Source organism: Microbacterium sp. NPDC076911 (assembly GCF_040687125.1).
Classification (GTDB): domain Bacteria; phylum Actinomycetota; class Actinomycetes; order Actinomycetales; family Microbacteriaceae; genus Microbacterium.
In genome coordinates this window covers 441,805-495,720 of the sequence record NZ_JBFBMP010000002.1, presented here as the reverse complement: position 1 = coordinate 495,720, position 53,916 = coordinate 441,805, and the positions used below count along the sequence as shown (strand labels likewise).

Below are 53,916 nucleotides of genomic sequence, written 5' to 3'. Positions count from 1 at the left end.
CGGGTTCGAGCTTCTCAGGTTGGGGCTTCATCGCCCTGATGCTGTCGATCGCTCTGATGTTCATCGGTGGATGGATGCTGCTGCTCCGCCGCCGCCAGACCGCCTAGCGGTTAGGCCGAGAGGCCACAACGCGAAACCGGGCCCGTGCAATTAACGCGCGGGCCCGGTTTTCTGCGGGCGGGCGGGGTTACGCGCCTACGGCGTTCCACGAGAGCGACTCGATGTAGCGCAGCAGCACTCCCTCGCGCAGCGCCCACGGGCACACTTCAAGCTCGTCGATGTCCATCGCTTTCATGGCCTGGTGCACCACGACGGCGGCTGCGACGATCTGGAACGTGCGGTCGGCCGTGATGCCCGGCAGTTCTTGTCGTGCCTCGGCGGGAATGCGCGCGAGGCGGGGAATCCATGCCTTGAGCGCCTGGCGTGGCAACACCATGCGGTCGATGCCCGACCAACCGGGCATCGGATAACCGGCGAGCTTCGCCAACGAGCGGATTGCCTTGCTCGTGCCGACCACGTGATCGGGCCGGGGGAGTGATGCGAAGCGCTCGGCCACCGGAGCAAGAGTAGATGCCGCATGCTGCCGTAGCGCGTCGATCTGATCGTCGTGTGGGGGATCGTTCGGCAGAAACTGCACCGTGGTGCGCCCGGCGCCCAGTGGCACCGATTCGGCCAGGTCAGGAAGCTCATCGCCGCCGCCGGCAAGCTCAAGCGATCCGCCGCCGATGTCGAACAGCAGTATCTGTCCGGCAGACCACCCGAACCAGCGGCGCACCGCCAAGAAGGTGTAGCGTGCCTCGGTCTCGCCGCCGAGCACTTGTAGCTGCTGGCCGAGCGCCTCTTCAATACGCTCGATCACCGCGGCGCCGTTCGTTGCGTCACGCACCGCCGAAGTGGCCGTGGCGAGAAGCTCGTCGACCTTCTCGACACCCGCCGTTTCACGCGCCTGGCTGACCGCGGCAACGAGTGCCTGAACGCCTTCTTCGCTGATCGAGCCGTCAGGTTCGAGGTAGCGCATCAGTCGCAACACGGTGCGCTGGCTGGTGGTCGCCAACGGGCGCCCTCCGGGCCGCACATCGGCGACGAGCAGGTGGACGGTATTCGAACCAATATCGAGAACTCCCAAGCGCACGGCTTCAGGCTAGCGCGTAGCGAGTTATACGATGAGCGGGATGTCCATTGACGCAGCATCCACCACTTCTGCCGCGCACTCTCTCTATCGCGAGATCGACCGCGGTGAGTGGGCGCGCCTGGCCGGCGGGCTTTCGCAGCCCCTCGCCGAAACCGAGGTCGTGCAGATTCGAGGAATCGGCGACCGGCTCGACATGGCCGAGGTCAGCGAGGTGTACCTGCCGCTTTCGCGCTTGCTGTCACTCTATGCCGAGACGACCAAGCGGCTCGGGGCCGAAACCAGCGCGTTTCTGAGCGAGCCTGATTCGACGACGCCCTTCGTCGTCGGGGTGGCCGGATCGGTCGCCGTGGGAAAATCGACGATCGCTCGACTGCTGCGCGAACTGATGAGTCGGTGGCCGGGAACCCCCCGCGTCGAACTCGTCACCACCGATGGTTTCTTGTACCCGAACGCCGAGCTTGAGCGCCGCGGAATCATGGACCGCAAGGGCTTTCCCGAGTCATACGACCGCCGCGCTCTGGTGGAGTTTCTCACCCGCGTGAAGAGCGGCGACCCCGAGGTGCACGCACCCTTCTATTCGCATATGCGCTACGACATCGTGCCCGAAGCGCGCGTCACAATGCGTCGCCCCGACGTGGTGATCGTCGAGGGGCTGAACGTGCTGCAGCCGCCGCCGTCTCCGAACGAGGTGGCAGTCAGCGATCTGTTCGACTTTTCGATCTATGTGGATGCTGACACCGACAACGTCGCTGGCTGGTTTGCCGACCGCTTCTTGGCGTTGCGCCGCGGCGCATTCAGCAACCCGAACTCGTTCTTCAACGTCTTCGCCGAACTCAGCGACGATGAGGCGCTCGAGATGGCCATGGGGTTCTGGAACGACATCAACCTGCCGAACCTGGTCGAGAACGTCGCACCCACCAAGCACCGCGCCACGCTGGTATTGAAGAAGGGGCGGAACCACGCCGTCGAGAGGGTGTTGCTGCGTAAGGTCTAGCAACATCCATTCGTTCAGACTCCTCGCATACCCGCACGCCTACCATTAGATGCATGTGTGGAATCGTCGGATACGTGGGCCCGCGTCAGAGCCAGCCCATTCTTATCGCGGGACTATCGCGACTTGAGTACCGCGGATATGACTCCGCTGGAGTAGCGGTCATCGACGGCGAAGGTGACTTGGGCATGCGCAAGCGCTCGGGCAAGCTCGCCGTGCTTCGTGATGACCTCGCCGCCCACCCACTGGCCGACGGTACGACCGGCATCGGCCACACTCGCTGGGCGACGCACGGCAGCCCCACCGACCAGAACGCGCACCCGCACCTTGCCGACGACGACAACCTCGCGGTCATCCACAACGGCATCATCGAGAACTTCGCTGAGATCAAGGCAGAGCTCGTGTCGGAGGGCTACACCTTTCGCAGCGAGACCGACACCGAAGCGGCCGCGGTGCTGCTGGGCCGCGAGTATCGCAACAGTGGCGGCGACCTGGTCGCGGCGTTCCGCGCGGTGGCCGCGCGCCTCGAGGGTGCCTTCACCCTGCTCGCGATGCACAAGAGCCAGCCGGGCCTCGTTGTTGGTGCTCGCCGCAACTCGCCCCTGGTGATCGGCCTCGGCGAGGGCGAGAACTTCTTGGCCTCTGATGTTGCTGCCTTCGTCGAGCACACGCGCAACGCGCTGGCGATCGGGCAAGACCAGATCGTCGCGATCACCCCGACGAGCGTCTCGGTCACTGACTTTGACGGAAACCCGGTCGAGGTCGAACCGTTTGAAGTGCTGTGGGACGCGGGCGCCGCCGACAAGGGCGGCTGGTCATCGTTCATGGCCAAAGAGGTGTCAGAAGAGCCCGAGGCTGTCGCCAACACGCTGCGCGGTCGTTCGCACGATGGTGTGGTCACGATCCCCGAGCTCGAAGGCCTTGACGATCTGTTCGCCGGCATCAACCGCGTGATCATCGTCGCCTGCGGCACCGCCTCGTACGCCGGCATGACAGCGAAGTATGCATTCGAACAGTGGACGCGCATTCCGGTCGACGTCGAGCTCGCGCACGAGTTCCGCTACCGCGACCCCGTAATCGGACCCAACACGCTCGTCGTTTCGATCAGCCAGTCGGGCGAGACGATGGACACCCTCATGGCGGTCAAGTTCGCCCGCGATGGCGGCGCGAAGACCGTGTCGATCTGCAACACCCAGGGCGCCACGATTCCGCGCGAGTCTGATGCGATCGTCTATACCCACGCGGGCCCCGAAGTTGCTGTCGCATCGACCAAGGCGTTCGTCGCTCAGATCACGGCGCTGTATCTGCTGGCGCTTCACGTGTCGCAGGTGCGCGGCTCGCAGTCGAAGCTCGCGATTGCCGATGCGCTGCGCGAACTCGAAGCGATTCCGGCGAAGATCTCGCAGATTCTCGAACGCGAGCAGGCGCACATCGAGCAGTTCGCCGGGTGGATGGCTGACACTCGCTCGGTGCTCTTTCTCGGGCGCCACGTCGGCTACCCGATCGCCCTCGAGGGTGCGCTGAAGCTGAAAGAGATCTCGTACATTCACGCCGAAGGCTTTGCCGCCGGCGAGCTCAAGCACGGGCCTATCGCGCTCATCGAGCCCGGCCAGCCGGTGTTCGTCATTGTGCCGTCGCCGCGCGAGTCGGCCGAGATGCATAAGAAGGTCGTCTCGAGCATTCAAGAGATTCGTGCGCGCGGTGCGCGCGTGATCGTGGTTGCCGAAGAAGGCGACGCCGCGGTGCTTCCCTACGCCGACGAGGTGCTGCGCATTCCGCTCGCGGGCCCGCTGTATGAGCCGCTGCTCGCCGTCGTGCCGCTGCACATCTTCGCGATGGGCCTCGCGACGGCCAAGGGGCTCGACGTTGACCAGCCGCGCAACCTCGCGAAGTCTGTCACCGTCGAGTAGCGGCTCCCGCAACTACGCGATGCGGCCCAGCGCGGGTGACTGCGAGGGCCGCCGCGCGGCAGGCGCCGCGATAGTCTGGCTCGTGCCGCTCCCGCGGCGCGAGAGGAGCACAGGTGATCGTCGGAATCGGCGTCGACCTCGTCGACATCGCGCGCTTCGAGCAGACAATCGAGCGCACCCCACGCCTGCTCGAACGGCTCTTCTCGCCGGCGGAACGCGTGCTCAAGCACCGCTCGCTCGCCGGTCGCTACGCGGCAAAGGAAGCGCTCATCAAGGCGCTCGGCGGCTCAGATGGCGTTTACTGGAGCGAAATCGAAGTGACCCCAGAAGAATCGGGGCGCCCGTGGTTCACGCTCAGCGGCTCGACCGCTGACGTGGTGCTCGAGCGGGGGATCAGCAGCATCCACTTGTCGATGTCTCATGACGGCGGTTTTGCGACCGCTTACGTAATTGCCGAGAGTGCGGAGAGCGTTGCATGAACCGACTTCCTGCTGGCGTGATGCGCGAAGCGATCATCGACGTCGACGCGATCGAAGACAACGTGCGGCATCTGCGCCGTCTCACCGAATCTGAACTGATCGCCGTCGTCAAAGCTGACGGTTACGGCCACGGCGCCGTTCGTGCGGCCGTCGCCGCACTCGCCGGAGGCGCCTCTCGACTGGGTGTTGCCGACATCGCCGAAGCGCTCGCGCTGCGCCGTGCGGGCATCGACGCGCCGATCATGGCGTGGCTGCATGCTCCGGGAACCTCGTTCGTCGAAGCAGCGTCGGTCAACATCGAGATCGGCGTCTCGAGCTTCGAGCAGTTGCTGCAGGCCGCTGAGGCGTCAACCGCAGGGCGAGCAGTGTCAGTGCACCTGAAACTCGACACCGGCCTTTCGCGCAACGGCATCGCACCCGAGGAGTACCGGGTGGTGTTCGCCGAAGCCGCGCGGCTGCAACGCCTCGGGCGCCTGAATGTCGTCGGGCTGTTCAGCCACCTCTCAAACGCCTCGCCCCACGAAGACCGAGCCCAGCTCGCTCGATTCCACGAGGGCGTGGCTGCCGCCGCGCTCGTCGGCGTCAACCCCCACCTGCTCCACATCGCCGCAACCGCAGCGGCCATCGACCTGCCCGAAGCGCGACTCGGTTGCGTGCGCGTGGGCGTGGGCATCTACGGGCTTTCTCCGTTCTCCGCTCGCAGCTCGGCTGACCTCGGGCTTCGGCCCGCCATGACGCTGCGCGCGGCCGTGGCGGCAACGCGCAGCGTCTCGGCGGGCGCGGGAGTCTCATACGGCTTCGACTACCGCACGGCCGCAGACACCACCCTCGCACTCGTAGCGCTCGGCTATGCCGACGGCGTGCCACGCCAGGCCTCGGGCGCTGGCCCTGTCACGATCGGCGGCAAGCGGTTCACCGTAGCGGGGCGTATCGCCATGGACCAGTTCATCGTCGACGTGGGCGAACACCCCGTTGCGGTGGGCGACGAAGTCACGCTGTTCGGCGACCCGACACTGGGCGCACCGGCGGCTGATGACTGGGCGAACGCGGCGTCAACGATCAACTACGACATCGTCACCCGCATCGGTCCCCGCGTCGTGCGCAAGCAGGTGTCGACGTGAGGCTCAGCATCCACTCTTTGAAAAGGGCATGACAATGGCCGGACTTGACCCGATTGTGGGTACACGCGAGATTGTCTCGCCGGGCGACATGGAAGCACTGGGCGAAGAGATCGGGCGGATGCTGCGCCCGGGCGAACTCGTGGTGCTCACCGGCCCCCTCGGCGCCGGCAAGACCACGCTGACCCGCGGCATTGGTGCCGGTCTCGGAGTGCGCGGGCCCGTGCAGTCGCCGACATTCGTGATTGCACGCACGCATCCCTCGCTCGTCGGCGGAGCACCCCTCGTGCACGTCGACGCATATCGACTGGGATCAGCTGCTGAAATGGACGATCTCGACATCGACTTTGATAAGTCAGTGGTGATCGTCGAGTGGGGGAGAGGCATGATCGACGGCCTGCGCGACGAGTGGTGGGAGATCGAGCTCGACCGCGAATGGCACGGGCGTGGTGTCGACACCGCATGCGGCACGTACTCTCGCGCGACCGAAGCGCTCGATGCTGACAGCCCGCGAATCGCCACGATCAGCCGGCGCCCCTAGCGCAGAACAGCCGTAAAACTCGGCGTGCCCCTCAGACTGGGGAGCTGAGGGGCACGCGGTCCCCGCGCAAGAAAGAGCGGGGCACAATGACATCGTCGCATGGGGGTTGACGAGTCACTTCGGTTAATCGTAGCGAGACAAACGGCGGCTGTCTGTCCCCCATTCTGGGGACAAATCTGATTTTTATTGACTGTTTTGACGACTCATCGCGTCAAGTACGGCATCGGGGCGTTCGATATTCGCGAAATGCCCCGCATCGGGCACCCGCACCTCGTGAAAGTCGTCGATCAACTCGGTCAGCTGTGCAGCATCTCGTTCGCCGGCGAACACGTCGCGCGAACCGCGCACTGATCGCACCGGGCAGGCGATTCCCGTCCACGTGCGCACCTCATATTCGCCAGCGATCCGAGCGGCGTGAGCGAATGACGCGGGTCGCACTTCATCGGCGAACGCGGCAACTGCTGAGTCGTCGACCTCGGAGGCGAATAGCGGAGCTGTGAACGCCCGCATCAGGCCAACGCGCGCAACGCCTCGCGCGAGGGCGCGACCAGCAGCATCCCACGTGCTGAGCAGACGCATCACGGCCAGCATTCCTGCAAAGCCCGGCAACGCAAGTCCGCCGCGAAGGGGGTGCCGGATCGCGTCGATCACGCCGATTCCGCTGGCTGAGATGAGCGTCACCCCGAGGGTCTGTTCACGGAAACGCGAAGCGATGTCGAGAGCGATGAGGCCGCCGAGCGAGTGGCCGACGAGCGAAAACTGCGAGTACCCCAGGGCGCCGACAACCTCGACGATCGCAGCAGACAAACTCTCGACGTCGTCGATGCCGCGTGCGTCACCGCTCTCACCCCACCCGGGCAGATCGATGAGTATCACGTTGGACAAGGGGCTCTCACCAAGATCAGATGCTGCGAGGAGCGGCGTCCAGGTGGTCCACGAACCTGCCGCACCATGCAGATATACGGTGGGCACAGTGCCGGCTGAGCGGGATGATCTTTCGTCTGCCTCGCGCCCGGTGCGCACCACGATGTTGCCCACGCGTGTCGGCACGATTAAACGGCGCAGACCCAGCACGGCACCATCGGTGTGCAGGGGATTCGGCGTTGATGACCGAAGGTGCGTTGCGCGACGGCCGCGCGTAGTTGAGGTGCTCACACGTGTTATTCGGCGCCGACGGCAGATCGGATCGAGTTTCTCGCGAGCGCCAGTAACCTGGAGGGGTGATTCTGGCTATCGACACCTCTCTCGGCACAGCCGTCGCGGTCGTCGAGCCCGATGGCGTTGTCACCGCTCATGCCGCTAGCGCGGACTCGCGCGGGCACGCCGAGGTCATCGGCATGCTCATCGAGTCGGTGCTGCGAGAGGCCGCCGCGAGCCCCGCGGATTTTTCGTATGTTGCGGCGGGCATGGGACCGGGGCCGTTCACCGGACTGCGGGTCGGCATCGCGGCCGCGCGCACCTTCGCCTTGGGGCGAGGTATTCCGGTGGTCGCGGTGCCGAGTCACGATGCGGTCGCGCTTGAACTGCTGCTGCACGATGCCCTTACCGGTGGTTTCGAAGAGACTGCCGACGAAGCCTTTGCGGTAGTCACTGACGCACGCCGACGCGAGTTTGCGTACACGGTCTATCGCGGACTCGACGACGATGGACTTCCGATCCGCCTCGCCGAGCCGGCGCTCGCACCCCGGGATGACCTTGACGGCATTCTCGCCGCGCAGGGGATCATTCGGCGTGATGTCGAATCGATTCCGGCCGGATTGCTCGGCCTTGCAGCATCCCGAGCATTGGCGGCGGGCCGCGAGCTCGCCTCAACTGACGCGCTCTACTTGCGCTCGCCCGATGTGACGCTGCCACACGGGCCGAAGAAGGTCACTCCGGCTCATGAAGTGCGTCGTTCATGACGCTGCGCACCGCAACGGTCGACGACCTCGATGCGATTATGGCGCTCGAACGCGCATCGTTTCCCTCTGACGCGTGGTCTGAGGCGATGATGGCTGAAGAGCTCACATCACCACACGGGTGGTACCTCGTTGATGAGGAACAGGGCAAGGTCATCGCCTACGCGGGGCTCAGGGCAGCGAAAGGGGCGAAGGACGCTGATGTGCAAACGATCACTGTCGCAGAGTCAGAGCGTGGTCGAGGCCTCGGCAGAGTGATTTTGCTCGCGCTGCTTGACGAAGCAACCCGCCGCGGCGCACACGATGTGTTTCTCGAGGTGCGCGCTGATAATCCCATTGCGCAGGCACTGTACGGTTCAGAGGGGTTCGTCGAACTCGGCCGCCGCCCCCGCTATTACCAGCCCGACGATGTCGACGCCGTCGTCATGAAACTCGATCTCCGCGCCCGGCGCGGCGAGGGCGTCACCAGCGATGCGGGAGCGCGCGCATGAACCGCACCGAACCACTCGTCCTTGGCATCGAGACGAGCTGTGACGAGACCGGCATTGGCATCGTGCGTGGGCGCACGTTGCTGAGCAACACCATCGCCAGCTCAATGGACGAGCACGCCCGCTATGGCGGCGTCGTTCCCGAAGTCGCCGCGCGCGCTCACCTTGAAGCCCTGCAACCCTCGATCGAAGCCGCGCTTGCAGAGGCAGATGTTGCGCTCGCCGATATTGACGCGGTCGCTGTGACTTCGGGCCCAGGGCTCGCCGGTGCGCTGATGGTTGGCGTCGGTGCGGCCAAAGCGCTGGCCGTCTCGCTCGAGAAGCCGCTCTATGCGGTCAACCACCTCGTCGGGCATATCGCTGCCGACATTCTCGATGCGGATGCTGAACCCCTCGAATACCCCACGGTCGCCCTGTTGGTTTCTGGCGGCCACACCTCGTTGCTGCTCGTGCGTGATCTGACCAGCGATGTCGAGATGCTCGGCGAGACCATGGACGACGCCGCCGGCGAAGCGTTCGACAAGGTCGCCCGATTGCTGGGACTGCCGTACCCCGGTGGCCCGCAGATCGATCGAGTGGCGCTCGAGGGTGACCCGAAGGCAATCCCGTTTCCTCGCGGGCTCTCTCGTGCATCCGACATGGCGGCCCATCGCTACGACTTCTCGTTCTCAGGGCTCAAAACCGCGGTCGCTCGCTGGGTCGAGCAACACCAAGCTGCTGGCGAAGACGTGCCGGTCGCCGACGTTGCCGCCTCGTTCCGCGAAGCAGTTGTTGACGTGCTCGTGACGAAAGCGATCAACGCCTGTCGTGACTATGAGGTGCCGCGACTGCTGCTCGGCGGAGGAGTCATTGCGAACAAACGGCTGCGCGATGTCGCTCTTGAGCGTGGCGACGCAGCGGGCGTCACCGTGCGCATTCCACCCCTTTCGCTCTGCACTGACAACGGCGCGATGATCGCTGCGCTCGCCGCTGAGCTCATCATGTCGGGCCGTGAGCCCTCCACACTCGCCTTCGGCGCCGACTCCACGTTGCCCGTCACCGAGATTCAGGTCGCCCCGTCATGAGCGATAGCGATCGGCGTGAGCCACCGCCGCCAGGTTCATCGGCGGGGGATGCTGCGCCCGCTGACGCCGCGGGGTCGCACGCGATCTCAGCGCACATCGAGGCGCCGTCGCCTGACGTCGCGGAAGCGAATGTGGCATCGGACATGCCCGGAGCGCACCGCGGTGGGTTTTCCCGGCTGCCTACTGCCCCGACCGCGGTGCAGTCGCAGACTGCGCCGGCTGAGCCGGGCACCGAAACGAATCCGGTGCCGTTCGCGCAGTGGGTGATGCCCCCTCCGGCCCAGCCCTATCGCGGCTTGGCAGCCTGGGCACTGGCTTTCTCCATCTTCGGCCTGATCGTGTCGATGTTCGTCGGCTGGGGGTTTCCGATTGGGGTCGTGGGCATCGTGTTGGCGATTATGGCGCTGTTCCGCCCGTTCGAGCCCCGCGCGGTCGCGATCTGGGCGCTGGTATTGGGGATCTGGTCAGTGCTCTACAGCATCGGATGGCTGATCTTCGCGGCCTACGTTGCCAACCTCTGGGGCTGATTCCCGCGGTTAGGCGGCGGCGACCCGATCGGCGAGAATCGCGAGGCGCTTGGTGCCGAGACGAGCGAGGATCAGCGTCGCTGAGGCATCGCCGCGCAACGTCAGGGTGCGACGAAATGCGGCCGGGTCGACGTCGACACCCCGTTTCTTGATTTCGAGAGTGCCGATGTTGTGCGCGCGCAACACCGCATTGATCGGCTTCGCCTTGATCGGCAGAACCTCGCGCACGCGAAACGACTGCACGAACGGACTCGTCAGAGCGACGTCTGAGGTGAGGTAGGCGATGTGCTCGTCGAGCATTCCGGCATCGAGCGAACGCGCTACGTTGCCGATCAGACGCGCGCGGATCACCGCGCCGTCGGGCTCGTGCACAAATGCGCCGAGTTCGCGCACCGGTTCGTCTTCAGCATCCGCTCCGCTTGTCATCTCGTGTGCTGAGTCGCCTCGCATCACCAGTGCCGAGCGGCGCACCCCGTTGCGAGCGAGAGAGCGCGACCACAGCACCAGTTCGAGGGTGGAACCGTCGGCGCTCACCCACTGCGCTTCGACGTCGGCGGGGATCAAGCCGCGATCAAGTCCCGGGCCGAGCTTCACGCCGACCGGCAGGCGCGTCGCGAGGTCAAACACCCAGTCGAGCGACGGCGACCAGTCTTCGGGGCGGGTGCGCGAGGTTTCGCTGTGACCGGCGGTGCGGCGGGCGGGGTCGAGCCAGGCAGCATCCACTTCATCGAGTGCACAGGACTCAGCGGAGCCGCTGCGCACGGTGACCGCATCGCCAAACGGGGCGAGGTTGTACGCGGCGATCGCGGCCGTGATCTCGTCCATATCGACCGCATCGACGCGCAGGCCAAGAGCTGCCAGGCCGAGCGCATCGCCGCCGATTCCGCACCCGAGGTCGGCCACCCTCGTCAACCCCGAATCGCGAAACCGCGCCGCATGGTGGCCAGCAATTGCCAGACGCGTGGCTTGTTCAAGGCCCGCCCGGGTGAACAGCATGTGCGAAGCGAACTCGCCGAACTTCGCTTGAGCTTTCACTCTCAGGTGTGCTTGCGACACGACAGCCGAGACCAGATCGGGGGCGTGGCCTGCCTTGCGCAACAGCGACACCGCACGAAGCGCCTCCTCAGACGATGAAACCTCGCCCACCTCATCGAGCAGCCGCAAGCCCTCGGGGGTGAGCAGGGCGGTCAGCTCGGCGATTTCCATCGGTCCAGCCTACGGCGCGCGTGCTCGCCTGCCGTGCTGAACCCGGCTGCCATTCCCAGCGCCAACCCCGGGGTACCTCACCGAATCCCCTAGTGATCGGGGCAAGGGTGGGGGGAGTTTCCCCGATGCCGGTCAATGCGGCACAGCCATAACGTGAGTCTCGATACCGGCAATAGGGCCATAGGCCCACTCACAGATAGGGATCAGACCATGGCCAACGACAACACTCTCACCGTCGACGATTCGTTCAACGACGACAACTCGATCGACGTTGAGACCGAAATCGACACCGACGTCGACATCGAAGACTCGCTCAACGACAACTCGAACAACCTCGACATCGAAGACTCGGGCAACACCGACAACTCGAATGAGGCTGACGACTCGTTCAACACCGACAACTCCAACGAGGCTGACGACTCCTTCAACACCGAAACCGAGGTGGATGACTCGTTCAACTCTGAAGTTGAGACCGAGGTTGATGACTCCTTCAACACCGACAACTCGAATGAAGCTGACGACTCGTTCAACACCGACAACTCCAACGAGGCTGAAGACTCCTTCAACGACAACTCGACGGACGTCGACCTCGAGGTTGAGATCGAAGACTCACTCAACGACAACTCAAACAACTCGATGAACGTGGGAATCGCTGACTCGGGCAACGACAACTCCGTCAACACCGACAACTCCAACGAAGCCGAAGACTCCTTCAACACCGACAACTCCAACGAAGCTGAAGACTCTTTCAACGACAACTCTGAAGTCGAGACTGAGATCGACGACTCGTACAACTCCGAGGTCGAAGACTCCCACAACGACAACTCCACCGACGTGGACCTTGACGTTGACGTCGATGACTCGTTCAACGACGACCACTCGGTAAACACCGACCTCGAAGTCGATGTCGACATTGACGGCTCGTTCAACACGCAAACGCTGAACGACCACTCGATCAGCACCGGCATGCGGCAGTACCAGACGGGCTTCCGCGACCTCAACATCAGCGGCGCAGCCGGTGGCGGCGCAGCTGGCGTGATGGGCGCCAGCGGCATGGGGGCATCGTTCGTCGACAACCGCACCACGATCACCGACCAGTCGGTGAACCAGAACATCTGGAGCGGTGGCGGCGACGTCGGCCAGACGATCAGCAACAGCGCAGTCGTGGCCTCGGGCGACGAATCGATGGCTGCCGGCGACGACATTCGCATCGACAACTCGATGAACATGCGCATTGACGACTCGTTCAACCCGGTGCAGGTCGAGATGAACGATGCGTTCAACAACGACACGCGCTTCGAGGTTGACGTCGATCTCGATGACTCGTTCAACACCGACAACTCGAACAACCTCGATGCGCGGTTTGACGAGTCCTTCAACACCGACAACTCGGCGGAGTGGGACACCGAAATCGATGTCGATGACTCGTTCAACACCGACACATCGACCGAGATCGAGGACTCCTTCCAGCAAGACAACTCGACGGAATTCGAAACCGATGTTGACGTGGACGACTCGTTCAACGACTACGAGAACAACGGACTGATCGACAGCGAAGTAGAAGTCGAACTCGACTTCTGATGTTCACACGAGTGCACCCGATCGCAGCAGCGGTCGGGTGCACTCGCACCCCCTTATGCGGCGGGCCACACAGCCGTAAACTGACCAGCACATCGCAAGGAAGCGAATAGGACGATGGCACACACACCAGATCGGGACGCGGCGGACACGCCCACACCGATCGATGCTGCGAGCGGCAACTCGTTCGGTCAGTACGTGGATGCCTCGTTCGACGAGATCGCAGACGGCTATCGCCTGATGACCTCGTTCGCCGAAGAGATTGAAAACGTCACAGCATCTGACTGGGACCTCGATGCCGATGAACTCTGGGGGGGCGTCGAGGACCCGGCAGATTTCGGTCCCGACCCCGCGCCCGGCGGTTCAGCCTTCGACTTTGATATGTAGCTCGGTTTTTCTGATGCAACAGGGGCACGGCTGCCGTGTCGGGCGAGGGAGCTGAAGTTTTTTTGACACACGCAACGAGCAACACCGCACCATCCGCTGGAGCGCTCACCCGCCCGGCGGATGCTTCTGCGCCAGGCACCGGCGTCGCTCTGGTCGACCAGGTGGCCCGTGTTCGCCAGCTCGCCGAACAGTCGGGTCGCAACGATCTCGCAAAGCGGCTCGTGCACACCAGGGCTCGGTTGCTCGATCCGCATATTCGCGTGATCGTTGTCGGTGAATTCAAACAAGGCAAGAGCAAACTGGTCAACGCGCTCGTGAATGCGCCGGCGTGCCCGGTTGACGATGACATCGCCACCACAGTGCCCACCACCGTGGGCTATGCGTCTGAACCTTCGGCGACAGTGCTGGTGCAGGCCGAGGGTGAGAGCGTAGGAAACGAGACGCACCGCGAACCCATCTCACTCGACGAACTAGCCGAGCACATCACTGGCCAAGCGAGTGATGAGAGTCATCGACGCATTGTGTCTGCCGAAGTGCTGCTGCCCCGCGAACTGCTGCGCAGCGGACTGCGCCTCGTCGATTCACCGGGTGTTGGCGGGCTCGACTCGGCCAACGCAATAGCCACGCTCTCAGCGCTGTCGACCGCTCACGCGGTGATTCTCGTCTCCGACGCATCTCAGGAATACACCGAGCCCGAGATGCAGTTTCTGCGTCACGCGATGCGCGTCTCGCCGAACGTTGCCGCGGTGCTTGCCAAGACAGACCTCTACCCCGAGTGGCGCCAGATAGAGCGCATCGATCGCGGCCATCTGAAAGAGATCGGCGATGTGCCGATGTTTGCCGTCTCGAGTGACCTGCGTCTGCTCGCCGCTGAAGAGCGCGACCGCGAACTCAACGAAGAATCGGGTTTTCCCGCGCTGGTCACGCACCTGCGCAGCGAGATTCTCGAGCGTGCCGAGGTCATTCACGAACGCAGTGCCGTGCACGATCTCATCTCGGTGCTCGACCAACTCACGATCGCATTGCGCTCAGAATTGTCAGCGCTCGCCGACCCCTCTGACACGCCTCGGCTCATCGCACAGCTCGAAGAAGCAAAGAGCCGCGCCGACGAGTTCCGCGGGCGCTCCGCGCGTTGGCAACTCACTCTGACCGACGGAATCACTGACCTCATTGCCGATATGGAACATGACCTGCGCGATCGGCTGCGCAAGGTGCAGCGCGAGGCAGAAGCATCCATCGACGAGAGTGACCCCGGCCCGATCTGGGACCAGACCACAGAGTGGCTCAACCAGCGCATCTCAGCCGCCGTCTCAGAGACCTTTGTGTGGACCGATGAACGCGCACGCTGGCTTTCTGAACAGGTTGCTGAGATGTTCCTCGAGGGTGAGCAGAGCATTCCCGCGATCGATGTCGCTGACGCAAGTGGCGTGCTCGACCCGGTCGATGCGATCGGCAATCTGGATGCTGGACAGATGGGCGCGGCAGAAAAGATCTTCATCGGGGTTCGCGGCTCGTACGGTGGTGTGCTGATGGTCGGGCTCGCCACCGGGCTTGTCGGGCTGCCACTGATCAACCCGCTCTCACTGCTTGCCGGCGTGCTGGTAGGGCGACGCGCCTATCGCGAAGACATGAGTTCGAGGTTGCTGCGGCGCCAGCACGAAGCCAAGAACCTGGTTCGGCGCCACGTTGACGAAGTCATCTTTCAAGCAGGAAAGCAGCTCAAAGACCGGTTGCGGCTGGTGCAGCGCGCCGCGCGTGATCACTTCGGGCCGATGGCCGATGAGCTGCACAGATCATTCGGCGAGGCCGTCGCGGCAGCGAAACGCTCAGCCGGCGCCGACACTGCTCAGCGTGAACAGCGGATGACTCAACTGCGCACACAGCTTGGGCAATTGCAGAGCGTTCGGGCGCAGATTCCTGGCCTCGCTCCTGCCCGGGTGCCGGAGGCGGTCACTTCATGAGGGAGCCCGCGCTCGACGATGCCCGTCGCGTGTCGCGGCGAGCGCTCGACCTTTACGCCGACGACCCGCTCGTCGTGGAAGCGCTCACGTCATATGATCAGCGCTTGCAAGGGCCGTTGCGCGTCGCCCTCGCGGGCATTGTCAAAGCGGGCAAGTCGACATTGCTCAACGCGTTGCTCGGCGAGTCGATCGCCGCCACCGACGCGGGGGAGTGCACGCGAGTGGTGACCTGGTATCGCCGCGCCGAAACACCGACGATCACCCTGCATCCACACGTCGGACCGCCACGCCGATTGCCGTTTCGCCGGGAGGACGGGCGAGTGGTGTTGAGCCTTGACGGAATGAGCGCCGACGACGTCGCGTGGATCGATGTCGGCTGGCCGTCAGAGAGCCTGCGCTCACTCGTGGTGATCGACACCCCGGGAATCGCCTCACTGTCGGCCGAGGTCTCAGAGCGCTCGACGAGCTTTCTGACGAAGAACACCACCGCGTCAGCGGCAGACGCGGTGATCTATCTCATGCGGCACCTGCACGAATCTGACCGCAAGTTTCTCGAAGCCTTCAGAGACACCGCCGTCGGTGAGTCGTTGACCGTTAACGCGGTGGCGGTGCTTTCTCGCACGGATGAGATCGGGTCAGCACGAATCGACTCGTTGCTCTCAGCGGCACAGGTTGCCGAGCGATATGGCCGAGACGGCGACCTGCACTCATTGGTGTTGGATGTGCTGCCCGTCGCGGGCCTCTTGGCTGAGGCGGCACGAACGCTGCGCGAGAAGGAGTTTCGTGCGCTCGTGCAGATCTCCGACATGGAGCGACGCAAGCGTGAGCGCCTGTTGATGTCGGCGGATCGTTTCGTGCGCCCCAACGACTCCACAACGCTCAGCCCGAGTGAGCGCAAAGAGCTGCTCTCGCGCTTTGGTCTGTTCGGGGTAAGGCTGTCTTCTGCGCTGATTCGAGGCGGTGCGCGCACCTCAACGGAACTCGCTGATCAGCTGGTGCAGCAGAGCGGTCTGAACGCCCTGCAGACATTCATCCGCACGCAGTTTCGGGCCCGAGCAGCCACCCTCAAGGTGCATGGAGTTCTTCCCGGTCTCGAGAGCATCATTCGAGAGAACCCACGTGAAGGCAGCGCTGAGCTGCTCGTCGAGATCGAGCGCATCATCGTGACGACTCACTCATTGCGTGAGCTGTCGGCACTCTCACGCACGCGGGCCGGGGGCTATCGGCTGCCCGAAGCAGATCTGGCCGAAGCCGAGCGTATCGTCGGCGGCCGCGGCGCTGAAGTTGCTGATCGCTTGGGCATCACGGGGGTGCCGAGCGACAGTTCGCCAGCTGACATCGATGCGCTGTTGGTCAAATGGCATGGCATCGCTGAGTCACCGCTCACCGAACGTGCTGCCGTTGAGCTGTGCCGCACGGTGATTCGAAGCCTCGAGCAGATCGCGTCAGTCGAGCGAGCCAGGTCCGTCGGCTCCCAGGCGAACCACATCGCGCTTCCGCGCTGACCACCGCATCGCGCCGGGCAGAATGCTGAAGAACAGGGCGAGCAGCACGAGAGCGCACTGCGCGACGACGAGATAGCGCAGCGGCTGCGCTTGCTCACCGGTGATGACCAGTTCGATGCCGAGCGAGAAGGTGGCAACCTGTACGCAAAACGTCAGCAGCTGCCACCACCGCACGTTGGGCTTTCGGGCCATGAACGAGACCAACAGGGTGATCTGAACCAGAATCACCGCCACCATGAGGGCGAACATCGACCAGTAGATGATGTCGGCTGCGGCGGTGTACGTGCGAGCGTCACGATCCGCCTCCACGGTGCGCGCCAGATCCGCGATCAGCGGAAGCTGTGTCTCGCGAATGATGAACGAGTACACCACCGCCGACCCGCCGATGATGAAGCTCAGAATCCAGAACAGCTGGCTCACCCGCACCGAGAACGGCGGCGTGAGCTTCGCAAGGATCGGCGGAGCGTTCTCGCTTTCAAGCGAGGGACGCGCGGGAGGCTCAGGTCGAGACATGATCTCAGTCACGGCGTTTACTGCTCCCCGGTCATGTCTTCTTCGTAGAGACCGTCATCTTCGATCATGCCGCCGTCACCAGCATCCCAATCAGATTCTTCGACCGCGGGCTCGACATACTCGACAACCGGCTCAACATACTCAGCCACGGGTTCGACGTATTCAGCGACGGGTTCAGTCGCAGCAGGCTCGGCTGCCGCTTGAGGTGCGGCCGGTTCAGCGCCGGCTGCTTCGGCGGCGGCTGCTTCGGGTTCAACGGCCGGAACCGTCGCTGCGTTGTCTTCGTAGGCCTCCGTAGCGGTGTCGACCGCGTCAGACACCTGGCCGGCAGCATCTTCCGGCAGTCCCTCAAGAAGCGTTTCGTCGAGCACCGCTTGGTCAGCGGGCGCGTCTGCCGCATCCACACCCGAGGGGTCTTCGCCATCGGCGGGCAGCAGATCTGCAGCATCAGCACCGTTGGCGAGCTCGGCGGCCGCTTCAGGAGAAAGTGGCGTGGCCGTATCGCCCGTTGAGAAGACTCCATTCTGCGGAGCATTCGTATTGGTGCCGCCAACGACGCCGATGTCATCGCCAGCTGCCAGCGCGGCATCACCCGAGGCGACACCGGCAACCTGATCGAAGACCTGGTCGACGTCGCCGCCCTCGGTCCAGATGTTCTGGTTTGTGGACTGGTCGACGATTGTTGCGCGGTTGTCGAGCCAAGTGAAGGTCTGCGCCATGTTCGAGTATTCGCGAACGATCTCGTTGTGATGGGTCGAGGCAGGCGGAATGACCTGCTTGACGGCCACCTCGGGGCGGTCGTAGACGACTGGGGCGGCTGCGCGGATAGCGCTGACATCGACGCAGTCGAGGCCATTGCTGGCGAGAGTGCCCTCGGGGTCCTGTTCGAACTGTGCCAGGGCTTCAGGATCACGCAGCAGACTCAGTATGAAGTCGATAATCGCGTTGGCGACTGTGGCTAGCGGTGTACTCATTCGTCGACTCCTCCACGTGCGTTGTTATCAGGGTAGGCAGGTAGCACCCTGGCGGCATCGGGGAAATCTCCGATACCAATAGGGGATGAGTAAGGGGTCATGCGGCACCATCCTCAAGAATGATCCGCAGCTTCGACAGCAGCTCTGAGCGAGACGTGGCGTTTACACGCCGGCGGATGTGCGCGATGTGGTGTTCCGCGGTGCGGGGTGAGATGAAAATCGCCTCACCGATTTCGGCATAGGTCTTGCCTTGGATGACCAGCTCAGCGACTTCGCGCTCGCGTTCGCTGAGCACCTCGTCGGCTGACGCTTCTGCGGCGGGACTCGCGGTTGGCGGCGAATCAGCACGTGGCGTCTCTCGCGGGTGCAGGTCACGTGCGCACGCGAGCAGACGCGCGATGACCTTGCGGTCGTCGGATCGCCCGGCGCCATGGCCCGCAAGGCGGGCGCCATCCCACGCAAGTCCGACCGATGCCAGGCCCTGAGCGGCGACTTCGACTGCCTCGGGGTCAACATGCCCCGACAGCACCGCCGTCCACACTCGACCCGCTTGGGCCATCATCGCGGCGAGGCGGTTGTGGGTCGCGGCGGCCACGAGAGCTTTCGCATGTGGCGCCAGGTCGGCAGGTTGATTCAGCAGGATGCCGCGTTGGATTCCGGCCCAGTGCAAAGGCGCACTCCACAGCGGCGGATCACCGAGCTCGGCAACGATTCGCAGACCACTGTCGAACGCGCATTGCGCCCACGCGATATCGCCGACGCGGGCTGCCGAGATGATGAGCTCTCCCAACGGCAACAGAGTGTAGAGGTCTGGTTCAGTGCGCTGCAGACGTGCTTTCACCGACTCCCATGCGCTCGCAAGCCCCGCAGAGTCTTCGTGACGGCGCGCCAAGCCGACGGTTATCGCGGCGGCGAGCGCGTCGTCTCGCGGAAGCAACGTGTGGCCATCTGCGGTCGCGCGCCGCAGCGCCTCCCGTGCGTCTGCGGGCCGTTCACGTTGCAGCGAAACCCACGCGCACCACAGGTGCAAGTGCGGCTGCTGGCGCAAGCCGCCCTGTTGGTCGCGGATCGCGTCGTGCACAACGGCGTGGGCAGTGGCAAGATCGCCGACCCCGATGGCGGTGATAGCAGCGATAACGGCAGGCAACTCGGGTATCGGCGTCGAGGTGCGTGACGCGGTATAAAGCTCTGAGGCGCGCGGCAGATCGGTCAGGGCTGTCGTGGGAGCATCAGCGGTGAATGTGGAGCGCAACCCGCGCTCGAGCATGTTCATCGTGATGGCGATCGTGGATGGCGCCGCGGCAGCCGCAGCCGGCGCGTCGCTGGCGTGCGTTTCTGCGGTGAGGCGTCCGGCGCCGGCGGCTGCAAGAAGCGCATGGGTGCGACTGATTTCGTCGCTGAGCGCGAATGCGCGGTAGGTCTGATCAGCGAGCGGCATTATTCCGCGTTCGACCCATGATGACGCGGCGACATCAGCAACCAGCTGGCGCTGCGGGTAGTCAGGGGCGAACTCGCGGCCATCGAGCAGAGCGCCGACGTCATCGAGCCGGCCAGCGGCCCATGCCGCGTAGACCCGGCCTGGCAGTGTTTCGTCATCGTCGGCGCCGCAGGCACGTGCGCGATCGAACAGCGTGATGGCGAGGTTGGGATCGGTGGGGATGGTAGCGACTGCGCGGGCAGCAAGCGCCTTCGCGAGTTCGGTATCGCGTACGGACTCGAATCCGTCGGCGAGGCTGGGGTCGGGCACGTAGTCGATCGCGCCGGTGCGCACGAGCTCGACCAGCCGATGTGCGGGCATGCGTCGCCGCGCTGCGCCGGCCACCAACGGGGCGAGAAGCCCGTTGCGAAGCAGCAACCCTTCGGCGCAGCCTTCAGCGATCAGTTCGGGCGCTACCTCGGCGGTGCCTCCCACTGCGAGGTCTTCGATCAACTGGCCGACTTCTGGGCTGACCAGGTCAAGCACATGGGCAATTCGAAGCTCGATCGCGCGGTCGATCTCGTCATGGTCTTCGGCTCCGCGACACGCGACATTTGCATGCGCGTTGATGCACTCGTGAGCAAGCCACGCGATTCCGCCGGTGTCGTGAAGAACGCGGTCTTCGCAGCGCGGCGTGCTGGCGAGGCTTGGCGACGTGCCAGCGAGGCTCGCGCGCACATCGCCAGGCATCGCGTCAGATAGCAACACTGTTTCGCCGGAGTGCTCGAGAGTGCGAACCAGCGCGGTGAGCGCCGCGGGAGCGGGCCACGAACGGGCAGCGACAACGAGCGCAGCCTCGGGGTCTTCGGCGCGCGCAACCAGCTCGCGCAACACCTCGGCATCGAGCAGATGTGCATCGTCAACGAGAAGCACCTCACCTGGCGGGATTGCCGCAACGTTGGTATCGGCGCGCAGCCGGGTGCTCGCTCGGCCCTGCTCTGCGAGCAGTGCACGCGTGCGGCGCAACGCGACAGATTTGCCAGATCCGGCATTGCCCGAAAGCACGCCGCGTACTGCTGTTTCTTTGTCGACCGAGGTCAGCGCCACGATCGCCCGCTCGGCGGAAGCAAACCGCAAACTAGTCGTCAGCGCTGCCGTCGGTGCGGTCGGTGCCGCCGGGGCGATGGTGCTCATCGCAAGACCTCGCACATCATGGCGCGCACCTCACTCGCCGCCCGTGGCTGCGGGGGTGGACTCTGGTGCGGGCGCCGTTGGCGTGGCAGTCGGCGCGGGCTCTGGCTCAGGCGCGGGTGCCGGAGCGGGCTCTGGATCGGGCGTGGGTGCCGGTGCGGGCGTCGTCGGCGCTGCCGTTGGCGCCGGGGCAGGGACCGGATCTGGCTCGGGCGTCGGTTGCGGAGCGGGTGCCGTGGGTGACGGTGCTGTTGTCGGCGCTGGTGCTGTTGTTGGTGACGGAGTCGGCGTTGCGGGCGCCGTGGTTGGCGCTGCGGGAGCCGGTTGAGAGGGCGTGGCGGGTGACGAAGAAGACGATGACGATGAGTTCGACCCCGAAGGCGCCGCCCCCGTGGGGGAGGGAGACGAGGACGACGTCTTGGGAGAACTGGACTTCGCGGGGGCCGTGGCCTGAAGCTCTGGAATCTGAGCGCTGGAGTTCGTGTTGCGCGGGGTCACTCGAGACGACGGCGCTGTGTCGGCGACCGGCGCGACGTTCGCCTGTGGGGCGCGGGCTCGCGGCGGTCGTGCGGGTGCATCGGCGCTGGCGTCTGCCTTCGCGTCGCTTTCGGCGCTTTCGGTCTCATCGTTATCGAGGCTCGCGGCACGGGCGCTGCTCGCGAGTTGGAGCCCGAGCCACTCTGGCAACGACTCGGTCGAGGTATTGCTGTCTGCCAAATCTGCGCTGCCAAGGCCTGTCGCGCTGACGATGACCATCGAACCCGCGAGCAACAGTGAACCCGCGGCAATGCTCACGGTGGCCGGCAGGCGCCGAAGCCATCCGCGCCCCGCCGCGGCAGGCCCCGCAGTGACCGCGCCGCCTGCCGTGTCAGGTTCTGCAACGGCACCTTCGCTGGCGACGGCCGGTGCAGCATCCATCCCGCTTGACGCCATCGCGGCCGACGAGATTAGTGCTGCTTCTGCAGAGATCTCGGCGAGCGAGCGGTACTCCGCCAACGCGCGGGCCGCGCCCAGAGCGACGATCGCTTTTGGGTCGGTATCGATCGCGATGGGGCGATCGAACTGCTCAGAAAGCACCTGAGCGACGCGTGGAATGCGCGAGGAGCCCCCCGTTAGCAGAATCGCGTCAAGGTCATCGGCCGCCAGGTGTGCGGTTTCGAGCGCATTCGCAAGTATGTCGGCAGAGCGAGAGATTCCCGCGTCGATCATGTCTTCGAACTCGGCGCGGGTGATGCGCACGGTCGAGTGAGACTGGCCGACGAGCACGGGCACGACGGCTTCAGAGTCAAACGACAGAGCTTCTTTCGCTTCGATGCACTCGCGGCGCAACGTCGACAGCGCAACCCGGGCGGCGGCGTTGGTCGACAGTTCAGCACTCGACAACGCAGCGGCGGCGATCACATGGCGCAGCACCATGTCATCAAAGTCAGCTCCGCCGAAGTCGGAGATGCCGTCGGGCTCGCCCACGAGACGAACCTTTCCGTTCGCTTCTTTGCGCAAGATCGCGAGGTCGAACGTTCCACCGCCAAGGTCGTAAACGGCAATCGCGCGACCCGTCTCGAGGGGAGAAGTGGACTCGTAGTGGTGAGCGGCTGCTTCGGGCTCACTGATGAGCAGAATGTCGGCAGTGATCTCACGGGCGAGAGCCGTCGCTACGAGCTCGGATCGATACTCCCCCCACGTCACTGGCACTGTCACGCAGATCGCGGTCGGGTGGCTTCCTTCTCGTTCAGCCACAGCATCAACGACCCACGCGACTGTGCGGGCGTAGAGGTCTTCGGGAGCGAATCGCTCGCCACCGGCGACGATCGGCACATCGTCGCCCACGCGCCGTTTGAACTCGCGAATGAGTCGTTCTGGTTGTGCGAGGCCGCGGCGTTCAGCGGCTTCACCGAAGAGCAACTCGCTGTCACTGACAAAGATCGCACTAGGCGCGCTGTCAGTATTGCGGCCGAGCGGAAATGTTCTCGTACGAACTTCCTGGTCGCCTGTGCAAATAGGCGCAACCGAAGCTGCTGTCCTGCTGGTTCCTACATCAACGCCGAGTAGATAACCTTTGGTGCTCATGGTCCTCTCCCCCAGAGATCGGACGTGGGACTCCCCCCACGCCTTTTCTACCACTTCGTTGTGCGCTTGACCAGGGTGGTCGAGCTTCCTTAGACCAAGAGTGTGATATGCGCCACGTGATACATCGAGACGAAATTCTTGGCAGCGCAGTGAACGCGGAGATGTCAGGGAGATCAGTTGGCACTCGCGTTGCAAGAGTGCCAACGGTTCCCTAGACTTACCGTTAGCACTCTCAGTGTGTGGGTGCTAACGACTCTTTAGTCTCAAGGAAAGAAGAGGTAGACCGTGTCGGTTTCCATTAAGCCGCTCGAAGACCGCATCGTCATCAAGCAGGTCGAGGCCGAGCAGACCACTTCCAGCGGTCTGGTCATCCCCGACACCGCCAAGGAGAAGCCCCAGGAGGGCGAGGTCATGGCAGTGGGCCCGGGCCGCATCGACGACAACGGCAACCGCGTCCCGATGGACGTCGCCGTTGGTGACCGTGTCATCTACAGCAAGTACGGTGGCACCGAGGTCAAGTTCGGCGGAGACGAGTTCATCGTTCTGTCGGCTCGCGACGTTCTCGCAGTCGTCGTTCGCTAACTTCTCGCTCGCGAGATCAGGGTCGGATGCTTCGGCATCCGGCCCTTTTGCGCGCGTGGGGTGCGGGGGCGGTATGCCGCACCGGCATCAGTAGCCAACAGTCGGGCCGGCAGAAGAGTAGGGTGGTGGAACGGCATTGGGCCCGGCGCACCCGCAACGGCACATAGGCTGACCCAGTGACACCTGATCCCGCACGCGAACGCAGCCTCGGCGGTCTGTACGGGGTCTCGGCGTACCTGCTGTGGGGGCTGCTGCCGCTCTACTTTCTGCTGCTCGTTCCCACCGGACCGTTTGAGCTCGTCGCCTGGCGCGTCGCCCTGTCGCTCGTCTTCTGTGCTTTTCTCATCGCGGTCACTCGCAAATGGTCGAAGCTGTGGGCGATCATGCGGCAACCGCGGCTCATGGCACTCACCGCGCTCGCCGGTGTGCTCATCTTCGTCAACTGGCAGGTGTTCATCATCGGGGCGTTGACGAACCATGTCATCGAGACCAGCCTCGGCTACTTCATCAACCCGATCTTCACCGTACTGCTCGGCGTGCTGGTGTTGCACGAGAAGCTGCGCATCACCCAGTGGGTAGCCATCGGCATCGTCGCCCTTGCCGTGGTCGTCATTGTTGTGGGCTACGGCACCGTGCCGTGGATCGCGTTGCTGCTCACAGTCTCGTTCGGCAGCTATGGCTTGGTGAAGAAGAAGATCGGCCCATCGGTGGATGCTGTCAGTGGCCTGACGCTCGAGACGATGTGGCTGATGCCCGTCGCCATCGTCATGCTCGCTGTCGTCGCGGCAACCGGTGGGTGGACGATGGGGGAGTACGGCTGGGAGCATGCCGCGCTGCTGAGCCTCGCCGGCGTCGTCACCGCGGTACCGCTGCTGCTCTTCGCCAGCGCTACCCGCCGCGTGCCCCTCTCGGTTATCGGGCTGCTGCAATTCATCACGCCGATCATGCAGTTCTTGACGGGCTGGCTGCTGCTGGGCGAACCCATGCCGCTCGAGAGATGGATTGGTTTTGGCCTGGTCTGGGTTGCACTCACCCTGCTGACCATTGACTCATTCGTGGCCAGGCGGCGATCGCGTCGGTCGACGGCAACCGCGCCCGTCGGAGAAGTGTTTTAAGGCGGGATCGCCAAAGGGTCAGCGCACGAGACGGGCGATTGCCTGTGACGCCTCGGTGATCTTTGCGTCGGCTTCGGCACCGCCGATTCTGGCAGCATCCACCACACAGTGCCTCAGGTGATCTTCCAGCAGCCCGAGTGCGACGGCTTCAAGAGCGCTCGTCATTGCACTCACCTGGGTGAGGATGTCGATGCAGTACTTCTCATCGTCGATCATCTTGTGGATGCCGCGCGCTTGACCTTCGATGCGCTTCAGCCGGTTGAGGTACTTGTCTTTGTCGGTGATATACCCGTGGTGCGCATGGGCTTCGGCGGACATTTGCGTATCGGTCATCATGCGGTCCTTTTCTCGGGGGCGGGCAGGGCGCGACTGCGAAATGAGCGCAGACGCAGGCTGTTGCCCACGACGAACACGCTCGACAAGGCCATCGCGGCTCCGGCGATCATGGGGTTGAGCAGCCCGAGGGCCGCCAGCGGGATCGCGGCCACGTTGTAGGCGAAGGCCCAAAAGAGGTTGACTTTAATCGTGGCGAGCGTCGAGCGTGACAGGCGAATTGCATCGGCTGCGCTTCGCAGATCGCCGCGAACGAGGGTGATGTCGGAGGCCTCGATCGCAACGTCGGTGCCCGTTCCCATTGCGAGCCCGAGATCTGCCTGAGCGAGAGCGGCAGCATCGTTGACTCCGTCACCGACCATTGCCACCACGCGGCCCTCCGCTTGCAGCGCCTTGATCACCTCAACCTTGTCTTGGGGCAGCACCTCAGCGGTGACGCGCTCGATTCCCACCTGCTCGGCCACGTTTTGTGCGACCGACTCGTTATCCCCGGTGAGCAGCACCGGGGTCAGGCCGAGCGCCTTCACCTGCGAGATCGCCTCTTCGCTGGTGGGTTTGAGTTGGTCGGCTACGGTCAGCAACCCGCGAGCCTGTCCGTCCCAGCCCACCAGCACGGCAGTGTTGCCTCTTGCCTCTGCCGCGCGTTTGGCAACATCGAGGGCGACCGGAATCTGCATCGACCAGTCAGCCAGCAGCGCGGCGTTTCCGACAACCACCGCGTGCGAGTCGATGACGCCCGACACTCCTTTGCCGGCGGTGTTCTGGAACGCCTCGACGCTCGGCAGCGTGCCGGTTTCCGTCTCGGCAGCGCGGGCGATCGCACGGGCGATGGGGTGTTCAGACGCATTCTCAAGCGCCCCAGCCAGACGCAGGACGTCAGGGCGAGTGGATGCTGCGATTTCGCCCACGGACGGTGCCAACACCACTTCGTCAAGCGCCATACGACCAGAAGTCACGGTGCCAGTCTTGTCGAGCACGATGGTGTCGACGCGGCGGGTGGATTCAAGAATCTCAGGGCCTTTGATAAGGATGCCCAACTGCGCCCCGCGACCCGTGCCGACGAGCAGGGCGGTGGGGGTCGCCAAGCCCAGTGCACAAGGGCACGCAATGATCAACACCGCGACCGCAGCGGTTGTCGCCATCGAGGGAGCAAAGCCGAGAAGCAACCACGTGGTGAACGTCGCCAGCGCTATCACCAGCACGATCGGCACGAAGACGCCCGAGATACGATCGGCGAGACGCTGAACCTGCGCCTTGCCCGACTGGGCCTCTTCGACGAGTCGCGCCATTTGTGCAAGTTGCGTGTCATCGCCCACGCGGGTGGCGCGAACGACAAGCCGCCCACCGGCGTTGACGGTGGCGCCGATTACGGCATCGCCCGGGACGACCTCGACCGGCACCGATTCGCCTGTGACCATCGACGCATCCACCGCCGAGGACCCGGCGGAGATGACCCCATCGGTGGCGATCTTCTCGCCGGGCCGCACCACGAAGTCATCGCCGACACGCACTTCGCTGATCGGAATGCGCACTTCCCGCTGCCCGCCATCCGCTGACGGGCGCAGCACTGCGGCATCCTTCGCCCCAACATCGAGCAATGCGCGAAGCGCAGAGCCCGCGCGCCGCTTGGAGCGCAACTCGAAGTAGCGGCCCGCGAGTAGGAACATGGTGACGCCGGCGGCGACCTCAAAGTAGATGTCGCTCGCGCCGTCGGAGGGCTGAACCGTCCACTCGAAGGTGTGCGTCATTCCCGGCACGCCCGCGTCGCCGAAGAAGAGGGCATAGAGCGACCACAAGAATGCTGCGGACACACCAATTGATACGAGGGTGTCCATCGTGGCGGCGCCGTGGCGCAGGTTGACCCAGGCAGCACGGTGAAACGGCCACGCTCCCCAGACCACGATGGGTGCCGTAAGCGCAAGCGAGACCCACTGCCAGTAAGTGAACTGCAGCGCGGGAATCATCGCGAGAGCAATCACGGGCAGCGCGAGCACCACCGATCCGATCAGACGCTGGCGCAGCCCCTCAAGCTCGTAATCACGTGGGGTGGTTCTGCCTGCCTCGGGCGCGGCGGGAAGAGCGGCGGTGTACCCCGTCTGTTCGACCGTAGCGATGAGCGACTTCGGGTCGAGATTGCCGTCAGCCGTGACCACTGCCTTCTCGGTGGCGAAATTCACCGACGCAGTCACGCCGTCGATGCGGTTGAGCTTCTTCTCGATTCGGCTGGCGCACGAGGCGCACGTCATGCCGCCGATCTCAAGCTCGACGCGTGTCAGAGGAGTGGTTGGGTTCGCTGGCATCAGGCGCGTGCGGCTTCGTAGCCTGCTTCGTCGACCGCCTCGAGCACCGAAGCGTCGTCGAGCGGTGTGGACGATTCAATGGTGAGGATGCCGCGAAGTGCCGAGACTTCGACGGTGTCTACCCCCGGAAGCTTGGCCACCTCATTGCGTACGGCCACCTCGCAGTGGTCGCAACTCATACCGGTCACGTTATACACAGTCGTCGTCATCGAGATGCCTTTCGTTGCGTGGCTACCCTAGGGGGGTATTCCACAATGTCAACCTTACGGTGCGGACGGATATTCCGGGCGGCAGAGCGAAATATCCATTTGATCTCGGGGTTGTAACGATTGGCGCGCGAAACACATCGTTAACGAACGGCAACATTGCGGAAGCCTTAGCGCGGCTAGGTTGGACTTCACTGGGTGTGCGCCCGAGTCGCGCCCGAGTCAATCACAGCAAGGAGCAACATGAGCGTCTTTATTCGTTCGCGTGCAGGCAAGGTCTTCGGCGGCATCGCCGCGGTCGGCGTCAGCGCACTCTTTCTCGCAGGCTGCTCAAGCAGCAGCACGGAAGACACTTCAGACACGGCGGCACCCGCCGATTCGCTGAGCCTCAAGGTCGGTACTGCGCTTCCGCAGACCGGTAACCTCGCCTTCCTCGGCCCGCCCGAAGAAGCAGGTGTCGCGTACGCGATGTCAGAAATCAACATGTCGACCGCAGACACTGGTCTCGACATCGATGTTGTGTACGGTGACTCCGGTGACCTCGACAACAAGGCTTACGAGGTTGAGATCCCTCGTCTGCTCGGTGAGAACGTCTCGGCGATCATCGGTGCAGCATCTTCGGGTGTTTCGCTTCAGTTCATCGACCAGGTCACGGGTGCTGGCGTAATCCAGTTCTCGCCGGCCAACACGTCGGACGCATTCACCACGTACGACGACGGCGGACTGTACTTCCGTACCGCGCCTTCGGACGTTCTGCAGGGTGAGGTTCTTGGTAACCTCATCGCTGAAGACGGCCACCAGACGCTCGGCATGATCGTGCTGAACGACTCCTACGGTACCGGTCTCGCCAACTACGTCACCCAGGCCTTCGAAGCCGCCGGTGGCGAGGTTGTCGCAGCGCCCACCTACAACACGGGTGACACCACGTTCGACGCTCAGATCTCTGAGGTTCTTGCAGCTGACCCCGACGCGATCGCACTGATCACGTTCGAAGAGGTCAAGACGATGCTTCCGAGCGTCCTCGCTGACTTCCCGGCTGAAGACCTCTACTTCGTTGATGGCAACCTTGCCAACTTCGGTGACGACCTCGCAGAAGGCTCGCTCACGGGCGCAAAGGGCACCCTGCCCGGTCTGACGATCGACACGCTCGGTGACTTCACCAGCGCGCTCGACACGTTCCTGACCGACGAGGGCGGCGAGCCGCTGACTGAGTACAGCTACGCAGCCGAGTCGTACGACGCCACCATCCTCCTGGCCCTCGCGAGCCTCGCAGCCGGTTCGACCGACTCCGCAGCAATCGCTGAGAAGCTCATCGAGGTTTCCGGTGGTTCGGGTGACGGCGAGACCTGCACCAGCTTCGCTGAGTGTGCAGACATCATCGTCGGAGGCGGCGTTGCTGACTACGACGGCGTTTCTGGCCCGATCACGTTCGATGAGGCCGGCGACCCGACCGAAGCATCGATCGGCATCTACCAGTACGGTGACGACAACAACTACGTCGGCTACGAGGGCTAATAACCTCTAGCAGGCTGAAGGGCCCCGAGTCTTCGGACTCGGGGCCCTTTCTCGTTAACGCGCGAAGTCGCGGCGCGGTGCGTGGTGTCGCTACGAGCAGTGCGTGCGAGTTCAGCGGCGCGGGTACCCCGGTGTGGTCAGCTCGGCCCAGCGTCTTGAGGGCAAAGCAATGGGGTGGGATGCCGCAGCATCCCACCCCAAAAGAACTTTCGTCTTAGACGCCCAGGGTTCCGAGGTACAGCTCGGTGACCTTCGCGTCGTGCAACAATTCACGACCGGTGCCGGTGTAGGCATCACGGCCTTGGTCGAGCACGTAGGCGCGGTCGCAGATCTGCAAGCAACGGCGTGCGTTCTGCTCCACCATGATGCAGGTGACGCCCGCTTTGTTGATCTCAGAGACGCGGATGAACGCTTCGTCTTGACGAACGGGAGACAGGCCTGCCGAAGGCTCGTCGAGCAGAAGCACCTTCGGGTCCATCATGAGCGCGCGGCCCATGGCCACCATCTGGCGTTCACCGCCCGAGAGCGAGCCAGCACGCTGCTTCAGACGCGCACCCAGCTCAGCGAAGATACTCGTCACAAATTCGAGACGCTTGTCGTAGATCTTGGGGTTCTGGTACAGCCCCATCTGAAGATTCTCTTCGATCGTCAGACTCGGGAACACATTGTTGGTCTGCGGAATGAAGCCCACCCCGCGTGACACCAGCTTGTTCGCCCGCAGGTGCGTGATGTCTTCGCCGTCAAGCAATACCTCACCGCTGCGGATGTTGACCTGGCCGAACATCGCCTTCAACAGCGTGGACTTTCCCGCGCCGTTGGGGCCGATGATGCCGATCAGCTCGGCCTGGTTCGCGACCAGGTTGCAGCCGTTGAGAATGTTGACACCCGGAAGATAGCCGGCGTGAACATCCTTGATGAGTACAACAGGGGTTTCCGTGGCGGTGGTGCTCACTTCGAGTCCTCCTGGCTTTCGGCGCTGGTGGATGTTGCGGCCGCGGCGACTTCTTCTTCAGCAATACCGTCGGCGACGAGGGCGTCAGCGCTCGCCTGCGACGATGCTTCGGGGTCGGCGGAGGGATCAGCATCCTGAATAGTAATGCGACCCGTGACCACGCCCAGGTCGAGCTCCTGGTGGGCTCCGAGATACGCGTCGATCACGGCAGGGTTCTTCATGACCTCGTGCGGGTCGCCCTCAGCAACCACGCGGCCTTCAGCCATGACGACAACCCAGTCGGCGATATGGCGCACCATGTGCATGTCGTGCTCGACGAACAGCACGGTCATGCCGTCATCTTTGAGGTTCAGGATGTGATCGAGCAGCGACTGGGTGAGCGCCGGGTTGACACCGGCCATCGGCTCGTCGAGCATCACCAGCGTGGGCACCGTCATGAGCGCGCGAGCCATTTCGAGGAGCTTGCGTTGGCCACCCGAGAGGGATGCTGCGAAGTCGTCGGCCTTCGCGTCGAGCTTGAAGCGCTGCAGCAACTCCATCGCCTGGTCTTCAAGCGCGTCATCCTGCTTGCGCCAGAGAGCGGGGATCATGCTCGCCCAGAACTTCTCACCCTTCTGGTTCTTCGCACCGAGCTTCATGTTCTCCATGACGGTGAGAAGGCCCAGCGCTTTGGTGAGCTGGAAGGTGCGCACCAGGCCCATGCGAGCGACCTTGTACGCGGCGACGCCCGAAAGGTCGTGGCCGTCATAACTCCACTTGCCCTCGTTGGGCTGGTCGAAACCGGTGAGCAGGTTGAACAGAGTGGTTTTACCCGCACCGTTCGGACCGATCAGAGCGGTAATCGCACCACGCGGGATCTCAAGGTGGTCGACGTCGACGGCATGGACGCCACCGAAAGAGCGACGCACATTGTCGGCGATGATGATCGGGTCGACCTTGGCGCAGCCGGGAACGGCTTCGCCAACGTGCAATCCCGTGGTCTTGTCGCGGGCGACAGGGGCAGTCATCGTGCTTTCGACGGGAGCGCTGTCATCGCTCGGTCCGCCTGGCATCTGATCACTTGACAAAGGTCAGCTCCTTCTTGTTGCCGAGGATGCCCTGCGGCATGAAGATCACCAGGAGCATGAGCGCTATACCCACCAGGATGTAGCGCACCGTACTCGCCTGAATCTCGGTCATGAACGGGAGGTAGCCCGCCTTGACCATTGCCGGAAGAACGTTGCTGAGGAACGTCTGCAGCGCCCAGAAGATCAGCGAACCGAGAACCGGTCCGAAGACCGTCGCGGCGCCACCGAGCAGAAGTGCGGTCCAGATGAAGAACGTCAGCGAGGTGACGTAGACGCCGGGGCTGACGGCTCGTTCGAGCGAGATGATGATTCCACCCGCTGCGGCGAGCATGCCACCGAGAACCAGTGACTGCAGCTTGTAAGCGAAGACGTTCTTTCCGAGTGAACGCACGGCGTCTTCGTCTTCACGGATGCCTCGCAGTGCGCGACCCCAGGGGCTGCGAACCAGCAGCCACACGATCAGCACACCGATCGCGAGGGTGATGATGCCGACGATGCGCACCCACCAAGCGGTGCCGTTGTATTCCCAGGGGCCGAAGCCGTAGGTCTGGGTCGCATCGAGCGGGTTGAAGTCCTGGAAGCTGCCCTGGTAGCCGCTGAGGCCGTCGGCAGAGCCGGTGACGTCATCGAATGCGGTGGTGAGGAAGAGCAACCTGACGACTTCGGCCGCGGCGATCGTGACGATCGCCAGATAGTCGCCGCGCAGTCGCAGGGTGGGTATACCCAGAATCAACGCGAACACACCCGAGGCGATGAGTCCTGTCAGGGCCGCGAGCCACCAGGGGAACGCGAACATGAGGCTCGTGATTGCGAAGCCGTAGGCACCGACGGCCATGAAGCCAGCGATACCCATGTTGATAAGGCCGGTGTAACCGAAGTGCATCGCCAGTCCCAGCGCGGCAAGGGCGTACCCGAGCGTGGCAGGGCTGATGATCGATGACGCGGTGTTTGAGAGAATCTGTATCCAGTCCATGAATCGCCCTTAGCCTATTCTCTCGCTGCGACCCAGGATGCCCTGTGGTCGGAACAGCAGAATCACAATGAGGATGAGGAGCGCGCTCGCGTACTTGAGATCAGCGGGAATCCAGAGGCTTGACGTCTCCACGAGAATTCCGACGATCAGTGCGCCGACGAGCGCGCCATAGGCGGTGCCGAGGCCACCCAATACCACTGCGGCGAACATGAGCAACAGCAACTGCGCTCCCATGTCCCATTTGATGCCGGGGCGGTAGTAGGCGAACAAGATTCCAGAAAGGCCCGCGAGGGCCCCTGAGACGATCCAGACCACGCGAACCACGTGGTCAACGTCGATTCCGGATGCTGCCGCAAGCGAGGGATTGTCTGAGATGGCACGCGTTGCCTTGCCGAGCCGCGAACGGTTCAGCCAGAGCGCGAAGATCACGATGACGACGATCGAGATTGCAATCGACACCATGTCGATAACGCTCATCGAAACGGAGCCGAAGAGGGCGAAGCGAGGGGCGTCGCCACCGGGCAACTGCACCGTTCCGCCGCCGATGATGTACTGGAAGATGTAGCGCAGCGCGAGCGACAGACCAATGCTGACGATCATCAGCTGCACTACGCCGACCCTTCGCCTTCGTAGCGGTCTCCATAAGATCATGTCGAGCACGAGCCCGAATACACCGCTGAGAATGATCGCGAGTGGAAAACCGAGCCACCACGGTAACGCCAGGCTGGCGGGGCCGACGATGAGGAATCCCGCTATCGCGCCGAAGGTGACCATCTCACCGTGGGCGAAGTTGGAAATGCCGGTTGTGCCGTAGACGAGCGTCAGGCCGACCGCACCAAGGGCGAGCATCAGCCCGAAGGACACACCCTGCACGAGGCGCTGCACCAGCTGGTCGAAGAAGCTGGTGACGTTTCGTTCACCTTCGCCGATGAAGAAGTTGACGCTGAGGCGGCCACCCTGCCCCATCTCAGCTTCTTTGACGTTAGGGGTGTCGCTCTCTTCGTCGACGACAGCGATGCCCTCGGGAAGCGTGTTCTCGTCGAGCGTGACGGTGTAGACCTCGCCGCGCTCGGGAACCTGTGCGCTCCATTGACCGTTCTCATCGGTTTCGACCTCTTGGAGGCCACCGGGTCCGTCAACCGATAGCGCGACGCCTTCTAGCGGCTCGCCATCGAGCTGTACGTTTCCGCTGATTCGGTATGGATCATCTTCCGCAGCCAGCGCGGGCGCTGACGTAACAAAGATGCCGCAGAACACAATGAATAACGCGATGAGTGCAGATATGGCGCGGACGCGACCTAGTCGCGATCCGGCCTCAATCGTTGAACTCACTGAACCTCCCAGTCCGGCTCATGCATGCCGACACTCGGGTCGCATCGGCCATGAGTGACGACGCTACGACCCTAATGTGTCCTGAGTGTTTCATGCACGCTCCTTTAAAGAACCTTGCCAAATTGTGATGAGACCTTGTAAATGTTCATTAGCGGCGGAATAATCGCGCGTTCGCACGGTTTAGGATTGGTGCGGCGCACCGAGGCGCACCGGCCCTCGCCGACAACCTCAACATTTGCGCTACGAGCGCGGGAGAACCCATGGAGCACAACGACCCGTTCGGTTTCGTCGGATTGACCTACGATGACGTCTTGCTCCTGCCGGGGCACACCGACGTCATTCCCAGCGAAGCGGACACGTCGTCGCGTGTGACACGCCGGATCACCGTAGCCACGCCGCTCATCTCAAGCGCCATGGACACCGTCACCGAGACGCGCATGGCTATTGCTGTTGCTCGCGAGGGCGGGCTCGGAATTCTCCACCGCAACGCATCCATCGCCGACCAGGCGTCGATGGTTGACCGGGTGAAGCGCAGCGAGTCGGGCATGATCACCGACCCCATCACGACCACGCCAGAAACGACGATCGAAGAAGTCGACGACCTGTGCGCCACCTACCGCATCTCCGGGTTGCCGGTCATCGACGCCGACGGCGTTCTGGTGGGCATCGTGACCAACCGCGACATGCGTTTCGTCTCGGGTTTCGAGCGCCAGACCACGCTCGTCAAAGACGTGATGACCGCTGAAGGCCTCATCACCGCCAAGGTCGGCATCGGCGCCAACGACGTTCTCGCGACATTCGCGAAGTATCGCGTGGAGAAGCTGCCTCTCATCGACGACGATGGCAAGCTCGCGGGTCTCATCACTATCAAAGACTTCGACAAGAGCGAGAAGTACCCGCTCGCCACCAAAGACGAGCATGGGCGCCTTCGTGTCGGTGCCGCCATCGGGTTCTTTGGTGACGCATGGGAGCGTGCTGAAGCGCTTCGCGATGTCGGCGTTGACGTACTCGTCGTTGACACCGCGAACGGGCAATCGGCAGGCGTTATCGATCTGGTGACGCGGCTGAAGGCAGACCCGAGCTTCGAGCACATCGACGTGATCGGCGGCAATGTCGCAACACGCGAGGGTGCTCAGGCGCTGATCGATGCAGGCGTTGACGCGGTGAAGGTGGGTGTCGGCCCGGGGTCGATCTGCACCACTCGCGTTGTCGCAGGCGTGGGCGTTCCCCAGGTCACCGCCGTCTACGAAGCCTTCCTCGCCGCGCGCGAGGCCGGAGTGCCAGTCATCGCTGACGGCGGACTGCAGTACTCCGGCGACATCGCCAAGGCAATCGTCGCGGGTGCAGATTCGGTCATGATCGGCTCGCTGTTCGCAGGCACCGATGAAAGCCCCGGTGAGGTGGTCTTCGTCGGCGGCAAGCAGTTCAAGCAGTACCGCGGCATGGGCTCGCTCGGCGCGATGCAGACCCGAGGACAGAAGACCTCGTATTCGAAGGACCGCTATTTTCAGGCGGACGTGCCGAACGACGACAAGCTGATTCCTGAGGGGATCGAAGGTCAGGTCGCGTACCGAGGCCCGGTGTCTGCGGTTGCCTATCAACTCGTCGGTGGACTTCGTCAGTCGATGTTCTACGTCGGTGCTCGCACTATCGAAGAGCTGAAGGCCAAGGGCAAGTTCGTTCGCATCACCGCTGCCGGCCTCAAAGAGTCACACCCACACGACGTGCAGATCGTTGTAGAGGCGCCCAACTACCGCAAGTAGCAGGGTGATGGTCTGAGGGGTGGAAGATGTCGGCACTCGGGCGTATCGTCGGCCGCATGTGCCGGAACATTCACACCCTTCACAATTTTGAGCCCGCTGCCACCGGTGATGAAGTGCACGCCGCCGCGCTGCAATATGTGCGCAAGATCGCGGGCACCTCGAAGCCCAGTCAGGCCAATCGTGAGGCGTTCGACAAGGCGGTGAACGAGATCGCGCACATCACGCAGCACCTGCTCGACGACCTCGTCACCACTGCGCCGCCTAAGAACCGCGAAGAAGAGGCCGCGAAGGCCCGCGCGCGGGCGGTGGCATCGGGTCGCTACTCGGCCGCATAGCGCCGGTGGCTGCAGCATCCATCGTCTGGTGGTCTGTGTTTTTGAGGAGCCGACTAGGCTGAGAGGGTGAGCATGGAGATCGAAATCGGCCGCGCTAAGCGCGCACGACGCGCATTCACCTTCGATGACATCGCGGTGGTGCCCTCGCGGCGAACGCGAAACCCCGAAGACGTATCGACCGCGTGGTCAATTGATGCGTTCCAATTCGACATTCCCGTGATGGGCGCGCCGATGGACTCCGTGGTGAGCCCGCAGACGGCCATCATGCTCGGTCAGCTTGGTGGGCTCGGGGTGCTCGACCTTGAAGGCTTGTGGACCCGCTACGACGACCCCACACCCTTTCTCAGCGAGATCGCTGCGCTCGACAAGGCTGCTGCGACACGTCGCATGCAGGAGCTCTATGCCGAGCCGATTAAGCCCGAGCTTGTGCGTGACCGACTGGCCGAGATTCGGGCCGCCGGTGTGACCGTTGCTGGCTCGCTCACTCCGCAGCGCACGCAGGATCTGTACGAAACGGTGGTCGCCGCAGGAGTCGACCTTTTCGTGATCCGTGGCACCACGGTGTCGGCTGAGCATGTCTCGTCGGTCGACGAGCCGTTGAACCTCAAGAAGTTCATCTACGACCTCGACGTTCCTGTCATCGTCGGAGGCGCCGCGACCTACACCGCAGCCCTTCACCTCATGCGCACGGGTGCGGCGGGTGTGCTCGTCGGATTCGGTGGGGGCGCAGCATCCACCACTCGTGTGACGCTCGGTCTGCACGCCCCAATGGCGACCGCTGTCGCTGACGTCGCTGGCGCGCGCCGCGACTACCTCGATGAGTCGGGCGGGCGGTATGTGCACGTCATCGCCGACGGCGGTGTCGGTACGTCTGGAGATATCGTCAAGGCTCTCGCGATGGGCGCAGACGCTGTCATGCTCGGTGTCGCACTCGCTCGAGCGACGGATGCGCCAGGTCAGGGGTACCACTGGGGTCCCGAGGCTCACCATGCGCAGCTGCCGCGCGGCCGTCGCGTGAAGGTAGACCAGGTCGGCACGCTTGAAGAGGTGCTGTACGGGCCGGCTCCGGTCGCCGATGGCACTGCAAACCTTATTGGCGCACTTCGCAAGTCGATGGCCACGACCGGGTATTCCGACCTCAAGGAGTTCCAGCGCGTCGAGGTCGTCGTCGCGCCCTACGCCAACCGGTGAGTTCGGTGAACGGCGACCCCGCCGATGGCGCGGACGCCGGTGACACGGCGGCTGCGGGCTCGGGTGGTGCTGGTGCTGGTGCGGACGGTTTAGAGGCTGGGGCGGGTGCTGGTGGTGCTGCGGGTGCTGGTGCTGGGGCTGGTGCTGCTGCTGCTGGTTTAGAGGCTGGGGCGGGTGCTGGCGGCGCGGACGCTGGTCACGCGGATGTTGAAGCGATGTCGGCTGACGGCGTGCCTGACGGCATGGCGGTGGACAGTCACGAAGCCGACTATGTGGGTTCGTCTGGCGCCGAATCGGACGACCCGAATTTCGCTGGCGTGGCTTTCGGGAGTAGGGCCCTGGGCGATAACGCTTCGGGCGACGGTGCTTTGGCCAGTGCTGAACCTGCGGTAGCGCCAAGCGGCCCCGTTATTCCCGAGGTCTTTCCGCCGACGCTGCGTGAGGTCATGCTGCGGAGGGAATGGTTGGGCCTGCTCGCTCTCTGTCTGATCGTGGCGGGAGTGTTCGCGTGGCTCGGGCAGTGGCAGCTAGATCGAGCAATTGATACGAATCCGCCGCCCGCGGGTGCAACCGAAGAGATTCTGCCTCTCGATGAGGTGGCAGGCCCAGGCGAGTATCTGCCTGAACCGCTCGTGGGGCAACGCGTTGAGACTCAGGGCGTGTGGGTGCCGGGCGATTTTCTGATCGTGTCGTCGCGGTTTAACGATGGCGCGGAAGGCTATTGGGTTACCGGTCAGTTGCGCCTCGACAACACTGATGCCGCAACGTCTGTGGCTGTGGCGATCGGCTGGGCCGCGACCGAGGAAGACGCTCGCGCTGCAGTCGAGCAGCTTGAAGCGGATGCTACGGTGCCCGCTTCGTACGTCATCGCCGGGCGGCTGATTTCAGATGAGACGCCCGTTCCGCCCCCGCACGGCGGCGATCCGCAGGCGATGTCATCACTGTCGACCGCTGCGCTGCTAAGTCAATGGCACGACATCGAAGGCCTCGACGTGTACCGCCAGTACATCGCATCGGTTGAGCCGCTCGGCGGGTTGGTGGCAATCGCGTCACCCGCTCCGGAGCTGGCCAACCCGATCAACTGGCTTAACATCTTCTATGCCGCTGAGTGGGCGATCTTCGGTGGCTTCGCGTTCTACCTCTGGTACCGCCTCGCGAAGGATCAGTGGGAGAAAGAGGTCGAAGACCTCGAAGATGCCGCTGCGGAAGACGCCGCGGGTGCTGGCGGCGGCGCTGCTCGCACTGCAGGCTGACCGGCGCGCCGCGAGCACCGCGACGCACCGCCACAGAAGCGCATTGTCGCCGAAACAAGAGCTCGGGCGCCAGACAAGCCGGCGTGCAACTTGTTTCGCGCACGAAGTCATGTCTCGCGCGCGCCCGGGGGCCCGGGGGCGCGCGTGCCCGCGCGCGCAGGCCCTACGGCTGCGCGTGCGTCAGCGGGCGGTTGTGCGCGCATTGCGAAGGATGCTCTCAACCGCGGGATCGGCGGGGCGTAGGCGCGGTACACCTGCATCCCTAAGAATCTTGTCGAGCCGGCCGGGATGCCACACGTCGGCCCATCCCCATCGGGCGACGCGATGCGTGACGCGCAGCAGCGAAACCTCGCGTCGGCGCTCCTGACGAACGGTCTGCACGGTCGGCGCAAACTCGCCGGTGTACTTGGCTTCGCCGTCAGCTTCTCCGACGATGTTTGCCGAGCGCCAAAAGAAGTCCACCCTCGAAGTCCCCTCTTCGAGTACGAAGCTGACTTGTAGGTCTGGCTGCTCGTAGCCGAGATGGGCGATGACTACTCGGCTGATGCTTTCGAGGATAGACTCAGAGCGAGCGTCGGCAAGTTCGAGCGCCGCGCGCGCGTTGCGAACGCCACGTTGATTCGTCTGAGAGTCCATGCGGTCTCGTACGGCCGCGACAGGGAGGCCCCTGGCGAGTGCCGCATCGACTACGGCGACAGCGAGTGCCAGCGGGAGCACCCGAATCAAGTCCACGACGGTATCCAGCGCCGATGTCGTTTGCAATCCATCAACGCGCACGACCTCGCGCGTATTAGCGCTCGCATGAACAGTGATGTCGCTGTGGCGGTAGCTGCTGGCGCCTGTGGGGGAGTAGAGGTGGATGCGAGGTGTGCCGAACACGGGGAGACCGTGGATGGCGGCAGCTGACTCGAGCGCAAATATCGGATTCTCGAGCGATAGGGATGCTGCTCGCACCCGTTCGCGATATCGCTGAGACGGCTGCAGAGTCAGCCACCACGCGCTGTTCACGTAGATGCCTCTTCGAAGGCGCAACAGTTGCCCGGGTCGCTGCGCAATGCGCGAGCACCGATGGCTTCGCAGCATGTTGGACCCGTCGTCGCTCATGCCTCCAGGATCGCGCGGCGCAGCATCCATCGAATGGCGAATCGGTAGGCGGGGAGTGTCAACCTCTCAAGCACCGGCTGGGGAGGAGCGCGTCATCGTGATCGTGATCGTGATCGCCGAGACATGAGTGGGTGGGCGAAACAGGGTGCACGGGGACGTGTCTTGAGCACGAAGTGCTGTTTCGCTGTGCCGGATGAGCTGAGCGGGCTTGCTCGGCTCGCGGCACGCTTGGGGTGTGGCGCTGCGGGGTTCTGCGGGGTGTGCTGTGGGATGCGCCGCTCGCGGTGGGGGAAGGGGCGCCGGCTGCGAGAGAAGAGCTCGTGCGCGAGACAAGGAATGCTGGCTGCGAGACAAGGAATGCCGGCTGCGAGAGAAGAGCTCGTGCGCGAGACAAGGCGCACGGGGGGCATGTCTCGCACGCGAGGTCATGTCTCGGCGTTCGGCGTTCGGCGTGGGGAGTGGGGAGTGGGGAGGTGCGCTGCTGCGGCGTGTGCTGTCGGAGGTGCCGCTTGCGGTGGGGGAAGGGGCGCCGGCTGCGAGGCAAGAGCTCGTGCGCGAGACAAGGTGCACGGGGGCATGTCTCGCACGCGAGGTCATGTCTCGGAGTGGGGAGGTGCGCCTGGCGGTGGGTCGACCGGGCGGTGCACCGGGCGGTGCGCAGGGCACCGGGCACCGTGCGCCGGGGAGCGGGGCGGCGCGGTGCGGGGCTAGAGGATCTGGCCGACGGGCTCGCGCTTTTCGGCCTGGAAACGGTCTTCGGTGCGGCCGCGGGCCCAGTATCCCGACAACGAGACGTGCTCACGGGGGAGCGCGCGCTCGTCGAACAGCACGCGGCGCAGCGCCTTCATCGATTCGCGCTCACCGTGCACGAATGCGTCAACCCGACCTTCACGCCATTCGAGCGCTCGCACCGCATCAGCCAGGCACTCGGTGTCGTGGGCCGCGTTCGTGATCCAGCGGACGTTCACGCCAGCGGGAGCGGCTAGTTCGAGCGCGGCATCCTCAGCATCCACTTCGATGATTGCCTCACCGACCGCCTGAGCGGGAAGCGATTCGAGCGCAGCAGCGATTGCCGGCACCGCAGACAGATCGCCGACGAAGAGATGCCAGTCAGCATCGACATTGGGGGTGAACCCGCCACCCGGGCCGATGAAGCTGATCTTCTCGCCGACCTTGACGTTCGCCGCCCAAGGGCCAGCGACACCCTCGTCTCCGTGCACGACGAAGTCGACGTCGAGCGTTGCGGCTTCGGTATTGACCCGCCGCACCGTGTAAGTGCGGGTGACAGGATGCGACTCGGGCTCGGGCGTCGTGAACTTCAACTTGAGGTACTTGTCGGTCTCGACGCGGTCGTGAAACTGATCGAACCCGTCACCGCCGAGCGTGATTCGTACGAGATATGGCGACAACCGCTGGGTCTCGATGACCACAAGTTCGATCGACGGGCGCGGAGCGCGGGGACTGGTACGAGATGCAAGAGCCATTGTCTCCACGCTACCTGCCGAGCCTGAACTATGTGCGCTTCAGATTGCGCCATCAGCGAAGGGGAGCACCTGCGCACGGCTCCCCGCTTGCGACGCACCAAATGCGCGGGCATCCAAGCCACACGAGCACTCGCACACACCGCCCCAAACGGGCGGCGCTTCTACTCGGCACGTACGTTCCCTTGCGACGCACCACATGCGGGCGCACACGAGCACTCGCACACACCATCCAACGGGCGGCGCATCCCCTCGCGACAAACGTTCGCGCACAACGTGCAGCGTGCAGCATCCACTCGACGCGAGCCTCAACACGCACGCGGGTAGACTGGACCGCATGCCCCGTGCCCCGAAACTCGCTTCTTTCCCGGCGATTCGCGGAGCCCTGAAGTTCTATCAGGTTTGCTCCGTCATCACGGGTGTTGGCCTCTTGCTGCTGTGTGCCGAGATGGTGCTCAAATACACTCCGCTTCACGTCGAGCTCTTCCTCGGCGGATCAGGCGGATTCTTGTGGTTCGCCCCCGTGGTCGAGGGTGTCGACGGGCTCGTTTCGACGGGTGACGGCCTCAACCTCTCGCTCGGCATTCTGGTCGTGCACGGCTGGTTCTACGTCGTGTATCTCTTCGCTTGCTTCCGCATGTGGAGCCTGATGCGCTGGAACATCGTGCGCCTCGCCACCCTCGCCGCAGGCGGCGTGATTCCTTTCCTCTCGTTCTTCATGGAGGCCAGAGTCGGCCGCGAAGTGAAGACCTACCTCGACGAGCGTGAGGCTGCTGAGCACCACACTCGTTCCGAGCACTCCTCTCTTACCCACGCCATCCCGACGGAGAACAAGCGTTGACACAGCAGACTGAAACCGAACAGCGGCCCGTTCTTGTCGTCGACTTCGGCGCGCAGTACGCCCAACTGATCGCACGTCGCGTGCGCGAAGCGGGCGTCTACAGCGAAATCGTGCCGCACACGGCGACAGCGGCAGAATTCGCCGCGAAGAACCCGGTCGGCATCATTTTGTCGGGCGGACCGTCGTCGGTCTATGAAGAAGGCGCCCCCTCGCTCGACGCTGGTGTCTTCGAGCTCGGCGTTCCCACGCTCGGTATTTGCTATGGCTTTCAGGTCATGGCGCAGGCTCTCGGCGGAGTGGTTTCGCAGACCGGCCTTCGCGAGTATGGGGCGACGGATGCTGTCGTCTCAGGTGACGGCGGAACCTTGCTCGCCGGTCAGCCTGGCACGCAGAACGTATGGATGAGCCACGGAGACCAGGTCTCGAAAGCACCCGAGGGCTTTGACGTTCTCGCGTCGACGTCGGCCACGCAGGTTGCTGCCTTCGGCAACGATGTGAAGCGCTTCTATGGTGTGCAGTGGCATCCCGAGGTGAAGCACTCCGACCACGGGCAGGCCGTGCTGGAAAACTTCTTGCACCGCGCAGCGGGGCTTCCTGCCGACTGGAACAGCGGCAACGTCATCGCCGAGCAGGTCGCAAAGATTCGCGAACAGGTCGGCACCGGCCGTGTGATCTGCGGGTTGTCGGGCGGCGTCGATTCGGCGGTCGCAGCCGCGATCGTTCACGAAGCTGTCGGTGACCAGCTGGTCTGCATCTTCGTTGACCACGGGCTGCTGCGAAAGGACGAGCGCGAACAGGTCGAGCAGGACTATGTCGCATCCACCGGTGTGCGCCTCGTCACCATCGACGCGCGCGAGCAGTTCTTGAGTGCGCTCGCCGGCGTCAGCGACCCCGAGCAGAAGCGCAAGATCATCGGGCGCGAGTTCATTCGCTCGTTCGAAGCTGCAGAGAAGGCGCTGATTGCTGAGGCCGCGGCCGACGGTGAGCCGATCCGCTTTTTGGTGCAGGGCACGCTGTACCCCGACGTGGTCGAGTCAGGCGGCGGCACCGGAACCGCAAATATCAAGAGCCACCACAACGTGGGCGGCCTGCCTGAAGACCTGCAGTTCGAGTTGGTTGAGCCGCTGCGCACCCTCTTCAAAGATGAGGTGCGCGCAATTGGCCGCGAGCTCGGCCTGCCCGAGGTGATCGTCGGGCGTCAGCCGTTTCCGGGGCCAGGTCTTGGCATCCGGATCGTCGGTGAGGTCACCGCTGACCGTCTCGCGATTCTGCAGGATGCCGACGCCATCGCCCGCGAAGAGCTGACCAAGGCAGGCCTCGACAATGAGATCTGGCAGTGCCCGGTCGTGCTGCTTGCCGACGTTCGTTCGGTGGGCGTGCAGGGCGACGGTCGCACCTACGGTCACCCGATCGTGCTTCGTCCGGTATCGAGCGAAGACGCGATGACCGCCGACTGGACGCGTCTGCCCTACGACGTGCTGTCGAAGATCTCGAACCGCATCACCAACGAGGTGCGCGATATCAACCGCGTTGTGCTCGACGTCACGTCGAAGCCGCCGGGAACCATCGAGTGGGAGTAAGCGCGCATTAGTGCGGGGTGCCGGTCGCGCGACAGCGAGCAGGCAAGATGGAAGCGTGACCGCAATCGCTGACGCTGCCTACCTTGTACTTTCGAGCAGGCTCGTGCCCGGCCTCGACGGTGGGTATACCGTGGCGACGCTGGCGCGCGCTCGATCGATTCAGGATGCTGGCGCCACCGCCCCGCTGCTATTGACACTCGACCCCGCAACGCCGTCAGCGCATGCCGAGCACCGCCGGGTGTTCGCTGATCGCGGTGAGATCGCATCGGTGGACCGGATGCGGAATCTGTTCGACGAGGCACTGGCCGACCCGTCATGGGTGCGCGCGGCCGCGGTGCCGGGTGAGCCTTCGGATGGTGTGGAGTACCGCGAGATCGCGAGCGAAGAAGCAGGCCCGGTGCTGTCGATTCCGGTGATTGCAGCGAACCCTGACTGGCATCTGACCGATGCCGCGGTGGTGGTTCACGGCTACGGAGTGATTCCCGGTGGTTTTGGTGCGCTCTATCTCACCTGGCTGCAACACGTCGCCGCAGAGTTGCGCGCAGACGATCCCGAACGTGTCGTGGTGGTCATCTGCGAGTCGCGACAACTAGGGGAGCTGATCGCCGGGTGGAGTGACCCGCACGTGCGCATCATCCACACTGTGCATAACTCGCACCTAGAGCCGCCGTACGAAGACCCCAACGGCCCCATCAACGGCCTGTGGACCCGCTGGTTTGATGTAGTTGATCGTTTCGACGCCGTGCTGTGGCCGACTGCGGCGCAGCGCGCAGACGTTGAAGCGCGGTTCGGCGCTCGCGACACGTTCGCGGTCGTGCCAAACCCGGTCGAGCAGGTGCACAGCCACGGCACGCGCACGGATGCCACTGACCCGCACCGAGTAGTGATGCTTGGGCGCATCGCGGCGCAGAAGCGAGTCGACCTCGCAGTTCGTGCGTGGGCTCGGATCATTGACGCGGTGCCCGACGCTCACCTTGACATCTACGGCGATGGGCCGCTGAAAGAGCAGATCGCCGAGCTGATCGACGAACTTGCCCTGGCGGCATCCATCACTCTTCACGGCCACATCGACGATCGCGACGCAGCTCTCGCCGGCGCGGCTCTCATGCTCGTCTCTACGGCTTACGAGGGGCAGGGGCTGTCTATTGCCGAAGCGCTCGTTCGTGGGCTTCCGGTGGTCTCGTTCGACGTGCGCTACGGGCCGCGCGAGACGATTGGCGACGCTGGAGTGCTAGTGCCACCCGGTGACGTGGAAGCACTCGCTGATGTCGTAATCGCATTGTTGAGCAACGACGAGCGCCGCGCAGCTCTGGCCGATCGAGCAGTAGAGCAAGGCCGACTGCTGGCGCCGGAGGCAGTGACCTGTGCGCTGGTACCTGTGCTGAAGCGGGTGCTGGCCACACCCTCACGACGCGCTCACTAAACGACCATCGGGACGCGCCCACTAGCCACAGCCACTGACTCGGCACGCCCCCACCGACGACGAACGGCCGCCCAGAAAACTGGACGGCCGTTCGTGCGAAGTGTTAGATCAGTTGCTGCCGCGGATGATCGCGATCATGCGAAGCATCTCGACGTACAGCCACACGACGGTGACCATGATGCCGAAGCCGCCCATCCAGCCGTACTGGCGGGGTGCGCCGTTGCGCACGCCGCGCTGAATCGAGTCGAAGTCGAGCACCAGTGAGTATGCCGCCATGATGACGACGAAGATGCCAATGATGACGCCCCACGGAATGCCCAGGATGAAGCTGGGCTCGCTACGCAGGCCGAATGCGCTGTCGGTTGCACCGAAGAACATCATGCCGAGGTTGATGAGCGAGAAGACGAGGTAGCCGATCATCGCGATCATGAAGACCTTGGTGGCCTTCTTCGATGCGCGGATCTTGCCGCTCGCGAAGAGCGCCAGGGTGACACCGACAACGGAGAAGGTGGCGAGCGACGCCTGAACGACGATGCCCGAGTAGAGCATTTCGAAGTAGGCCGAAATGCCACCGACGAAGAGACCCTCAAGTGCTGCGTACGCGAAGATCGCGCCCGGGCGGATCTTCTTGCGTGAACCGAAGATCACGACCATCGCCATCACGAATCCGCCGAGGCCACCGATGATCCAGGGGAGCATCGAGGGAGTCGGGTTCTGCGCGGTCACGGGCGCCATCGTCCAGATCCAGCCGACGACGGCGGTCACCAGCAGAATAGCGAAGAGGCCGACCGTCTTGGCGACGGTGTCTTCGACGGTCATCCGCTGAGTTTCAATAGCCCCGGCAGAGGGAGCGGAGTACATGCCCTCCATGTGTGCCTGGGTTGCAGCATTCGTGCCCGCGTGCTGCGTCGCAGCGAACTGAGTTTTGCCACCGATGTTCGCGGCGTTTGCGCCGCCGGGGTAGGTGTTCACGGCGCTCTTGTCTTGGAAGGCCGGTTCGTTGAATGCGGGGTTGTTGAGGGCCACTGCTCTCACACTCCAAAGTTGTGGGTTAGACGCCAAAAAGGTGCTGGAATCAACGATATCGGACTATGGCGTCTGTATCGCCCGTATGGCTGGGAGTGCGCTATGAGCGCACAGCCAACAGTAGAGCGGGGCTGCGCGACAGCTAGCCTTGTCGGGTGCCTCGCCGCAACCCACTCGTGATCGGACACCGCGGCGCGCCCGGTTACCGCCCTGAGCACTCGCGCTCGTCGTACGACCTTGCACTGGCGATGGGGGTGGATGCTGTCGAGCCTGACGTCGTGCTCTCTCGTGACGGTGTGCTGGTGGTGCGGCACGAGAACGAGATATCGGGCACGACCGACGTTGCCGACCGGATCGAGTTCGCCGACCGGCGCACGACGAAGAGCATCGACGGGGAAACACTGACAGGGTGGTTCACCGAAGACTTCACCTGGGAAGAGCTCTCAACACTGCGCTGCCGGGAGCGGCTCGCTGAAATTCGCCCCGCCAGCGCCACTTTCGATGATGCGCAACCTGTGCTGCGTCTGCGCGACGTGCTCGACCTGGTGCGCGAAGGGTCACGGGAGTACGGCCGCCGCATCGGAGTGGTGCTCGAGCTGAAGCACGCCACCTACTTCGCCTCGTTGGGGTGGAACATGGGCGAGGTCGTTGCCGCTGAACTCGCCGATGCAGGATGGGCGAGCGGAGCACTGCCGCTCACCGTGGAGTCGTTCGAGTCGACGGTGCTGTTCGACCTGCAGGAGCGGGGCCTTGAGGCATCCTTCATCTATCTGCTCGAATCGTCTGGCCGACCGTTCGATCTGCTTTCGGCGGACGGAAAGTCGGCGCTCACCTACCAACAGACTGCCGAGCCGGAAGGACTCGATGCGCTCGCCGGTCGGGTTGACGGCATCAGTGTCGACAAGCGCATGATTCTTGCCCCTGACAAACTCGGACGCCTGACCGGCCCGACCGCCGTAGTCAGCGATGCCCACGCCCGCGGGCTGCTCGTGTTCACGTGGACCTGCCGACCCGAGAACAAATTTCTCGCGCGTTCGGTGCGCACCAAGGGCGGGGCTGCCGACTTTGGAGACTATGAAGCTGAGTGGGCGATGATTCGGGATGCTGAGGTCGACGGTGTCTTCGTTGATCATCCTGATCTGGGGGTTTCGTTCTTTCGTCGCTGAACCGTAGGTCGGCGTTTTCCGCTTGTTCACCCGCTCTCGACACGATGAGGGCATGTTTCGCAAAACCTTTGCTGGCCTCTTGGCCTCGATGGGTGCCGGTCGCCGCAGGCAACGGCGTTCGACGTGGCGCCCGGCGAGCATCCGGCCCGACGCCTAGCGATTTCGGGCGGTGACATCTGCGCTCACTCGACTTAGGGTGAGACGGTGACGATTCCAGGCATAGTGGCCCATAGCGTAAAGCGCTCGTTCGGCGAAGTTGCCGCAGTGCGCAACGTTTCGCTCGAGGTGCATCCGGGGCGGGTAACCGGACTTGTCGGTCCCAACGGCTCAGGCAAAACGACGCTGATGTTGATGCTGTCTTCGTTGCTGGCTCCCGATGCGGGAGAGATTCGCATCGAAGGTATGGACCCGATCGCTGACCCCCAGGGAGTTCGGGCGATCTTGGGCTGGATGCCTGACGCGCTCGGCGCCTGGAACTCACTGAACTGCACCGAGACGCTTGAGGTGACGGGGCGGCTGTATGGCATGACGAAAGACCACGCCAGCACGCGTGCTCGTGAGCTGCTTACCGAAGTCGGTCTCGACGACCTTGCTACCGCCCCGGCCCGGGTGTTGTCGCGCGGGCAGAAGCAACGGCTCGGGCTGGCTCGCGCCCTGGTGCACAACCCCCGCGTGATGCTGCTTGATGAACCAGCGTCGGGACTTGACCCGCAGGCGCGCATCGACTTGCGCGTATTGCTGCGGCGCTTCGCCGCCGAGGGGCGCACCATCTTGGTGTCGAGCCATGTTCTCGCCGAGCTTGAAGAGGTCGTCGACGACGCGGTGTTCATGCTCGAAGGTGAAACAGTCGACTCGCGCCGGGTCGCGGCTGCCGCGAAGCGCGCTCGCACCTGGCGGGTGAGGCTGGCGGGCACTGACGCAGACAGCGCGCGGACACGCGTCGCTGCAGCGCTCGATGCGGACCCGGCGATGGTCGTGACAGAGCGCAAAGATGCGCTTGTGTCGTTCGTCTCAGACGACGCAGCGGCAGCAGCCCTGCGGCGATTGATCGACGCGGGGCTGCCGGTGGCGGAGTTCGCCGCCGCGCAGGGCAGCCTCGAACACACCTTCTTGGATTTGGGCAAAGGAGTGCCACCCGCGTCAGGGGCAGCACCCATGGATTCTTCTGAGGAGCAGCCCTCATGAATACGGCCCGCCTCGGCACCCTTATTCGGCTCGAACTGATCCAACGCACGCGCAGCGTCGCCTGGTATGTCTTGCTCGGCATATTCGCCGTGGTGCTGCTCATCGTGTCCCTGCTGTCGTTTGTTGCCCTCGCGTGGTCGCCGGAGCCAGGCCAGTGGATCTTCTCGACGATCGTCTACATCACGCTGCTGCTGGTAGTGCTTGTCTCACCGACGCTGAGCGGCAATGCCATCAATGGTGATCGGGATGCTGCTGTGCTCGCGCCCGTGCAAGTGACCCTCGCGACCACGGGCGAGATCCTGATCGGAAAATTCTTGGCGGCATGGGTTGCCGGCCTTGCTTTCGTGCTGGTCTCGGTGCCATTTTTGGTGATCGCGACCCTGGTGGGGGAGTCGCACCCGCTGACAGTTCTCGTATCGCTCGCGGTAATGATCCTCGAAATTGGGGTGGTCGCGGCGATCGGTGTCGCACTCAGCGGCATTCTGGCGCGGCCGCTCTTCTCGGTGGCGGCGACCTACCTCGTGGTCGCTGCGCTCACCGTGGGAACAGTCATCGCGTTCAGCCTGGTGGGTTTCGCCGCGCAGTCCGAGGCCACCAACACGAGCCGCTATGCCGAATATCCGGCAGCAGACGGCGACGACTTTCCGTGCTATCCAGGCGAAGTTCCCAGCGAGGCGTATCCGTGCAATCCCGACCTCGGAGAAGTGTGTTCAGAGTGGGAAACCTACACCTACAACGTGCCGCGCTTTGACCGCGTGTGGTGGATGCTGGCGGCGAATCCGTTCGTGATCCTCGCTGACGCGACACCGACGACGTTCAACGCCCAGGGCTATCCAGAAGATCTATTCGGTCAGGTGAAGCTCGGGGTGCGTTCGGCGCAGCAGCCGCCCGAGCTCGAGTATGTCTGGGACGGGTGCGCGCCATACCAAGAGGAGTATTACCCCACGCCCGAAGAGATCATCGAGGGCAGCGCGCCGAGCTGGTTTGTGGGGTTGTCGTTGCAGATGCTGCTGGCCGCCGCGCTGCTGTGGTGGGCCTGGGCGCGCACGGGCACACCCGCGCGAAAGCTGCCGCCGGGCACCCGAATCGCCTAGTTCGCGCGCTGGCGATCAGACCGGAAGCCGCGGAACTGCTGCGATAAGCGTGCGTGCATAGTCGCTCTCGGGATTGCTCAGCACTTTGGACGTCGCGCCCTGTTCGACAATGCGACCGTCGCGCAGCACGGCGGTGCGTTCACACACGGCAGCTACCGCGCTGAGATCGTGCGAAACCATGACGAGCGCGAGGCCGGTTTCTTTGCGCAGGCTTGCCAGCAGGTCGATTACCTGCACGCGGGTGGTCAGGTCGAGGGCAGAGACCGGCTCATCGGCCAGCAGCACACGGGGGCGTGACACGATCGCGCGAGCAATCGCGATGCGTTGGCGTTGCCCGCCCGAGAACTCGTGGGGGTAGCGGCGCTGCACGTCGGCGTCGAGGCCGACAGAAGAAAGCGCCGCCGTCACGGCGTCTTGCGCAACGGCACCCGAAGAGATGCGTAGCGATCGCAGCGGTTCGCTGACAATCCGATCCACGCGCTGGCGCGGGTCGAGCGACGAGTACGGGTCTTGAAACACCGGCTGCACGCTGCGCCGAAACTGGTGCATGAGGCGGCGGTTTCGACGATCTAGCGGTTCGTTGTCGAATATCACTTGCCCGGCGTGCGGGGAGTCGAGACCGAGGAGCAGTCGCAGCGCTGTCGATTTGCCTGCGCCGGACTCTCCCACGAGACCGACTGCCTCGCCTGGGGCGATCGCGAGCGAGACATCATCGAGCACCGGCGTCTTCGCGTACGAGAAGCCCACTGATTGCAGAGCGAGCAGAGTCATTGCGTTGCCTCCCCGGTGATATCGCGCACGTCAAGAGCGGCATCGAGATAGCGCGCGCTATCGACGAGCGCACGCGTGTAGGGATGCTGAGGGGCCCGAAGCAGCTGAGTGACCGCGGCGTCTTCAACCACCACACCCTGCTTCAATACGAGCGCTCGTTCGACCATGCGCGATACGACAGCAAGATCGTGGCTGATGAACAGCAACGCCATGCCACGCTCTGTGACCAGGCGCTCGAGCAGGGTCAGCACCCCGTCTTGCACCGTGACGTCGAGAGCCGTTGTGGGTTCGTCGGCGATCAGCAGTCTCGGATTCGCTGCGAGGGCGATAGCGATAGCCACGCGCTGGCGTTGCCCGCCCGAAAGCTCGTGGGGGTATGACCGAGCGATGCGCGGGTCTTCTAGCGACACATCAGCGAGACCTTGAGCGACTGCCGCGTGCAGAGCATCACCGCGAAGGCTCAGGTGTCGGCGCAATGGCTCGGCGATCTGCTTGCCGACACGCATAAGCGGATTGAGCGCGGTGAGCGGCTCTTGAAACACGATGCTCGCCACCGAGCCTCGCAGGCCGCGGACAGCAGCATCCGAAGCGCCGACGAACTCGTGACCGTCGAGCAAAACCGATCCCTGTGCGGTGACCGCGTCAGGCAACAGTCCTAGGGCGGCAAGCGCCGTCATCGACTTGCCCGAGCCCGACTCGCCCACTAGGCCGAGGCGTTCGCCCGCGGCGACGGTGAACGACACATCTTCGACCAGGGTCGCAGAACCGGCGCGAAGCGTGAGGTGATTGATCTCAAGCAAGCTCATCGACTTCGCCTCCTCGTTGGATCGGTGAAATCACGCAAACCATCGGCGAGAAAGTTGACGCCCAGGACGAGCACAATCACGGCAATGCCAGGAGCGATCGCGCCCACCGGCGCGGTGAGCACAGTGCCCTGCGCTTCTTGCAGCATCCGACCCCACGATGCGTTGGGTGGCGGAGCCCCCAAGCCCAAGTACGAAAGGCTCGCCTCGGCCAGCACCGCGACACCGAACTGCAGCGCGAGACTCACGGCGAGTGTCGGTGCGATGTTCGGCAGGATGTGATGCCACACGATCCCACTCGTGCGGGTGCCGCTCGTGCGCGCGGCGGTGACAAACTGCTCTTGCAGAACGCGGCGCGACAGAATGCGGGTCAGCCGAGCGATCACCGCTGACATCGCCAAACCGATGGCCAGTATCGCTGATCCCAGCGACGGGCCCTGCACAGCGACGACCAGCATCGCGAGCAAGAGCACGGGAAAAGCGATGACAACATCGAGACCAGCCGAGAACGCGTCGTCAAGCCACGGTCGGGCGAACGCCGCAGCCAAGCCGAGCGCGGTGCCGAGCACCGCCGCAATCAGCACGGCACCCGCGCCGACGGTGACCGCGATGCGAGCGCCCACCATGAGCTGCGACAGAAGGTCTCTCCCCAGGCGGTCAGTGCCGAGCAGGTGCTCGGCACTGGGAGCGCTGAGCCTGCCGCCACTGATGTCGGTGAGTGAATAGGGCAGCCAGAACAGCGATACCGTCGCCATCACAATAACGAGCGCGGTGAAGACGATGCCGATCACCAGCGTCGGTCGGCGTCGACCCCGGGATGGTGCCGCGGTAGGCACTTCGATAGCGGCCGTCATCGCTGGCCCGCAATGCTGGTGCGCAGCCGGGGATCGACAATGCGCTGCACGATGTCAGCGGCAAAGCCAACCAGCACGACAAAGAGCGTGCTGACGACCAGCACGCCCTGAATGTTCGCGAAATCGTGCTGCTCGATTCCGGTCAGAAGCATGCTGCCCAGACCAGGAAGAGTGAAGACGCTCTCGACGACCACGGCGCCCAGAAGCGTGGTCGACAGCTCAATGCCGAGCACGGCGATGACCGGCACGGAACCATTGCGCACACCGTGACGCAGTAACGCTTCGTTCATGCTCGCTCCACCGGCACGGGCGGTGCGCAGGTAGTCGCTGCCCAATACGTCGATAGTGGCTGAGCGCACGTATCGTGCGAGGGAGGCGCTCATCACGATGGCGATCGTGACGACGGGAAGCGCGAGCGAGCGCAGCGCATCTGCGGGGTCTTCCCAGTCGTCGCGGGGGAATCCACCGGAAGGCAACCAGCCCAGCTGGAGGGCGAAGAGCCACACCAGCAGCACTCCCACCCAGAACACCGGCACAGCGACGCCCAACTGTGAGAAGCCAGAAAGCGCTATGCCGTACCAGCGGTCAGCTTTCACCGCAGCAGTGATCCCGATCACGAGAGCCAGGGCAAGCGCCAGTGTGAAAGCCATCAAAGTGAGGGGAATCGTGATTCCCAAGCGGGCGGCAATCTCGGGGCCAACCTCGCGTGAGCTGATGTAAGACGCACCCAGATCCCCACGCAATAGCTGCCCCGCCCACGTGGTGAATTGCTGCCACATCGGTAGGTCTGAGCCGACCTGCTCGCGGGCTGCGGCGATCTGTTCCGGTGTCGCGTCGATCGACAAGAGTGCGTTCGCAGGGTCGCCGGGAAGCAAGCGAAGCAGGACGAAGATGACGATCATCGCCACTGCGAGCGAGAGCAAGAGGAAGAGTGATCGACGAAGGAGGTAGACGCGCATGAGGTGAGGGGGTCGGGGTGGGCAGCATGGGCGCTGCCCACCCCGACACTAGTCAGGAAGTGACGATGTCGTAGACGTAGAACTGCGAGTTCAGGCCGTTTACCGGGTAGCCACTCAGATCGCTGTCGGCGACCACGATCTGCGGGTAAAGGTAGAGCCACACACTTGCGGCATCTTCGGCGATCTGACGGTTAACCTGCATCAGCAGCTCGGTCTGGCCGAGCATCGTCTCAGACTGCTCCGCTTCAGCCACCCACTGCTGCACGTCGGCGTTGTCATAGCCCCAGTAGAAGTCGGGGTTGCCGTACCAGACGACATCGCGGTCGTTGACGTGCTCTTGAAGGGTCGCGTCGAAGTCGCGGTCTTGGAAGATCTTGGTGTACCACTCGTCGGCGCTGATCGTGTTGATCTCGACGGTGATGCCGACCTCAGCGAGCTGCGACTGCAAGAACTCCGCGACGACCGGGTGCGGGTCGTAGTTCGGGGTGTCGAGCGTGAAAGTGAAGCCATCTTCGTACCCCGCCTCGGCGAGCAGCTCGGCGGAGAGCTCAGGGTCGTACGGGTTCACATCCGTGAGGTCGAGGTACCAGGGATCGGTGGGCGGCACCATCGATCCGATGAGCGTGCCGTAGTCACCCCATACTGCACTGAGCAGCTGCTCGGTATCGATAGCCGAATAGACAGCTTTGCGCACCAGCGCGTCGTCAAACGGCGCAACGCGGTCGTTGAAAGCGAGCAGCTCCTTCGTGGTCGAGGTGCCCTCGCTCACCGTGAAGTCAGAGTTATCTTCGAACTGGGCGAGCGCATCGGGGCTCTGGATGCTGGTCACAATGTCCACCTCGCCGGTGAGCAGTGCGTTGTTCTCTGCGGTGGCGTCGGTGAAGTAGGTGAAGACCACCTCGGCGTTCGACGCGGGATCACCCCAGTAGTCGTCCCAACGGTCCAGCGTCAGAGTGGAGCCCTGGCGCCACTCGTCGAGGGTGTACGGACCGGTGCCATCGGCAGCATCCACACTCGCTTCGGGACCAACGATCCAGACATAGGTGAGGTTGTACAGGAATGAGATCGATCGCTCTGACAGTGTGAAGACCACTGTCTGATCGTCGGGTGTGGTGATCTCGCTCATCGGACCGAAGCTTGACTTGCGGGCAGATTGTGAGTCTTCGGCGATGACCGCTTCAACGCTCGACTTCACGTCGGCCGAGGTGAGCTCTGCGCCCGAGTGGAACGTTACTCCGTCGCGCAGAGTGACCGTGTAGGTGAGACCGTCGTCGCTGACTTCGACGCTGTCGGCGAGCAGAGGCTCGGTTTCGCCGCCGTCAGTCAGCTTGTAGAGCCCTTCATAGACGTTGCCGTTGAGCGCTTCGGTCACTCCCTGACCACCGCCCTGCGTGTTGCTGAGGTTCTGCGGCTCATAGAGCGAACCGACGAAGATGGTGGCGTCGTCAGAGGCTGCGTCGGTGGTGTCGCTCGCGGTGCTGCAACCCGCCAGCACGAGCGCTGAGACGGCGAGAGCTGACAGGGCGAATAGGGGTTTTCTCATGCGGATGCTCCAGTAGGGGTGCGAGGGGTCAGGAAAGCAGTGAATGATTACGCGGCGTAGATGTCGAAGTCGTCACTGAATATGACGTTCTTCTCACCCGCGCGAATCGGAAAGGGGAAACGATTGGATGCCGGGGGGAGCGGACAGTTGAACTGTGCCGAGAAACCGCACGGCGGAACGAACGCGCGGTTGAAATCGAGTTCGACGGTTGCGTTCTCGCTG

Annotated in this window: 50 protein-coding genes (1 of these 50 only partly in view); 27 read left to right on the top strand and 23 right to left on the bottom strand. The window is 63.8% G+C overall.

The features are described 5' to 3' along the window. Positions 1 to 187: 187 nt before the first annotated feature. Positions 188 to 1,132 (bottom strand): Ppx/GppA phosphatase family protein, encoded by a 945-nt coding sequence (locus AB0O81_RS04730; protein ID WP_363581735.1) that lies wholly within the window; start codon positions 1,130 to 1,132, stop codon positions 188 to 190. A 40-nt stretch (positions 1,133 to 1,172) separates the two neighbouring features. On the opposite strand from AB0O81_RS04730, the gene coaA reads away from it, so the two are divergent. From coaA to tsaE, 5 genes are all read left to right on the top strand, one after another. Then, positions 1,173 to 2,126, top strand: coding sequence for a type I pantothenate kinase (gene coaA / locus AB0O81_RS04725; RefSeq protein WP_363581733.1), 954 nt, complete (start codon positions 1,173 to 1,175; stop codon positions 2,124 to 2,126). Positions 2,127 to 2,179: 53 nt separating this feature from the next. Continuing rightward, positions 2,180 to 4,033 (top strand): glutamine--fructose-6-phosphate transaminase (isomerizing), encoded by a 1,854-nt coding sequence (gene glmS / locus AB0O81_RS04720; protein WP_363581731.1) that lies wholly within the window; start codon positions 2,180 to 2,182, stop codon positions 4,031 to 4,033. Positions 4,034 to 4,146: 113 nt separating this feature from the next. Beyond that, positions 4,147 to 4,512 carry a holo-ACP synthase gene (locus AB0O81_RS04715; RefSeq protein ID WP_363581729.1) on the top strand — a complete coding sequence of 122 codons (366 nt, stop codon included), beginning with the start codon at positions 4,147 to 4,149 and terminating at the stop codon, positions 4,510 to 4,512. Further along, entirely contained in the window at positions 4,509 to 5,633 is a 1,125-nt protein-coding gene (alr, locus tag AB0O81_RS04710) for an alanine racemase (protein ID WP_363581727.1), read from the top strand. The genes AB0O81_RS04715 and alr overlap by 4 nt, the downstream gene beginning before the upstream one ends. Before the next feature lie 34 nt (positions 5,634 to 5,667). Next, the gene (gene tsaE, locus AB0O81_RS04705; RefSeq protein ID WP_363581725.1) at positions 5,668 to 6,171 is read left to right on the top strand and encodes a tRNA (adenosine(37)-N6)-threonylcarbamoyltransferase complex ATPase subunit type 1 TsaE; all 504 of its coding nucleotides are present in this window, start codon (positions 5,668 to 5,670) and stop codon (positions 6,169 to 6,171) included. 183 nt (positions 6,172 to 6,354) lie between these two features. Here the strand turns inward: tsaE and AB0O81_RS04700 are convergent, their stop codons facing one another. Beyond that, on the bottom strand, positions 6,355 to 7,326 hold the full coding sequence (locus AB0O81_RS04700) for an alpha/beta hydrolase (RefSeq protein WP_363581723.1): 972 nt from the start codon (positions 7,324 to 7,326) through the stop codon (positions 6,355 to 6,357). Between the two features lie 65 nt (positions 7,327 to 7,391). Here AB0O81_RS04700 and tsaB point away from each other — a divergent pair, with 65 nt between their 5' ends. Genes tsaB through AB0O81_RS04680 form a run of 4 tightly spaced genes read left to right on the top strand, consistent with a single transcriptional unit; the run spans position 7,392 to position 10,148 of the window. Then, complete coding sequence (tsaB, locus tag AB0O81_RS04695) at positions 7,392 to 8,072, top strand: tRNA (adenosine(37)-N6)-threonylcarbamoyltransferase complex dimerization subunit type 1 TsaB (protein WP_363581721.1); 681 nt, start codon at positions 7,392 to 7,394, stop codon at positions 8,070 to 8,072. Next, positions 8,069 to 8,560, top strand: coding sequence for a ribosomal protein S18-alanine N-acetyltransferase (rimI, locus tag AB0O81_RS04690; RefSeq protein WP_363581719.1), 492 nt, complete (start codon positions 8,069 to 8,071; stop codon positions 8,558 to 8,560). Before tsaB ends, rimI begins: the two co-directional genes overlap by 4 nt. Beyond that, positions 8,557 to 9,621 carry a tRNA (adenosine(37)-N6)-threonylcarbamoyltransferase complex transferase subunit TsaD gene (gene tsaD / locus AB0O81_RS04685; protein WP_363581717.1) on the top strand — a complete coding sequence of 355 codons (1,065 nt, stop codon included), beginning with the start codon at positions 8,557 to 8,559 and terminating at the stop codon, positions 9,619 to 9,621. Before rimI ends, tsaD begins: the two co-directional genes overlap by 4 nt. Continuing rightward, a complete protein-coding gene (locus AB0O81_RS04680) occupies positions 9,618 to 10,148 on the top strand; it encodes a hypothetical protein (RefSeq protein ID WP_363581715.1) in 531 nt (176 codons plus the stop codon). The genes tsaD and AB0O81_RS04680 overlap by 4 nt, the downstream gene beginning before the upstream one ends. Before the next feature lie 9 nt (positions 10,149 to 10,157). Here the strand turns inward: AB0O81_RS04680 and AB0O81_RS04675 are convergent, their stop codons facing one another. Then, a complete protein-coding gene (locus AB0O81_RS04675; protein ID WP_363581713.1) occupies positions 10,158 to 11,354 on the bottom strand; it encodes a class I SAM-dependent methyltransferase in 1,197 nt (398 codons plus the stop codon). Between the two features lie 210 nt (positions 11,355 to 11,564). On the opposite strand from AB0O81_RS04675, the gene AB0O81_RS04670 reads away from it, so the two are divergent. The 4 genes from AB0O81_RS04670 to AB0O81_RS04655 all read left to right on the top strand — a co-directional run bounded on the left by AB0O81_RS04670 (position 11,565) and on the right by AB0O81_RS04655 (position 16,785). Continuing rightward, positions 11,565 to 12,935, top strand: a complete 1,371-nt coding sequence (locus tag AB0O81_RS04670; protein ID WP_363581711.1) for a hypothetical protein — start codon at positions 11,565 to 11,567, stop codon at positions 12,933 to 12,935. Positions 12,936 to 13,049: 114 nt separating this feature from the next. Beyond that, positions 13,050 to 13,319, top strand: a complete 270-nt coding sequence (locus AB0O81_RS04665; RefSeq protein ID WP_363581709.1) for a hypothetical protein — start codon at positions 13,050 to 13,052, stop codon at positions 13,317 to 13,319. Positions 13,320 to 13,381: 62 nt separating this feature from the next. Then, the gene (locus AB0O81_RS04660; protein WP_363581707.1) at positions 13,382 to 15,280 is read left to right on the top strand and encodes a dynamin family protein; all 1,899 of its coding nucleotides are present in this window, start codon (positions 13,382 to 13,384) and stop codon (positions 15,278 to 15,280) included. Continuing rightward, positions 15,277 to 16,785, top strand: a complete 1,509-nt coding sequence (locus AB0O81_RS04655) for a dynamin family protein (protein WP_363581705.1) — start codon at positions 15,277 to 15,279, stop codon at positions 16,783 to 16,785. Before AB0O81_RS04660 ends, AB0O81_RS04655 begins: the two co-directional genes overlap by 4 nt. On the opposite strand, the gene AB0O81_RS04650 is transcribed toward AB0O81_RS04655, so the two are convergent. The 4 genes from AB0O81_RS04650 to AB0O81_RS04635 form a co-directional block, all read right to left on the bottom strand. Next, complete coding sequence (locus AB0O81_RS04650; RefSeq protein ID WP_363581703.1) at positions 16,726 to 17,310, bottom strand: hypothetical protein; 585 nt, start codon at positions 17,308 to 17,310, stop codon at positions 16,726 to 16,728. The two genes, AB0O81_RS04655 and AB0O81_RS04650, sit on opposite strands and share 60 nt — an antisense overlap. Before the next feature lie 5 nt (positions 17,311 to 17,315). After that, positions 17,316 to 18,272, bottom strand: a complete 957-nt coding sequence (locus AB0O81_RS04645) for an IniB N-terminal domain-containing protein (protein ID WP_363581701.1) — start codon at positions 18,270 to 18,272, stop codon at positions 17,316 to 17,318. A gap of 97 nt (positions 18,273 to 18,369) precedes the next feature. Continuing rightward, positions 18,370 to 20,883, bottom strand: coding sequence for a LuxR C-terminal-related transcriptional regulator (locus AB0O81_RS04640; protein WP_363581699.1), 2,514 nt, complete (start codon positions 20,881 to 20,883; stop codon positions 18,370 to 18,372). A gap of 30 nt (positions 20,884 to 20,913) precedes the next feature. Further along, positions 20,914 to 22,947, bottom strand: coding sequence for an Hsp70 family protein (locus AB0O81_RS04635; protein ID WP_363581697.1), 2,034 nt, complete (start codon positions 22,945 to 22,947; stop codon positions 20,914 to 20,916). Between the two features lie 285 nt (positions 22,948 to 23,232). On the opposite strand from AB0O81_RS04635, the gene groES reads away from it, so the two are divergent. Next, positions 23,233 to 23,529: a co-chaperone GroES gene (gene groES, locus AB0O81_RS04630; protein ID WP_337338495.1), complete on the top strand. Its 297-nt coding sequence runs from the start codon at positions 23,233 to 23,235 to the stop codon at positions 23,527 to 23,529. Positions 23,530 to 23,705: 176 nt separating this feature from the next. Then, positions 23,706 to 24,644, top strand: coding sequence for an EamA family transporter RarD (gene rarD / locus AB0O81_RS04625; protein WP_363581695.1), 939 nt, complete (start codon positions 23,706 to 23,708; stop codon positions 24,642 to 24,644). Positions 24,645 to 24,662: 18 nt separating this feature from the next. Here rarD and AB0O81_RS04620 read toward each other — a convergent pair whose 3' ends face one another. The 3 genes from AB0O81_RS04620 to AB0O81_RS04610 are packed head-to-tail and all read right to left on the bottom strand — an operon-like array spanning position 24,663 to position 27,486. Beyond that, positions 24,663 to 24,977: a metal-sensitive transcriptional regulator gene (locus AB0O81_RS04620; protein WP_363581693.1), complete on the bottom strand. Its 315-nt coding sequence runs from the start codon at positions 24,975 to 24,977 to the stop codon at positions 24,663 to 24,665. After that, a complete protein-coding gene (locus tag AB0O81_RS04615) occupies positions 24,977 to 27,277 on the bottom strand; it encodes a heavy metal translocating P-type ATPase (RefSeq protein ID WP_363581691.1) in 2,301 nt (766 codons plus the stop codon). Before AB0O81_RS04615 ends, AB0O81_RS04620 begins: the two co-directional genes overlap by 1 nt. After that, positions 27,277 to 27,486: a heavy-metal-associated domain-containing protein gene (locus AB0O81_RS04610; protein WP_363581689.1), complete on the bottom strand. Its 210-nt coding sequence runs from the start codon at positions 27,484 to 27,486 to the stop codon at positions 27,277 to 27,279. The genes AB0O81_RS04615 and AB0O81_RS04610 overlap by 1 nt, the downstream gene beginning before the upstream one ends. A 240-nt stretch (positions 27,487 to 27,726) precedes the next feature. On the opposite strand from AB0O81_RS04610, the gene AB0O81_RS04605 reads away from it, so the two are divergent. Further along, the gene (locus tag AB0O81_RS04605; RefSeq protein ID WP_363581687.1) at positions 27,727 to 28,998 is read left to right on the top strand and encodes an ABC transporter substrate-binding protein; all 1,272 of its coding nucleotides are present in this window, start codon (positions 27,727 to 27,729) and stop codon (positions 28,996 to 28,998) included. A gap of 214 nt (positions 28,999 to 29,212) precedes the next feature. Here the strand turns inward: AB0O81_RS04605 and AB0O81_RS04600 are convergent, their stop codons facing one another. Genes AB0O81_RS04600 through AB0O81_RS04585 form a run of 4 tightly spaced genes read right to left on the bottom strand, consistent with a single transcriptional unit; the run spans position 29,213 to position 33,322 of the window. Further along, the gene (locus AB0O81_RS04600; RefSeq protein WP_363581685.1) at positions 29,213 to 29,950 is read right to left on the bottom strand and encodes an ABC transporter ATP-binding protein; all 738 of its coding nucleotides are present in this window, start codon (positions 29,948 to 29,950) and stop codon (positions 29,213 to 29,215) included. Beyond that, entirely contained in the window at positions 29,947 to 30,957 is a 1,011-nt protein-coding gene (locus AB0O81_RS04595) for an ABC transporter ATP-binding protein (RefSeq protein ID WP_363581793.1), read from the bottom strand. Before AB0O81_RS04595 ends, AB0O81_RS04600 begins: the two co-directional genes overlap by 4 nt. 49 nt (positions 30,958 to 31,006) lie before the next feature. After that, positions 31,007 to 31,990 (bottom strand): branched-chain amino acid ABC transporter permease, encoded by a 984-nt coding sequence (locus AB0O81_RS04590; RefSeq protein WP_363581683.1) that lies wholly within the window; start codon positions 31,988 to 31,990, stop codon positions 31,007 to 31,009. Between the two features lie 9 nt (positions 31,991 to 31,999). After that, positions 32,000 to 33,322 (bottom strand): branched-chain amino acid ABC transporter permease, encoded by a 1,323-nt coding sequence (locus tag AB0O81_RS04585; protein WP_363581681.1) that lies wholly within the window; start codon positions 33,320 to 33,322, stop codon positions 32,000 to 32,002. A 260-nt stretch (positions 33,323 to 33,582) separates the two neighbouring features. On the opposite strand from AB0O81_RS04585, the gene guaB reads away from it, so the two are divergent. The 4 genes from guaB (at position 33,583) to AB0O81_RS04565 (ending at position 37,864) form a co-directional block, all read left to right on the top strand. Further along, positions 33,583 to 35,085, top strand: coding sequence for an IMP dehydrogenase (guaB, locus tag AB0O81_RS04580; protein ID WP_363581679.1), 1,503 nt, complete (start codon positions 33,583 to 33,585; stop codon positions 35,083 to 35,085). Between the two features lie 56 nt (positions 35,086 to 35,141). After that, complete coding sequence (locus AB0O81_RS04575) at positions 35,142 to 35,420, top strand: DUF2277 domain-containing protein (protein ID WP_363581791.1); 279 nt, start codon at positions 35,142 to 35,144, stop codon at positions 35,418 to 35,420. A 72-nt stretch (positions 35,421 to 35,492) separates the two neighbouring features. Beyond that, positions 35,493 to 36,611 carry a GuaB3 family IMP dehydrogenase-related protein gene (locus AB0O81_RS04570; RefSeq protein ID WP_363581789.1) on the top strand — a complete coding sequence of 373 codons (1,119 nt, stop codon included), beginning with the start codon at positions 35,493 to 35,495 and terminating at the stop codon, positions 36,609 to 36,611. 5 nt (positions 36,612 to 36,616) lie between these two features. Beyond that, positions 36,617 to 37,864, top strand: a complete 1,248-nt coding sequence (locus AB0O81_RS04565) for an SURF1 family cytochrome oxidase biogenesis protein (protein ID WP_363581677.1) — start codon at positions 36,617 to 36,619, stop codon at positions 37,862 to 37,864. Between the two features lie 180 nt (positions 37,865 to 38,044). Here the strand turns inward: AB0O81_RS04565 and AB0O81_RS04560 are convergent, their stop codons facing one another. After that, positions 38,045 to 38,872 (bottom strand): hypothetical protein, encoded by an 828-nt coding sequence (locus AB0O81_RS04560; protein WP_363581675.1) that lies wholly within the window; start codon positions 38,870 to 38,872, stop codon positions 38,045 to 38,047. Positions 38,873 to 38,945: 73 nt separating this feature from the next. Between AB0O81_RS04560 and AB0O81_RS04555 the strand changes: the two genes are divergently transcribed. After that, positions 38,946 to 39,095 (top strand): hypothetical protein, encoded by a 150-nt coding sequence (locus AB0O81_RS04555; protein WP_363581673.1) that lies wholly within the window; start codon positions 38,946 to 38,948, stop codon positions 39,093 to 39,095. 580 nt (positions 39,096 to 39,675) lie between these two features. Here the strand turns inward: AB0O81_RS04555 and AB0O81_RS04550 are convergent. Next, complete coding sequence (locus AB0O81_RS04550) at positions 39,676 to 40,452, bottom strand: siderophore-interacting protein (protein ID WP_363581671.1); 777 nt, start codon at positions 40,450 to 40,452, stop codon at positions 39,676 to 39,678. A gap of 334 nt (positions 40,453 to 40,786) precedes the next feature. Here AB0O81_RS04550 and AB0O81_RS04545 point away from each other — a divergent pair, with 334 nt between their 5' ends. From AB0O81_RS04545 to AB0O81_RS04535, 3 genes are read left to right on the top strand one after another with little or no spacing between them, the layout of a single operon-like run. Further along, positions 40,787 to 41,290, top strand: a complete 504-nt coding sequence (locus AB0O81_RS04545) for a DUF3817 domain-containing protein (RefSeq protein ID WP_337338511.1) — start codon at positions 40,787 to 40,789, stop codon at positions 41,288 to 41,290. Further along, on the top strand, positions 41,287 to 42,870 hold the full coding sequence (gene guaA / locus AB0O81_RS04540; protein ID WP_337338512.1) for a glutamine-hydrolyzing GMP synthase: 1,584 nt from the start codon (positions 41,287 to 41,289) through the stop codon (positions 42,868 to 42,870). Before AB0O81_RS04545 ends, guaA begins: the two co-directional genes overlap by 4 nt. Positions 42,871 to 42,925: 55 nt before the next feature. Beyond that, the gene (locus tag AB0O81_RS04535; RefSeq protein WP_363581669.1) at positions 42,926 to 44,293 is read left to right on the top strand and encodes a glycosyltransferase; all 1,368 of its coding nucleotides are present in this window, start codon (positions 42,926 to 42,928) and stop codon (positions 44,291 to 44,293) included. A 108-nt stretch (positions 44,294 to 44,401) separates the two neighbouring features. Here AB0O81_RS04535 and AB0O81_RS04530 read toward each other — a convergent pair whose 3' ends face one another. Beyond that, complete coding sequence (locus AB0O81_RS04530; protein ID WP_363581667.1) at positions 44,402 to 45,319, bottom strand: Bax inhibitor-1/YccA family protein; 918 nt, start codon at positions 45,317 to 45,319, stop codon at positions 44,402 to 44,404. A gap of 155 nt (positions 45,320 to 45,474) precedes the next feature. On the opposite strand from AB0O81_RS04530, the gene AB0O81_RS04525 reads away from it, so the two are divergent. The 3 genes from AB0O81_RS04525 (at position 45,475) to AB0O81_RS04515 (ending at position 48,764) form a co-directional block, all read left to right on the top strand. Continuing rightward, positions 45,475 to 46,485, top strand: coding sequence for a glycerophosphodiester phosphodiesterase family protein (locus AB0O81_RS04525; protein WP_363581665.1), 1,011 nt, complete (start codon positions 45,475 to 45,477; stop codon positions 46,483 to 46,485). Between the two features lie 204 nt (positions 46,486 to 46,689). Beyond that, positions 46,690 to 47,670, top strand: a complete 981-nt coding sequence (locus AB0O81_RS04520) for an ABC transporter ATP-binding protein (protein WP_363581663.1) — start codon at positions 46,690 to 46,692, stop codon at positions 47,668 to 47,670. After that, positions 47,667 to 48,764 carry an ABC transporter permease gene (locus AB0O81_RS04515; protein ID WP_363581661.1) on the top strand — a complete coding sequence of 366 codons (1,098 nt, stop codon included), beginning with the start codon at positions 47,667 to 47,669 and terminating at the stop codon, positions 48,762 to 48,764. Before AB0O81_RS04520 ends, AB0O81_RS04515 begins: the two co-directional genes overlap by 4 nt. Positions 48,765 to 48,779: 15 nt before the next feature. Here the strand turns inward: AB0O81_RS04515 and AB0O81_RS04510 are convergent, their stop codons facing one another. The 6 genes in view from AB0O81_RS04510 to AB0O81_RS04485 are tightly spaced (at most 52 nt apart) and all read right to left on the bottom strand, a layout consistent with a single transcriptional unit that may run on beyond the window. After that, positions 48,780 to 49,535: an ATP-binding cassette domain-containing protein gene (locus AB0O81_RS04510; RefSeq protein WP_363581659.1), complete on the bottom strand. Its 756-nt coding sequence runs from the start codon at positions 49,533 to 49,535 to the stop codon at positions 48,780 to 48,782. Beyond that, positions 49,532 to 50,341: an ABC transporter ATP-binding protein gene (locus AB0O81_RS04505; RefSeq protein ID WP_363581657.1), complete on the bottom strand. Its 810-nt coding sequence runs from the start codon at positions 50,339 to 50,341 to the stop codon at positions 49,532 to 49,534. The genes AB0O81_RS04510 and AB0O81_RS04505 overlap by 4 nt, the downstream gene beginning before the upstream one ends. Beyond that, positions 50,338 to 51,192: an ABC transporter permease gene (locus AB0O81_RS04500; protein WP_363581655.1), complete on the bottom strand. Its 855-nt coding sequence runs from the start codon at positions 51,190 to 51,192 to the stop codon at positions 50,338 to 50,340. The genes AB0O81_RS04505 and AB0O81_RS04500 overlap by 4 nt, the downstream gene beginning before the upstream one ends. After that, complete coding sequence (locus AB0O81_RS04495) at positions 51,189 to 52,151, bottom strand: ABC transporter permease (RefSeq protein ID WP_363581653.1); 963 nt, start codon at positions 52,149 to 52,151, stop codon at positions 51,189 to 51,191. Before AB0O81_RS04495 ends, AB0O81_RS04500 begins: the two co-directional genes overlap by 4 nt. Positions 52,152 to 52,203: 52 nt before the next feature. Beyond that, positions 52,204 to 53,694, bottom strand: coding sequence for an ABC transporter substrate-binding protein (locus AB0O81_RS04490; protein WP_363581651.1), 1,491 nt, complete (start codon positions 53,692 to 53,694; stop codon positions 52,204 to 52,206). Between the two features lie 47 nt (positions 53,695 to 53,741). After that, positions 53,742 to 53,916, bottom strand: partial view of a DUF1684 domain-containing protein gene (locus AB0O81_RS04485; protein ID WP_363581649.1) — the 3' end only. 521 nt of this gene lie beyond the right edge of the window; only the last 175 of its 696 coding nucleotides appear in the window; its start codon lies off the right edge, out of view — the gene reads right to left on this strand; it ends in the stop codon at positions 53,742 to 53,744.

Coding starts and splice junctions, on each gene's coding strand:
- AB0O81_RS04505 (WP_363581657.1), bottom strand. CDS start 50,341: ATGAGCTTGCTTGAGATCAATCACCTCACGCTTCGCGCCGGTTCTGCG.
- AB0O81_RS04605 (WP_363581687.1), top strand. CDS start 27,727: ATGAGCGTCTTTATTCGTTCGCGTGCAGGCAAGGTCTTCGGCGGCATC.
- AB0O81_RS04640 (WP_363581699.1), bottom strand. CDS start 20,883: ATGAGCACCATCGCCCCGGCGGCACCGACCGCACCGACGGCAGCGCTG.
- AB0O81_RS04575 (WP_363581791.1), top strand. CDS start 35,142: ATGTGCCGGAACATTCACACCCTTCACAATTTTGAGCCCGCTGCCACC.
- AB0O81_RS04615 (WP_363581691.1), bottom strand. CDS start 27,277: ATGCCAGCGAACCCAACCACTCCTCTGACACGCGTCGAGCTTGAGATC.
- rimI (WP_363581719.1), top strand. CDS start 8,069: ATGACGCTGCGCACCGCAACGGTCGACGACCTCGATGCGATTATGGCG.
- AB0O81_RS04655 (WP_363581705.1), top strand. CDS start 15,277: ATGAGGGAGCCCGCGCTCGACGATGCCCGTCGCGTGTCGCGGCGAGCG.
- coaA (WP_363581733.1), top strand. CDS start 1,173: ATGTCCATTGACGCAGCATCCACCACTTCTGCCGCGCACTCTCTCTAT.
- AB0O81_RS04510 (WP_363581659.1), bottom strand. CDS start 49,535: ATGACTCTGCTCGCTCTGCAATCAGTGGGCTTCTCGTACGCGAAGACG.
- AB0O81_RS04670 (WP_363581711.1), top strand. CDS start 11,565: ATGGCCAACGACAACACTCTCACCGTCGACGATTCGTTCAACGACGAC.
- AB0O81_RS04665 (WP_363581709.1), top strand. CDS start 13,050: ATGGCACACACACCAGATCGGGACGCGGCGGACACGCCCACACCGATC.
- AB0O81_RS04550 (WP_363581671.1), bottom strand. CDS start 40,452: ATGGCTCTTGCATCTCGTACCAGTCCCCGCGCTCCGCGCCCGTCGATC.
- AB0O81_RS04635 (WP_363581697.1), bottom strand. CDS start 22,947: ATGAGCACCAAAGGTTATCTACTCGGCGTTGATGTAGGAACCAGCAGG.
- AB0O81_RS04515 (WP_363581661.1), top strand. CDS start 47,667: ATGAATACGGCCCGCCTCGGCACCCTTATTCGGCTCGAACTGATCCAA.
- AB0O81_RS04500 (WP_363581655.1), bottom strand. CDS start 51,192: ATGACGGCCGCTATCGAAGTGCCTACCGCGGCACCATCCCGGGGTCGA.
- alr (WP_363581727.1), top strand. CDS start 4,509: ATGAACCGACTTCCTGCTGGCGTGATGCGCGAAGCGATCATCGACGTC.
- tsaE (WP_363581725.1), top strand. CDS start 5,668: ATGGCCGGACTTGACCCGATTGTGGGTACACGCGAGATTGTCTCGCCG.
- AB0O81_RS04590 (WP_363581683.1), bottom strand. CDS start 31,990: ATGGACTGGATACAGATTCTCTCAAACACCGCGTCATCGATCATCAGC.
- AB0O81_RS04595 (WP_363581793.1), bottom strand. CDS start 30,957: ATGACTGCCCCTGTCGCCCGCGACAAGACCACGGGATTGCACGTTGGC.
- AB0O81_RS04490 (WP_363581651.1), bottom strand. CDS start 53,694: ATGAGAAAACCCCTATTCGCCCTGTCAGCTCTCGCCGTCTCAGCGCTC.
- AB0O81_RS04680 (WP_363581715.1), top strand. CDS start 9,618: ATGAGCGATAGCGATCGGCGTGAGCCACCGCCGCCAGGTTCATCGGCG.
- AB0O81_RS04555 (WP_363581673.1), top strand. CDS start 38,946: ATGTTGGACCCGTCGTCGCTCATGCCTCCAGGATCGCGCGGCGCAGCA.
- AB0O81_RS04645 (WP_363581701.1), bottom strand. CDS start 18,272: ATGAGTACACCGCTAGCCACAGTCGCCAACGCGATTATCGACTTCATA.
- AB0O81_RS04545 (WP_337338511.1), top strand. CDS start 40,787: ATGCCCCGTGCCCCGAAACTCGCTTCTTTCCCGGCGATTCGCGGAGCC.
- AB0O81_RS04570 (WP_363581789.1), top strand. CDS start 35,493: ATGGAGATCGAAATCGGCCGCGCTAAGCGCGCACGACGCGCATTCACC.
- glmS (WP_363581731.1), top strand. CDS start 2,180: ATGTGTGGAATCGTCGGATACGTGGGCCCGCGTCAGAGCCAGCCCATT.
- guaB (WP_363581679.1), top strand. CDS start 33,583: ATGGAGCACAACGACCCGTTCGGTTTCGTCGGATTGACCTACGATGAC.
- AB0O81_RS04610 (WP_363581689.1), bottom strand. CDS start 27,486: ATGACGACGACTGTGTATAACGTGACCGGTATGAGTTGCGACCACTGC.
- AB0O81_RS04675 (WP_363581713.1), bottom strand. CDS start 11,354: ATGGAAATCGCCGAGCTGACCGCCCTGCTCACCCCCGAGGGCTTGCGG.
- tsaD (WP_363581717.1), top strand. CDS start 8,557: ATGAACCGCACCGAACCACTCGTCCTTGGCATCGAGACGAGCTGTGAC.
- AB0O81_RS04495 (WP_363581653.1), bottom strand. CDS start 52,151: ATGCGCGTCTACCTCCTTCGTCGATCACTCTTCCTCTTGCTCTCGCTC.
- AB0O81_RS04620 (WP_363581693.1), bottom strand. CDS start 24,977: ATGACCGATACGCAAATGTCCGCCGAAGCCCATGCGCACCACGGGTAT.